The organism is Streptomyces sp. NPDC048514 (assembly GCF_043199955.1).
Classification (GTDB): domain Bacteria; phylum Actinomycetota; class Actinomycetes; order Streptomycetales; family Streptomycetaceae; genus Streptomyces.
In genome coordinates this window covers 1-57,671 of the sequence record NZ_JBICWT010000002.1, presented here as the reverse complement: position 1 = coordinate 57,671, position 57,671 = coordinate 1, and the positions used below count along the sequence as shown (strand labels likewise).

Below are 57,671 nucleotides of genomic sequence, written 5' to 3'. Positions count from 1 at the left end.
CGAACGGCGGGTGAGCTGCCTGTGGCTGACGGCGGGCCTGTTCCGGCTCCTCGCCCAGGAGGACCCCACCTGCCTGCGCGGCGCGCGCGAGGTGTGGACGGGCGGCGAGGCCGTGCCCGGCGCGGTCGTGCGCCGCGTCCTGGACGCCTGCCCCGGCCTCACCGTGGTCGACGGCTACGGCCCGACCGAGACCACCACCTTCGCCACCCGGCGCGTCTTCCGCTCCGGTGACCCGCTGCCCGCCGTGCTGCCCATCGGACGGCCGCTGGACAACACCCGCGTGTACGTCCTGGACGCCGCGCTCCAGCCCCAGCCGCCGGGCATCCCGGGCGAGTTGTTCATAGCCGGGGCCGGGCTGGCCCGCGGTTACGCGGGGCGGCCGGGGGCGAGCGCCGCCCGCTACGTGGCCGACCCGTTCGGGACGCCCGGCGGCCGGATGTACCGCACCGGCGACATCGTGCGCTGGAGCGCCGACGGCGAGCTGCACTTCGTGGGCCGCGCCGACGACCAGATCAAGATCCGTGGCTTCCGCATCGAACCCGCCGAGATAGAGGCCCGGCTGACCGCCCACCCCGCCGTCGCCGAGGCGGTCGTGTCCCTGTACGAGGACACCGGGCGCAAACGCCTCGCGGCCCACCTCGTGGCGGCCGACGGCGCCGCCGTGCCGTCCGGCGCCGAGCTGCGCGCCCATCTGGCGGCCGGCCTGCCCGACTACATGCTGCCCGCCGCGTTCGTCACGGTGCCGGGGCTGCCGCTGACCGCCAACGGCAAGGTGGACCGGCGGCGGCTGCCCGAGCCCGACTGGTCGGCGGGCGGCGGCGACCGCGCCCACCGCGCCCCGCGAACCGACGCCGAACGCGTCCTCGCCGGGATCTGGGCCGACCTGCTCGGCGTGGAACGCGTCGGCGTCGACGACAACTTCTTCATGCTGGGCGGCGACTCCATCCTCAGCATCCAGGTCGTCTCCCGCGCCCGGGCGGCGGGTCTCGCCCTCACGCCCCGCGACGTCTTCCGCCGCCCCACCGTGGCCGAGCTGGCCGCCGAGGGCGGCACCTCCGCCTCCGTCGCCGGCACCGAGCCGGTCGCCGGCGAGGCCGCGCTGACCCCCATCCAGCACTGGTTCCTCGACCCCCGGCCGGCGCAGGCCGCCTTCTTCAACCAGTCGGTCGTCGTCCAGGCGCCCGGCACCGTCGACCCGGACGCCCTGCGCCGGGCCCTCGCCGCCCTGTGGGCCCACCACGACGCCCTGCGCTCGCGCTTCGTCCTCCGCGACGACGACACCTGGCGGCAGGACGTCGCCCCCGCGGACGCCTCCCCGCCCCGGCTGCTGGAGGTCCACCCGCTCGACGCCGCGACCGCCGAGGAGGCCGAGGCCCGCATCACGGCGCAGGCCCACGCCGGATTCCGGCTCGACGAGGGCCCGTTGCTCACCGCCCGGCTGTTCACCACCGACAGCCGTCCGGACCGGCTGCTGCTGGCCGTCCACCACCTGGTCGTCGACGGCGTGTCCTGGCGCATCCTGCTGGAGGACCTGGAGACCGCCTACCGGCAGGTCACGGCCGGGCAGCCGGTCCGGCTGCCCGCCCGCACCACCTCCGTCCGGGAATGGGCCGACCGGCTGCGCGCCCGCACCGACGACGGCGGCTTCGCGGCTCAGCGCGCCTACTGGGAGGCCACCGCCCGGCACTGCGCCGCGCCGCTGCCGGTGGACGGCGACGGCGGCAACACCACCGCCGACGTCCGCGAGGTCACCGTCCGGCTGGACCGGGAACGCACCGACCACCTCCTGCGCACGGTCCCCGGCGTCTACCGCACCCGCATCGACGACGTGCTGCTCACCGCGCTGGGCCGGGTGCTCGCCGACTGGACCGGACGCGACACCGTCGCCGTCGGCCTCGAGGGACACGGCCGCGAGGACCGGCTGTTCGAGGACATCGACCTGTCCCGCACGGTCGGCTGGTTCACCTCGCTCTTCCCCGTCGCCCTCCAGGTCCCGGCGGGGGAGTGGGGGACCGCGCTGAAGTCGGTGAAGGAGCAGCTGCGCGCCGTACCGGACCGCGGAATCGGGCACGGCGCCCTGCGCCACCTCGCCCGCGACGAACGGATCGCGGCCGCCCCGGCGCCCGGCATCAGCTTCAACTACCTGGGCCGGTTCGACTGGACCGCCGACGCCGCCACGCTCGTCGGCCGGGTGCCCGGCGGTCTCGGCGGCGCGGAGGCGCCCGGCACCGAACGAGCCCATCTGCTGGACGTCGTGGCCCGCGTCGAGGACGGCCGGCTGGAGATCACCTGGTACCACAGCCGCGGACGGCACCGCGCGGAGACCGTCACCGCCCTCGCCGAGGGCATGCTGCGGGCGCTGGAGGACATCGTCGCGCACTGCGGCCGCCCCGAGGCGGGCGGCCGCACCCCCTCGGACTTCCCGCTGGCCCGGCTGGACCAGGCGGCCGTGGACCGCGTCGCCGGCGACGGCCGCGACGTCGCCGACATCCACCCGCTGACGCCGATGCAGGCGGGCATGCTCTTCCACAGCCTGCTCGACCCGGACGGCCGCACCTACGTCAACCAGGTGCAGCTGGTGCTGTCCGGCGTCACCGACCCGCACGCCCTCGCCGAGGCGTGGCAGCGCACCGCGGACGCCAACCCGGTCCTGCGCACCCACCTGGTGTGGCGGGAGACCCCCGAACCGGTCGCGGTCGTACGGGACCGGGTCACCCTGCCCGTCACCCACCACGACTGGTCGGACCGGCCGGCGGACCGGAGCGCACCCGCGCTCGACCGGATGCTCGCCGAGGACCGGGAGGCCGGCATCGACCTGGCGGCGGCTCCCCTGACGCGGCTGGCCCTCATCCGGCTCGCACCGGACCGGGTACGCCTCGTGTGGACCTTCCACCACGTGCTGCTCGACGGCTGGAGCGCCGCCCAGGTCTTCGACGAGGTGTGCGAACGGTATGCGGCACTGGTCTCGGGACGCCGCCCGCGGCTCACCGAGCGCCGGCCCTTCGGCGACTACCTGCGCTGGCTGGCCTGCCAGGACACCGCCGGAGCCGAACGGTACTGGCGCGAGACCCTCGCCGGGTTCCCCGCGCCGACCGCGCTGCCGCGTGACCGGCAGGCGGCCGGCGCTCACAGCGGCTCCTCGTCCGGATCGGTCCGGGTGACCCTCGACACCGCGGTGTCGGCGCGACTGCGGGAGACGGCCCAGCGGGCGGGCCTGACCCTCAACACCGTCCTGCAGGGGGCGTGGGCGCTGCTGCTGTCCCGCTACGGCGGCGGTGACGACGTCGTGTTCGGTACGACCGTCTCCGGCCGGCCCGCCGAACTGCCGGGCGTGACCTCGATGGTCGGCCTGTTCATCAACACCCTGCCCACGCGGGCCCGCGTCGACGGGCGGCGCCCGCTGCTGGACTGGCTGCGCGAACTGCAGACCGCCCAGTCCGAGGCCCGCCGCCACGACTTCGTCTCGCTGGCCCAGGTGCAGACCTGGAGCGAGGTGCCGGGCGGCACGCGGCTGTTCGACTCCATCGTGGTCTTCGAGAACTACCCCTTCGACGAGGGGGCGCTCGCCCGGCACGGGCTGGCCATGGAGACCGAACGGGACCTGGAACCCACCAACTACCCGCTCAGCGTGGTCGTCGCCCCCGGCGACGCCCTGGCCGTCAACCTCGACTACGACCCGGCCGCCTTCGACGCGGCGACGGTGGAAGGGCTCGGGGAGAGCCTGCGCACGCTGCTGACGGAAATGGCCGCGGACCCGGACCGCACCCTGGCCGGCCTGCCGCTCCAGGACCACCGTGCGGCGCTGGCCGTGCTCGACCGGTTCGCCGGAGGGAACGTCCGGGCACCGCAGGACACCCTGCCGGACGCGTTCCGGCGGCAGGTCGCCCGCACCCCCGACGCCACGGCCGTGCTGGCCGGTGAGGAACGCCTCACCTACCGCGCGCTCGACGAGCGCTCCGACCGGCTCGCCCGGCTGCTGCGGGCCGCCGGAGCGGGACCGGAGCGCTTCGTCGCGCTCGCCCTGCCCCGCACCGCCGACCTGGTCGTGGCCCTGTGGGCGGTGCTCAAGAGCGGCGCAGCCTATCTTCCGGTCGACCCCCGGTACCCGGCCGAGCGCATCGCGTTCCTCTTCGAGGACGTACGGCCCGACGCCGTGATCACCACCTCGGACACCGCCGCCGGGCTCCCCGAAGGCCGGTTCACCCGGATCCTGCTGGACGACCTCGACCTCGACCTCGTCCCCGACGGCGACCCCGACCACGCCACCGCCCCGCCGGCCGCCGACCCGATCGGCGCCGGCGGCCGGGACGCGTGGAACGGGGGGGACCAGCGCGACGGACGGCGCGGCCCCCAGCTCCCCGGGCACCCCGCCTACGTCATCCACACCTCCGGCTCCACCGGCCGCCCCAAGGGTGTCGTCGTCAGCCACGCGTCGGTGCTGGCCCTCACCGACTGGGCCGCGGCCGAGTTCACCGGGCGGGGCCTGGAGCACGTCGTGGCCTCCACCTCGCTCAACTTCGACGTGTCCGTCTTCGAGATCTTCTCGCCGCTGCTGTCCGGCGGCTGTGTGGAGGTGGTCCGCGACCTGCTGGCCCTCGCCGAACGCCCCGGGCCGTGGCGCGCCGGCCTGCTCAGCGCGGTGCCCTCCGCGCTGGACCGGCTGCTGGCCGAGGACACCGTGCACGTCACCGCGGACACCGTGGTGCTCGCGGGCGAGGGACTGCCGGCCCGGACGGTCAGCCGGGTGCGCGCGGCCGTTCCCGGCTGCCAGGTGCGCAACATCTACGGACCCACCGAGGCCACCGTCTACGCCACCGCCTTCACCTGCGACCCCGCCGACCCCGACCGCGACCCGCCGATCGGCCGGCCGGCCGGCGGTGCCCGCGCCTACGTCCTGGACCACCGGATGCGCCCGGTGCCCGTCGGCGCACCCGGCGAGCTGTACCTGGGCGGCACCGGTGTGGCGCGCGGCTATCTGCGCCGGCCCGGCCTGACCGCGTCCCGATTCCTGCCCGACCCCTTCGCCGCGCCCGGCGCCCGCATGTACCGCACCGGTGACCTGGTGCGCTGGACGGCCGGCGGCGACCTCGTGTACCTCGGCCGCGGCGACGACCAGGTCAAGGTCCGTGGCTTCCGTATCGAACTCGGCGAGGTGGAGGCCGCGCTGGCCCGGCACCCGGCGGTGGTGGCCGCCGCGGCCCGGGTGGTGGAGCACGACGGCCACCGCCGGCTGGTCGGCTACGCGGTGCCCCGGGACGCGGCCCTGCCGGAAGCGGCCGAGCTGCGTGCCTTCCTCGGCCGCAGCCTCCCCGACCATCTGGTCCCCGCCCTGGTCGTGCCGCTGGAGCGGCTGCCGCTGGGTGCCACCGGCAAGCTGGACCGGCGGGCGCTGCCCGAGCCCGTGTGGGCGGTCCCGGCGTCCGGCGGCGGCCGTCCGCCCGGCACCGCGGCCGAGCGCACCCTCGCGGCCATCTGGTCCGAGGTGCTCGGCGTGCCCGAAGTCGGCGCCGACGACAACTACTTCACCCTCGGCGGTGACTCCGTCCTCGGCATCCAGGTCGTCTCGGCGGCCCGCCGGGCCGGTCTCGTCCTGACGCCCCGGCACCTGTTCACCCACCAGAGCCTCGCCGAACTCGCCGCCGCGGCCGAGGAGTCGCCCGGCCCCGCGCGCGCCGCCGAGGCCGAACAGGGGCCGGTGACCGGTGACGTGCCGCTCACCCCCGTACAGCACTGGCTCCTCGACACCCTCACCGGCGACCCCGCCCACTTCAGCCAGGCCGTCTCCTACGAGCTGGCGGCGGACACCGACGAGGCGCTGCTGCGGGGCGCCCTGGCCGCCGTACTGGACCACCACGACGCGCTGCGGCTGCGCTTCGAGCGGACCGGTGACGGGAACTGGCGGCAGCACGGCACGGCACCCGGCGACGTCCCGCAGCCGCATCTCGAGGTGCACCGCACCACCGGTCCCCGCGAGGTGGCCGAAGCCCTCGCCGCGGGCTTCGACCTGGCGTCCGGGCCGCTGCTGCGGGCCGCGTTGTGCCACCCCGGCGACGGCGCCCGCCCCGTTCTGGTGCTCGCCGCCCACCACCTCGTCGTGGACGCGGTGTCCTGGCGGCTGGTGCTGGAGGACCTGGACACCGCCTATCAGGCACTGCGGGCCGGCCACCGGCCGGACCTCGGCCCCAAGACCACCTCGTTCCGCACCTGGGCCCGGCGGCTGGCCGCCCACACCGCGGCCGGCGGCTTCGACGGTGAACGCGCCCACTGGCGGGACTTCGACGCCGACCTCTCCCTGCCGGTGGACCACGCCGGCGGGGCGAACACCACCGCCGTGGAGGAGAGCGTGACGGCCGGCCTCGACGCCGAGGACACCCGCCGGCTGCTCCAGGACGTGCCCGACGCCTACCGCACCCGCGTCAACGACGTGCTGCTGTGCGCCCTCGGCCGGGTCCTGGCCCGCTGGACCGGCCGGGACCGGGTGGCGGTGACCCTGGAGGGCCACGGCCGCGACGGACTCTTCGGCGACGTCGACCTCACCCGCACCGTCGGCTGGTTCACCACCCTGTACCCGGTCGCCCTCGACGTGCCCCGGGACGCGGACACCGGCACCGTCCTGAAGGCCGTCAAGGAGAACCTGCGCGCCGTACCGCACGGCGGGCTCGGTCACGGCGCCCTGCGCTTCCTGCACCCCACGGACCGTCCGGACCTGCCCGGCCTGCCGCAGATCTGCTTCAACTACCTGGGCCGGCAGGACGGGAACACCCCGCCCGGCGGCCTGGTGCTGGCGCCCCACGACGGACTCACCGGCGGCATGGACCGCGCGGCGGACCGCCCGCACCTGCTCGACGTACTCGGCCGGGTGACCGGCGGAGAACTGCGGTTCACCTGGTCCTACTCGCGCGAGGTGCACCGGCCCGAGACCGTCGCCCGGCTCGCCGCCGAGCTCACCGGCGAACTGCGCGCGATCGTCCGGCACTGCGCCGAACCCGGCGCGGGCGGGCGCACCCCGTCCGACTTCCCGCTCGCCCCCCTGGACCAGGCGGCCGTCGACCGGCTGGCCGGTACCGGAGCCGGCGTCCAGGACGTGTACCCGCTCACCCCCACCCAGACCGGCATGGTCGTGCACGGTCTGGACGACGCCGCACACGGCCTCTACGTCGAGCAGATCACCTTCGAGGTCGACGGCGCCGACGACGTCCGCACCCAGGCCGCCGCCTGGCAGCACGTCGTCGACCGCACCCCCGTCCTGCGCACCTCCGTCGCCCTGCACGACGTGCCGGTGCCGCTGCAACTCGTCCACCGGAACGTGTCGCTGCCCGTCACCGAGCACGACTGGAGCGGCCTGCCGGCCGACCGGCGGGCCACCGAACTGGAGCGGCTGCTCGCCGAGGAACGGGCCCGGGGCGTCGACCTCGACCGCGCCCCGCTGATGCGGCTCGCCCTGGTCCGCCTCGGGACCGGCGCGGTGCGCGTGGTGTGGACCTTCCACCACGTCCTGCTCGACGGATGGAGCGTCTTCCACGTCCTGTCCGACGTCCTGGCGGCGCACGCCGCGCTGGCCCGCGGCGAGCGGCCCCGGCTGCCCGAGCGCAGGCCGTTCGCGGACTACGCGGCCTGGCTCGCCGCCCGCGACACCGGCCGGGCGGAACAGCACTGGCGCGGCGTCCTGGCCGGCCTGACCACGCCGACCCCGCTGCCCTACGACCGCAGGCCCGCCCCGGACGGCACCGCCCGCTCCGGCACCTGGCTGTCCCAGCGGCTCGACGCCGACGCGACGCGGGCACTCCAGGACTTCGCCCGCCGGCACCGGCTCACCCTGAGTTCCCTGGTGCAGGGTGCCTGGGCGCTGCTGCTGGCGCGGTGGAGCGGGGAGCGCGAGGTGTGCTTCGGCACCACCGTCTCCGGGCGTCCCGCGGACCTGCCCGGCGCCGACACGATCACCGGGCTGTTCATCACCACCCTGCCCGCCCGCGTCACCGTCGACGGCAGCGCTCCCTGCGGCACCTGGCTGCGCGACCTGCAGGACGCCGGCGCCGAGGACCGCCGCTTCGACCACATGCCCCTGAACGAACTGCACGGGCTCAGCGCGATGCCCCCGGGCACCGCCCTGTTCGACAGCCTCGTGGTGTTCGAGAACTACCCGGTCGGCGACGCCACGGCCGGCGCGCACGGTCTCACGCTCCGGGAACTGGACGCCCGGGAGGCCACCAACTACCCGCTCACCGTGGTCGTCTCGCCCGGAGAGCGGCTCGCCGTCGAACTCGGCTACGACCCGCGGTACTTCGACGCGGTCACGGCCGGCGCCCTGGCCCGGCACCTGCTGCACACCCTGCGGGTGCTGGCCGACTCGGACGGCACGGCCCGACTGGACGACCTCGACGTCCTGCCGCCCGCCGACCGGGCCCGGCTGGTCCACGGCCCGGTCCGGCCCGACCTCGGACCGGTGCCCCCGGCCACCCTGCCCGCCCTCGTCGAGACCGCGGTGGACCGGTGGCCCGGCGCACCGGCGCTCGCGGCGCCCGGCCGGCTGCTGTCCTTCGCGGAGACCGAGGAGCTGGCCAACCGGCTGGCGCACCGGCTGATCGCCCGGGGCGCGGGACCCGGCACCCTCGTCGCGCTCCTGCTGCCGCGCTCGGCGGACATGGTGCTCGCGCAGCTGGCGGTGGCGAAGTCGGGCGCCGCCTTCCTGCCCGTCGACCCCGCCTACCCGGAGGAGCGCATCGCGCTCATGCTGCGGGACGCCGCCCCCGCCCTCACCCTCGACGGCAAGGAGATCGCGGACCTGCTCACCGCGCCCGAGGCCGGCGCCCCCGGGCACCGGCCCACCGACGCCGACCGGACCCGCCCGCTCGACCCGGACGACCCGGCCTACGTCATCTACACCTCCGGTTCCACCGGCACGCCCAAGGGCGTCGTCGTCACCCATCGCGGTCTCGCCGCGTTCTCCGCCGCCGAGGCCGCCCACTACCAAGTGGCCCCGGGCGACCGGGTGCTGGCGTTCGCCACGCCCAGCTTCGACGCTTCCGTACTGGAGCTGTGCGCGTCCCTGCCGCACGGTGCCCGCCTGGTGGTACCGGCGCCGGGTCCCCTGCTCGGCACCGAACTGGCCGGTGTGCTGCGGACCGAGCGCATCACCCACACCCTGCTGCCGCCGGCCGCGCTCGCCACCCTGCCGCCCGGCACCCCGGGCACCCTGCCGGACCTGAAGACGCTCATCGTCGGCGCCGACGCGTGCGGGGCCGATCTGGTCGCCCGCTGGGCCCCGCACCACCGCATGGTCAACTCCTACGGACCCACCGAGGCGACCGTCGTGGCCACCTGGTCCGCACCCCTGGAACCGGACGGCGGCGCGCCGCCCATCGGCCGCCCGCTGCCCGCCACCGGCGCCTATGTCCTCGACGCCCGGCTCCGGCCGGTCCCCGACGGGGTACCCGGCGAACTGTGGCTGAGCGGACCGGCCCTGGCCCGCGGCTACCTGGGCCGTCCCGGCCTGACGGCGGCCCGGTTCACGGCCGACCCGTTCGGGCCGCCCGGCACCCGCATGTACCGCACCGGCGACCTGGTACGCCGTGACGCCCACGGCGAGCTGTACTACCTGGGCCGCACCGACCACCAGCTCAAGCTGCGCGGCCACCGCATCGAGGCCGGGGAGGTCGAGGCGACCCTCGTGCGCCACCCCGCGGTGCTGGACGCGGTGGTGAGCGTGCGTGAGGACGAACCGGGCCTGCCGCGCCTGGTCGCCCACCTGCTCACGGCGCCCGGCGTGCGGCCGCCCGCCCATGCCGAGCTGCGGGCGCTGGCCGCCCGCACCCTGCCCGGCCACATGGTCCCCACCGCGTTCGTGGCGCTCGACCGCTTCCCGCTCACCGAGAACGGCAAGACCGACCGGGCCGCCCTGCCGGCACCGGAACCGGTCGTCGAGCAGGCACGGGCCGAGCACGTGGCCCCGCGCACGCCCACGGAGGAGGTCCTGGCGGACATCTGGGAGGAGACCCTCCACACGGCCGTGGGCGCCGAGGACGACTACCTGGCGCTCGGCGGCGACTCGATGCGCGCCCTGCTCATCGCCTCCCGCGCCAACGACGCGTTCGGCGTCACGCTGACCCCCCGCGACGTCCTGGTCTCCCGCACCGTCGCCGCCCTGGCGGCACTGGTGGAGGAACAGGTACTGCGCGAACTCGAAGACGCCGCGTACGGCGGCCCCGACCACGACGAACGGTGAGGATCCGACGGCCATGACGTCTTCGAACCCCACGAACCCCTCCGGAACGGACCCCGTGAACCCCAGCGAGCCGAATACGCCGACCTCGCCCGGAACGACCCCGGCGAACCTCGGCGAGGCGAACCCCATCAACTCCTCAGGCGCGACGACTCCGGCGGGCTCCGGCGAGACGAGTTCGGTGGCCTCCTCCGGGACGACTCCGGCGGGCTCCGGAGAGACGGGCCCCGTGGCCCCCTCCGCATCCGACGCGTCGGCCCCGTCGGCCCCGTCGGCCCCGGACTCCCTGACGAGAGCGGCGGGTGCGTCCGCCCCGAACTCCGCCACCGGGGCAACGGGTTCCTCCGCGGCGAACCCCGCGACCGACTCGGCGGCCACCCCTGGCGGGCGCCCCGTCCGCCCCTCCGCTCGCGCGGCCGCGTCGGTGGGGGAGCGGGCTCGGGCCTTGCCCGCCGAGCTGCAGGAGGCGATGCGCCGGAGACTGGCCGGGCGGGCCGGTGGTGCGTCCGGTGCCGCGGCGCGCGGGATACCGCGGGCCGGCCGGGACCGGCCGCTGCCCCTGTCCTTCGCCCAGCAGCGCCTGTGGTTCCTGGACCGGCTGCGGCCCGGCGACCCCCGCTACAACAGCGCCGTGGCGGTGCGCTTCACCGGCACCCTGGACCGCGGCGCCCTGGAAGCGGCGCTCGCCACCGTCGTGGGCCGCCACGAGTCGCTGCGCACCACGTTCGAGGAGGCCGACGGACGGCCGGCGCAGACCGTCCGCCCCGCGGGGCCGGTACCGCTGCCGGTCCGGGACACCGCGGGCACGGGCACCGCGGGCACCGACGCGGCCCTGCGCGAGGAGTACTCCCGCCCCTTCGACCTGCTGCGCGGCCCCCTGCTGCGGGCTCTGCTGCTGCGCGAGTCGGCCACCTCGCACGTGCTGCTGCTGACCGCCCATCACATCGTCACCGACGGCTGGTCCATGGGCATCGTCCTGGACGAGCTGTGCACCGCGTACGACGCCCTCACCCGGGGTGCCGCCGCGCAGCTGCCGCCGGTGGCGACGCAGTACCCGGACTTCGCGGTGTGGCAGCGCGAGCAGCTCTCGGGCCCCCGGCTGGAGCGGGAGCTGGCCCACTGGAAGGAGCGGCTGACCGGCGCGGCCGTCCCCGAACTGCCCCTGGACCACCCGCGCCGCGGTGAGGAGGCGGGCGCGGGCGCCGTCCACACCTTCACCCTCCCCGCCGGCCTCACGGCACGACTGCGCGACCTCGCAAGACAGCGGCACACCACCCTCTACACCGCACTGGTCGCCGCCACCCAGGCCCTGCTCGCCCGCTGGTCCGGGCAGGACGACATCACCGTCGGCTCGCTCACCCCCGGCCGCTCCCGCACCGACCTCGAACGCGCCGTCGGCTTCTTCGTGAACACGGTGGCGCTGCGCACCACGGTGCGGTCGGCCGGGTCCTTCGGCGACCTGCTGGCCGAGACGGCCGGCACCGTCAACGACGCCTTCGCCCACGGCGACACGCCGTTCGAGCGGATCGTGGAGGCGGTGGGCGCGCCCCGTGAGGCGGGCCGCAACCCGCTCTTCGACGTGATGGTCCTGCTGCACCCCGATCCGCCCGCCGCGAGCGGTCCCCGCGGCCTCGCCGCCTCTCCCGTCGCCGTACCCCGCCAGGCGGCCACCTTCGACCTGAGCGTGGAGTTCGTACCGGACGGCGACGGACTGACCGGCCTGCTGGAGTACCGCACCGACCTGTTCGACGCGGCCACGGCCGAGCGGGCGGCCGGGCAGTTGCTGCGGCTGCTGGAGGCCGCCACCGGTGAACCGGACCGGCCGCTCGGCACCCTGCCGCTGCTGTCCGAGCGAGAGCTGCGGCAGGTCACCCGCGACTGGAACGCCACCGACCGCGAAGCAATACCCGAAGCCATACCCGTCGACGCGACCAGCGCTGACGCCACCGACCGCGAGGCGGCCGACGGTGACACCACCGACCGCGAGGCGGCCGACGGTGAGGCGACCGACCGCGCGGCAGCCGACGGCGGGGCGGCCGGCCCCGGTGCCACCACCCCCGGCGCCCGCCTCGCCACCGCCCACCCCGCCGGTGACACCACCTATCCGGCGATCTTCGAGCGCCGAGCGGCCCTCACCCCCGGCGCCCTCGCCCTGGTCGCCGGGGGCGAGCGGCTGGACTACGCCACGCTCAACGCCCGCGCCAACCGGCTCGCCCACCATCTGATCGCCCGCGGCGCCGGCCCCGAACGGCTGGTCGCGCTGCGGCTGCCGCGCACCGCGGACATGTTCGTGGCCATCCTCGCCGTCTGGAAGTCCGGCGCCGGCTATCTGCCCCTGGACCCGGCGCTGCCGGAAGAACGCCTGCACCATCTGCTGCGGGACGCCCGCCCGGCCCTGGTCCTCGACGAGGCCGCGCTGCGGGCCGTACCCGCCGGCGTCCCGGACACCGACCCCACCGACGCCGACCGCCGCGCCCCGCTGGACCCGTGGCACACCGCCTACGTCATCTACACCTCCGGCTCCACCGGCCGCCCCAAGGGCGTCGCGGTGGCCCACCGTTCGGCGGTGCACCTGCTCGCGGCGCACCGCGCGGGCTTCGTCGCCGAGGCGGGCGGCGGCCCGCTGCGCGTGGCCCTCACCGCGTCCTTCTCCTTCGACACCTCGCTCGAAGGCGTGCTGCTGATGGCCGACGGCCACCCGCTGCACCTGGTCGACGAGGTGACCCGGATGGACCCCGCGGCCCTGGTCGAGTACGTCGTCGCGCACCGCGTCGACTTCCTCGACGTCACCCCCTCGTACCTGCGCCAGCTGCTGCCCGCGGGACTGCTCACCGATCCCCGCCACCGCCCCCGCGTGCTGATGCTCGGCGGCGAGGCGGTCGGCCCCGCCCTGTGGCGGGAGCTGGCCGCGCGACCAGGGCTGAGCGCCTACAACTTCTACGGCCCCACCGAGTGCACGGTCGACGCGCTGGCCTGCCGGATCGAGGACGCCGACCGTCCGCTGGTGGGGCGTCCGCTGCCGAAGGTGAGCGCGTACGTCCTCGACGACCGGCTCCAGCCGGTGCCCCCCGGCGTCGGCGGCGAGCTGTACCTCGCCGGCGAGCAGCTGGCCCGGGGCTACGCCGGCCGGCCCGGCCTGACCGCCGCCCGCTTCCGGGCCGATCCGTTCGGGCCGCCCGGAAGCCGTATGTACCGCACGGGAGACCTGGCCCGCTGGACCGCCGACGGGCGCATCGACTACCTCGGACGCGCCGACGACCAGGTCAAGGTGCGCGGTCACCGCATCGAACCCGGCGAGATCGAGGCGGCCCTGCTCGACCTGCCCGAGGTCGCCGCGGCCGCCGTCGCCGCCGTGACCGACCCGCGCGGCCACACCCGGCTGGCCGGCTACGTCGTCCCCGCGCCCGGCGCGCGGCCCGCCCCGGCGGACCTGCGCTCCGCCCTGCGGCGCGTGCTGCCCGACCACATGGTGCCGTCCTCCTTCACCGCGCTCGCCACGCTGCCGCTGACCACCAGCGGCAAGCTGGACCGCCGCGCCCTGCCCGCGCCCGACCCCGAAGGAGCCGAGCGGGAGCACCGGTACACGGCCCCGCGCACCCCCGCCGAGGAGACTCTGGCCGGCATCTGGGCCGAGGTGCTCGGTGTGGCCCGGGTGGGCGTCACGGACAACTTCTTCGAGCTGGGCGGCGACTCGATCCTGAGCATCCAGGCCGTCTCCCGGGCCCGCGCGGCGGGCCTGCACCTCGGCTCGCAGGACGTCTTCCGCCACCAGACGGTCGCCGACCTGGCCGCGGCGGCGGCCCACCGTACCGCCGCCGAGCCCGCCCCCCGGCGCCCGCACGACGACGGACCCGCCCCGCTGACCCCGGTCCAGGAGTGGTTCTTCGCCACCCACGGGCCGCTGCGCCGCTTCAGCATGTCCCTGCTGCTGGACCTGCCGCACGACCTGGACGAGACGGCGCTGGAACGGGCCCTGGAGGCGGTCGTGGCCCGGCACCCGGCGCTGCGCACCCGCTTCACCGGCACGGACGAGGGCCTGCGGCAGCACCCGGGCACCGGCCCGGCCACCGGGCTGCTGACCCGGCACACCGCCGGGACCACACCCGCCGAGGCCGCCGACGCGGCCCGGGCGGCCCTCGACCCGGCCACCGGGGCACTGCTGCGCGCGGCCCTGCTGCCGGGCGCGGAGCGGCCCCAGCTCTTCCTGACGGCCCATCATCTGGCCGTGGACAGCGTCTCCTGGCGGGTGCTCCTCGCCGACCTGGCGCTCGCCTACCGGCAGGCCGCCGCGGGCGAGGACCCCCGACCGGAGCCCGAGCACACCCCGTTCACCGCGTGGTCCCGCCACCTCGCCGAGCGGGTGCGGGCCGGCGATCTCGACGACGACCTGCCCTACTGGACGGCCGAGACCGCCGCACCGCGCACCCCCCTGCCCGTGGACCTGCCCGGCACGCCGCTGGCCGGTTCCGTCCGCACCGTGCGCACCCGCATCGACCGCGCCACCACCGAGGCGCTGCTGCGCCGGGTGCCGGCCGTGTACCGCACCCAGGTCAACGACGTGCTGCTGAGCGCGCTCGGCCGGGTGCTGGCCGACTGGGCCGGCGCCGAGCGGATCACCGTCGCCCTCGAGGGCCACGGCCGCGAGGAGGACCTGGCCGAGGGCGTCGACCTGTCCCGGACGGTCGGCTGGTTCACCAGCCAGTACCCCGTCACCCTCACCCCGGCCGGGCCCGCCGGCGCACCGGACTGGGGTGCCACGCTCAAGAGCGTCAAGGAACGGCTGCGTGCCGTGCCCCGGCGCGGCCTGAGCTACCAGGCACTGGCCCATCTCGGCTCGCCCGACCCGGCCGCCCGGCCGCTGCGGGAACTGCCGCTGCCCCAGGTGTGCTTCACGTACCACGGGCAGTGGGAGGCGCCCGGCGGCGGGGACTTCGCCCCGGCCGCCGACGTCCCGGGCCGCGACATGGACCCCGGCGCCCCCCTGGACCACCTCCTCGACGTCTCGGCCGTGGTGGCCGACGGCCGGCTGGAGATCACCTGGCACTACAGCGACCAGGTGCACCGGGCGGACACCGTCCAGGGCCTGGCCGACGCCATGGCCGGCGCGCTCGCCGCCGTCGCCGGACACTGCGCGCGCCCCGGTGCCGGCGGGCGCACCCCGTCCGACTTCCCGCTGGCCCGCCTGGACCAGGCCGCCGTGGACCGCCTGGTGGGCGACGGCCGGGACGTGACGGACCTGGTGCCGCTCACCCCGCTCCAGGAGGGCATGCTCTTCCACCGCCTGGTCGGCGGTCCGGACGACGTGTACGTCGACCAGGCCGCGCTGCTGCTGGAGGGCGTGAGCGACCCGGACGCCCTGGCCCTCGCCTGGCAGCGGGTGACCGACCGCACCCCGGCCCTGCGCACCTCGGTGGTCTGGGAGGGGGTCCCGGTCCCGCTCCAGGTGGTGCACCGGGACGTGCGGGTGCCCGTCACCCAGGAGGACTGGCGCGAACTGGACGCGGGCGAGCGCGCCGGCCGGCTGGCCGCCCTGCGCGCCGACGACCTGGCGCGCGGCCTGGACCTCACCGCCGCGCCGCTGATGCGGCTGACCCTCGTCCGGCTGCCCGACGCCCGCCTGCACCTGCTGTGGACCTCCCACCACCTGATCCTGGACGGCTGGAGCCTGGCCCAGGTGCTCACCGACGTCTTCGAGGAGTACGCGGCCCTCACCACCGGTGCCGAACCACGGCCGACCGCGCGGCGCCCCTTCGGCGACTACGTGCGCTGGCTGGCCGGCCAGGACGCCGAGGCCGCCCGCGCCCACTGGCGCGGCGTCCTGGACGGCTTCGCCACCCCGACCCCGCTGCCCGTCGACCGCGCCCGGCGCGCGGGACACGAGACGCGCTCCACGCAGGCGCACGCGGCCGGGCTGTCCGAGGAGGTGTCCGCACGGCTGGCGCGCACCGCCCGGAGAGCGGGCCTGACGCTCGGCACGGTGGTACAGGGCGCCTGGGCGCTGCTGCTGTCGCGCTACAGCGCCGAACGGGACGTGCTGTTCGGCACCACCGTCTCCGGCCGCCCGGACGACCTGCCCGGCGTCGAGTCGATGGTGGGCATGTTCATCAACACCCTGCCCACCCGCGTCTCCGTGGACGGCGGCCGGACCGCCGCCGACTGGCTGCGGGAACTGCAGGAGGCGCAGGCCGAGGCACGGCGGTTCGCCGCGGTGTCCCTCGCCGAGCTGACCGGCCTGAGCGCCGTGCCGTCCGGCAGCCCGCTGTTCGACAGCATGGTCGCGTTCGAGAACTACCCCTTCGACGAGACCCGTTCGGCCACCTCCGGCATCCGCCTGGCCGAGGTCTCCTCGCGGGACGCCACCAACTACGCCCTGGTGCTGCGGGCCTACCAGGGCGAGCGCTTCGGCTTCGACCTGGCCTACGACCCCGCGCTGTTCGACGCCGCGACCGTGCGGACCCTCGCCGACCGGCTGTGCCTGCTGCTCGGCGAGCTGGCCGACGACCCCGACCGCCCGCTGCGCACCCTGGCCTGGACCACCGCCGAGGAGCGGCGGCGCATGCTGGTCGACTTCCAGGGCACCGAGGAGGGCCGGCCCGCCGAGACCCTCGTCGGCCTCTTCGCCGCCCAGGCCGCCCGGACCCCCGCCGCCGAGGCAGTGGCCTGCGGCGACGAGCGCCTCGACTACGCCACGCTGAACGCGCGCGCCAACCGGCTCGCCCACCGGCTCGCCGAACTCGGCGCCGGGCCCGAGCGGTTCGTGGCCCTCGCGCTGCCCCGCTCCTGCGACCTCGTCGTGGCCGTCCTCGCCGTCCTCAAGACCGGCGCCGCCTATCTGCCCATCGACCCCGCGCTGCCCGCCGAACGCGTCGCCGGGCTGCTGGCGGACGCCGCCCCGGTGACGCTGGTGACGACCGCCGCGACCGCCGCGCGGGCCGGGGACACCGCCGTACCCCTGCTGCTGCTCGACGACGCCGGGGTACGGGACGACCTGGAACGGCGTCCGGGCACGGACCCGCGGGACCCGGCCCGGTGCCCGCTGCCCGAGAGTCCCGCCTACGCCATCTACACCTCCGGCTCCACCGGCCGGCCCAAGGGCGTCGTCGTCCCGCACGCCAACGTGGTGCGCCTGTTCACCCGCACCCGGCAGTGGTTCGGCTTCGGCGAGGACGACGTGTGGACCCTGTTCCACTCCTACGCCTTCGACTTCTCGGTGTGGGAGCTGTGGGGCCCCCTGCTGCACGGCGGCCGGCTCGTCGTCGTCCCCGAGGACACCGCCCGCTCCCCGGAGGACTTCCTGCGGCTGCTCGCCGACGAGGCGGTCACCGTCCTCAACCAGACCCCGTCCGCCTTCTACCCGCTGGCCCGTGCCGACGCCGAAGACCCCAGGACCGGAGACCGGCTGGCGCTGCGCACCGTGATCTTCGGCGGCGAGGCGCTGGACGTGTCCCGGCTCGCCGGCTGGTACGCGCGCCACCCGGACACCGCGCCGCGCCTGGTGAACATGTACGGCATCACCGAGACCACCGTGCACGTCACCTACGCCCCCCTCGACCGCGCGACCGCCCGCACGGGCACCGCGAGCCCCATCGGCACCGGCATCCCCGACCTGCGCGTCCACGTCCTCGACGACACCCTGCAACCGGTACCGCCCGGCGCCGTGGGCGAGATGTACGTCGCCGGAGAGGGCCTCGCCCGCGGCTACCTGGGCCGCCCCGGCCTGACCGCGACCCGCTTCCTCGCCGACCCCTTCGGGCGTCCCGGCACCCGCATGTACCGCACCGGCGACCGGGCCCGCAGAAGGGCCGACGGCACCCTTGAGTACCTGGGCCGCGCCGACCAGCAGGTGAAGATCCGCGGCTACCGCATCGAGCCGGGCGAGATCGAGGCCGCCCTGCACACCCACCCGGGGGTCGGCGCCGCGACCGTCGGCGTGTACGAGGACGCCGCCGGGACGCGCCGGCTGGTGGCCCACGTCGTCGGCACCGGCAGCGGCGAGAGCGCCGCACCACCGCCCCCGGCGGCCGAACTCCGCTCCCACCTGGAGGGGTTGCTGCCCGCACACATGGTGCCCGCCGCCTATGTGCCGATGACGGCCCTGCCGCTCACCGTCAACGGCAAGCTCGACCGCCGCGCCCTGCCCGCGCCCGGCCCGGACGGGTTCGCCGCCGAAGCCGACCGCACCCCGCCGCGCACGCCCGCCGAACGGCTGGTCGCCACGGCCTGGACGGACGTCCTGGACACCGACGGCGTCGGCGCCGACGACGACTTCTTCGCCCTCGGCGGCGACTCCATCCTCGCCGTCCGCGTCGTCTCCCGGCTGCGCGCCGCCTTCGGCACGGACGTCTCGCCCCGCCTGCTGTTCACCCACCCGAGGCTGTCGGACCTCGCCGCCGCCCTCGGCGACCCGCCCGCCGGGGACACCGCCCCCGCCGGCGCCGTCCCGCCCGCCGACCCGGACACCCCGGCGCCGCTGTCGTACGCCCAGCAACGGCTGTGGTTCCTGGACCGGTTCGAGCCGGGCAGCACCGAGTACACCACCCTGTCCGTGCTCCGGCTGCGCGGCCCGCTCGACCGGGCCGCCCTGCACACCGCCCTGGACGGTCTCGTCGCCCGGCACGAGGCACTGCGCACCACCTTCGAGGAGCACGACGGGCAGGCCCGGCAGATCGTCCACCCGCCGAGCCCCGTCGACCTCCCGCTGGAGCACCTCACCGACGCCGCAGGCCTGGACGCCCTCCTCGACCGCGCGGCCGCCACCCCCTTCGACCTTGCCGCCGGACCGCTGCTGCGCGCCCGCCTGGCCTGCCTGGCCGCCGACGACCACGTACTGATCCTGGCCGTCCACCACATCGTCACCGACGGCTGGTCGATGGGCGTGCTCGGCCGGGACCTCGGCGAGCTGTACACGGCGGCCCACGAGAACCGCCCGGCCGCCCTGCCCGCCCTCCCCGTGCGGTACACCGACTTCGCCGCCTGGCAGCGCACCCGCGCCGACCGCATCGAGGCCGGCCTCGGCCACTGGCGCCAGGCCCTGGCCGGGGTCACCCCGCTGGAGCTGCCCACCGACCGGCCCCGCCCGGCCGTCCGCACCCGCGACGGCGCCCTGCTGACCTTCACGCTGCCCGCCGCCCTGACCGAGCGGCTGCGCGAGCGCGGCAGGGAGGCCGACGCCACGCTCTACATGACCCTCGTGACGGCCTGCCAGGTGCTGCTCGCCCGCTGGGCGGGACAGCAGGACCTCACCGTCGGCACCGTCACCGCGGGCCGTGACCGGCCCGAACTGCACGACATGGTCGGCATGTTCGTCAACACGCTGGTGCTGCGGGCCCGGGTCCGGCCGGAACTGCCGTTCCGCGAGCTGCTGTCCGAGGTGCGCGGCACCGTCCTGGACGCCTTCGCCCACCAGGAGGTGCCCTTCGAGCGGGTGGTGGACGCCCTCCAGCCCGAACGCGACACCAGCCGGACCCCGTTGTTCCAGGTCATGGTGGCTTTGCACAACCTCGGCGCCGAGGCGCTGCGGCTGCCGGGTCTGCAGACCGAGCCGGTGACCCCGCCGGTCCGCAACGCCACCTTCGACCTCGCCTTCGACTTCGTCGAGCAGGACGGCGGGCTCACCGGATACCTGGAGTACGACACCGGCCTGTTCGACACCGCCACCGTCGTACAGCTGGCCGACCGGCTGCGCATCCTGCTGGAGGCCGCGGCCGAGGACCCCGGGCGCCCGGTCGGCGCACTGCCGTTGATGACCGACGGCGAACGACGGCGGGTGCTCGGCTTCGGACAGGGCGCCCGGCTGCCCGAACCGGACACCACCTTCACCGCCCTCTTCGAGGCGCAGGCCGCCCGCACCCCGCACCGGACCGCACTCGTGGCCCGTGACACCACCCTCGACCTCGCCGCACTGAACGAGCGGGCCAACCGCCTCGCCCACCACCTCATCGCACTCGGCGCCGGACCCGAACGCGTCGTCGCGGTCCGGCTGCCCCGCACCTCCGAGCAGCTGGTGGCGCTGTTCGCGGTGCTCAAGGCGGGCGCCACCCTGCTCTGCCTCGACCCCGAACTGCCCGCGGAGCGCGCCGATCTCCTGCTGACGGACGCCCGGCCGCACACACTGCTGACCGGCCTGGCCGACGTGCCCTGGGACCGGCTGCCCGCCCACGACCCGACCGACGCCGACCGCATCGGCCCCCTGCTGCCCCGGCACACCGCCTACATCGTCTACACCTCCGGCTCCACCGGCCGGCCCAAGGGCGTCGCCGTGGAACACCGGCAGCTGGTCAACCTCTGCCACGACCACCGCGCCCGCCTGCTCGCCCCGCACACCACCGGCGGGCGGCGGCTGCGCGCCGCGCTGAGCGCCTCCTTCTCCTTCGACACCTCCTGGGAAGGGCCGCTGCTGCTCGCCCTCGGCCACGAGGTCCACCTCATCGACGAGGACGTACGCCTGGACCCCCAGGCACTCTGCGCCCAGGTCACCGAAGACCGGCTGGACCTGGTCAACGTCACCCCGTCCTTCCTGCGCGAACTCACCTCCGCCGGACTGCTGGCCCCCGGCCGCCACCACCCCCGGCTGCTGCTCGTCGGCGGCGAGGCGGTCCCCACCGCCACCTGGCACGAACTCGTCGCCGCCGAACGGGACCTGGGCATCACCGTCCACAACATGTACGGACCCACCGAGTGCACCGTCGACGCCGTCTACGGCCGCTGCGCCGACAGCCCCGGCCGGCCCGTCGTCGGCCGTCCCGGCGGCAACCTGCGCGCCTACGTCCTCGACGCCGGTCTGCGCCCGGTACCGCCCGGCGTCCCCGGTGAGCTGTACCTGGCTGGGGAGCAGGTCGCGCGCGGCTACCTGAACCGCCCCGGTCTGACCGCCGCCCGCTTCGTCGCCGATCCGTCCGGGGCGCCGGGGGAGCGGATGTACCGCACCGGCGACCGCGCCCGCTGGACCGGCGACGGGCAGCTGGAGTTCCTCGGGCGCGTCGACGAGCAGGTGAAGATCCGCGGCTTCCGCATCGAACCCGGCGAGGTCGAGGCCGCCCTCCTCGGTCACCCCGGCGTCGCCGACGCGGCCGTCGCCGCCCGCGAGCAGGCGGGCCGCCTCACCCTGGTGGGCTACGTCGTACCCGCCGCCGGCCGCGCCCCGGACGCCGACGAGCTGCGCCTGTGGCTGCGCCGCACGCTGCCCGACCACATGGTGCCCACCGCGTTCGTCCCACTGGCCCGCATCCCGCGCACCACCAGCGGCAAGACCGACCGCCGCGCGCTGCCGGCGCCGCCCGCGCAACCCGGCACCACCACCCTCTACGTGGCGCCACGGCCCGGCACGGAGGAGCGGCTCGCAGCGATCTGGGCCGAGGTGCTCGGCACCGAACGCGTGGGCGCCCGGGACAACTTCTTCGCCCTCGGCGGCGACTCCATCCTCAGCATCCAGATCGTCTCGCGCGCCCGGCAGGCCGGCCTCGCCCTCACCACCAAGGACGTCTTCCGGCACCAGACCGTCGCCGAACTCGCCCTGCGCGTCGGCGAAACCACCGCCCGTCCGGCCGCCGGCGGCGAAACCCCGCCGGCCGACGCCCCGCTCACCCCGATCCAGCACTGGTACCTCGACGGCCGCGACCCCGCGCACGGCCTGCGCTTCACCATGACCCAGCGGCTGCGCACGGCCCCGGGCACCGACCCCGCCGCCCTGGCCCGCGCCGCCGAGGCCCTCGTCGCCCGGCACGCCGCCCTGCGCACCCGGTTCCGGCACACCGGCGACGGCTGGCGCCAGGAGGTCCTGGCCGAGACGCCGGACGCCGTCCTCACCCGCCACGACGTCGCCCGGCTGCACGCCGCGGAGCTGGAGGCGGAGGTGCAGCGACGCGCCGACGAGGCACAGGCCGCCCTCGATCCCACCACGGGCCGCGTCGTCCGCGTCCTGTTCTTCGACCCCGGCCCGGACCGGGACGGCCAACTCGTCGTCACCGTCCACCACCTGGCGGTCGACGGGGTGTCCTGGCGGATCCTGCTGGCGGACCTGGACAGCGCGTACCGGGCGGCCCGGGCCGGACAGCCCGTGGCACTTCCCGCACCCGGCACCTCGTTCGGCCACTGGGCCACCCGGCTCGAGCGGCACACCCGCGCCGGCGCCCTGGACGCGGACCTGCCCTACTGGACCCGCACCGGCGCGGCCCCGGCCGGACTGCCCGCCGGCCGGCCCGGCCCCAACACCCACGGCACCGCGGCCACCGTCACCGTCACCCTGGACCAGGACACCACGGACGCCCTGCTGCGCCAGGTCCCGGAGGTCTACCGCACCCAGGTCAACGACGTCCTCCTCAGCGCCCTCGGCCGCACCCTGACCCGCTGGTGCGGGCGCGACACCGTCCTGGTCGGCGTGGAGGGGCACGGCCGGGAGGACCTCTTCGAGGACGTGGACCTGTCCCGGACGGTCGGCTGGTTCACCGCCGAGTTCCCCCTCGCGCTGCACGTCGACCCGGACGCCGCCTGGCACGACACCCTGCGCTCGGTCAAGGAACAGCTGCGCGCCGTACCGCTGCACGGCCTCAGCCACGGCGCCCTGCGCCACCTGCTGCCCGGCAGCCCGCTCACCGGCACCGCCGCACCCCGGGTCGGCTTCAACTACCACGGCCAGTGGGACGCGGGCGGTACCGGCGCCGCCGACGGCCTGTACACGGGGGCGCTGCCCCCGGCCGGCCGCGACACCGACCCGGACGAACCCCGCCCCTATCTGCTGGACATCACCGGAGTGGTCCAGCAGGGACGGCTCGAACTGGGCTGGACCTACCCGCCCGCCGTCTACGACGAGACCACCGTGCGCCGGCTGGCCGAGGACACCCTCACCGCCCTGCGCGACATCGCGGCCCACTGCGCCCTTCCCGGGGCGGGCGGCCGCACCCCGTCCGACTTCCCCCTCGCCGGCCTCACCCAGGACCAGCTCGACACACTCGCCGGCGACGGCCGGGACGTCGAGGACGTGCTCCCACTCACCCCCCTGCAGTCCGGCATGCTCTTCCACGGACTCGTCGACACCGAGGGCGCCTACTTCGACCGCACCGCGGTACGGCTCGCCGGAGTGGCCGACCCCCACGCGTTCGCCGAGGCCTGGCAGTGCGTCGCCGACCGCACCCCCGTACTGCGCACCAGCGTGCACTTCCGGGGCCTGCCCCAGCCCGTACAGGTGGTCCACCACCACGTCCGGCTGCCGGTCACCCACCTCGACTGGCGCGGCCTGACACCCGAGGCGCGCGCGGAGGCGACCGAACGCCTGCTCGCCGAGGACCGCGCCTCCGGGACGGACCTCGGCACGGCGCCGCTCACCCGGCTCACCCTGGCCGCGCTGCCCGGCGACGAGGTGCTGCTGGTGTGGTCCACCCACCACATCGTGCTGGACGGCTGGAGCACCGGACAACTGCTCACCGAGGTGTGCGAACGCTACGCCGCGCTGACCGGCGGCCCGGACGCGGCGCCCCCGGCGCGACGGCCGTTCGCGGACTTCCTGCACTGGCTGCGCGCCCAGGACACGGCTGCGGCCGAACGGCACTGGGCCGACGCCCTCGCCGGGTTCACCGCCCGCACGCCGCTGCCGTACGACCGCACACCCGCCGAGGCCCACCGCGCCCGGTCCGCGGCCGCCGTCCACCGCGAGCTGGACGAGGAGGTCTCCCGGCGGCTGCGGGAGACCGCCGCGCACGCCGGACTCACCGTCAACACCGTCGTGGAGGGCGCCTGGGGGCTGCTGCTGGCCCGCACCGCCGGGCGGGACGACGTGGTGTTCGGCACCACCGTCTCCGGCCGGCCGGCCGAACTGCCCGGCGTCGAGACGATGATCGGCATGTTCATCAACACCGTGCCGACCCGGGTCCGGGTACCTCGCGGGACCGACGGGGGAGTGCTGCCCTGGCTGCGCTCCCTGCAGGAGCGGCAGAGCGAGGCCCGCCGCTTCGACTTCCTCGCACTGCCCCGCATCCAGGCCGTGAGCGGGACGGGCACGGGCGAACCGCTCTTCGACAGCATGGTGGTGTTCGAGAACTACCCCGTCGACGAGACGGCCACGGCCCGAACGGGCGTCCGCGTGGCGGAGGTGCGCGCCGACGACGCCACCACCTTCCCCTGGTGCCTGCGCGCCCACCTGGCCGACCGGCTCGGCTTCGACCTCGCCTACGACCCCGCGCTGTTCGACCGCGCCACCGTCGAGCGGGCCGCGGGCCGCCTGGCCGTCCTGCTGACCGCCCTCGCCGGCGGCCTCGACGGCCGGCTCGACGAACTGGACGCGCTCACCGAGGCAGACCGCCGCCTGCTGGCGGACTGGAACGCCACCGCACGCGAGCCGGCACCGGCCAGCCCGGTGGACCTGTTCGCCGCACAGGTCCGGCGTACACCGGACGCGGTCGCGGTGTCCGACGGCGACCGCGACCTGACCTACCGGCAGCTGGCCGAGTGGGCGGGGCGACTCGCCTCCCGGCTGGTCGCCGACGGCCTGCAGACCGAGGACCGGGTCGCGCTCCTGATGGACCGCTCGGCCGAACTCGTCGTCGCCCAGCTCGCGGTCCTCATGGCGGGCGGCGCCTACGTGCCCGTCGACACCCGGGCCCCCGAAGAACGCCGCCGCACCCTGCTCACCCAGGCGAGCGCCACGGTCCGCCTCACCGCCGGGGACGTCACCGCGTCCCGCACCGCCCTGGCGGCCGCCCCACCGACGCTCGCCCGGCCCGGCGCCCCGGGACGGTCCGTGCCGGCCGCCGACCCGGACCGGCTGGCCTACGTGATGTTCACCTCCGGCTCCACCGGCCGGCCCAAGGCGGTGGCGGTGCGGCACCGGGACGTGGCGGCGCTCGCCACCGACAGCCGTTTCGCCGGCGGCGTGTGTGCCCGGGTGCTCCTGCACTCCCCGGCGGCCTTCGACGCGGCCACCTTCGAGGTGTGGGCGCCGTTGCTGGGCGGCGGGTGCGTGGTCGTCGCCCCGGACGGCGGTGTGGACGCGGCTCTCGTGCGGCGCCTGGCCGCCGACGGCGGGCTGACGGCCCTGTGGCTGACCGCCGGGCTCTTCCGGCTCCTCGCGCAGGACGCGCCGGACTGCTTCCGCGGCCTGGCCCAGGTGTGGACCGGCGGTGACGTGGTCCCGGCCGCGGCCGTGCGCCGGGTGCTGGCCGCCTGCCCCGGACTGAGCGTCGTGGACGGCTACGGCCCCACCGAGACGACGACCTTCGCGACCTCCTTCGCCCTCGGCGACGCGGCCTCGGTGCCGGACACCGTGCCCATCGGCCGCCCCCTGGACGACATGCGCGTCCACGTCCTGGACGGCCGGCTGCGCCCCGTCCCACCGGGCTGCGCCGGCGAACTGTACCTGGCCGGCGAGGGCGTGGCGCGCGGCTATCTGGGCCGCCCCGGTGACACCGCGGCCCGCTTCCTCGCCGACCCCTGCGGCCCGCCCGGCGCCCGGATGTACCGCACGGGCGACCTGGCCAGGCGGCGCCCGGACGGCACCGTCGAGTTCCTCGGCCGCGCCGACGACCAGGTGAAGATCCGCGGCTTCCGGGTGGAGCCCGGCGAGGTGGAGGCCGCGCTCGCGGCCCACCCGGACGTCGTGGACGTGGCCGTGCTGGCCCGCGAGGACCGGCCGGGCGCCAAGCGGCTCGTGGCCTACGTGGTCGGGCCGGCCGGCCAGGACCCGGCCCGGCTGGCCGCGTTCGCGGGCCGCGCCCTGCCCGACTACCTGGTGCCGACCGCCTTCGTCCCGCTCGACGCCCTGCCGCTGAGCGGCAACGGCAAGGTCGACCGGGCGGCCCTCCCGGCACCGCAGAGCCTCCCCGAACGCGAGCGGATCGAGCCGCGCGACGACACCGAGCGCCGCACGGCGGAGGTCTTCGCGGAGGTGCTGGGGATCGAACCGCCCGGCGTGGAGGACGACTTCTTCCGGCTCGGCGGTGACTCCATCCTCAGCATCCGGCTGGCCTCCCGCCTCGCCGAGGCCTTCGCCACCGACCTCACCCCCCGCGCCGTGTTCACCCATCCCACCCCCGCCGGCCTGGCGCGCCTGCTCGCCGAGGCACGGCCCGCGTCCCGGCCGGCGATCGTCCCGGTGGCCCGCGACGCGGTGGCCCCCATGTCGTACGCCCAGCAACGCCTGTGGTTCCTGGAGGAGTTCGCGCCCGGCGGCGCCGAGTACGTCACCGCGCTCGCCCTGCGGCTGCGCGGCACCCTGGACGCCGGTGCGCTCGGCGCCGCGCTCGACGCCCTGGCGGCCCGGCACGAGTCGCTGCGCACCACCTTCGACAGCGTGGACGGACACGGCGTGCAGATCGTCCATCCGCCCCAGGACGTGCCCCTGCCCCTGCGCGACCTGACCGGCCTGCCCGCGGGGGAGCGCGAACCGGCCCTGCGCCGACTGCTCGCCGACGACCGCACCCGCCCCTTCGACCTGCGACGGGGGCCGCTGCTGCGCACCGCCCTGGTGAGGCTGGCCGACGACGAGCACGTCCTCGGCCTCACCCTGCACCACATCGTCACCGACGGCTGGTCGACGTCGGTGCTCTTCGGCGACCTGGCCCAGCTGTACCGAGCCGAACTCGGCGCGGCGAGCGCGGAGTTGCCGGCCCTGCCGGTGCAGTACGCCGACTACGCCCACTGGCAGCGCACCGCCGGCGGCACCGGCACCGACGAGCAGCTCGCCTACTGGAAGGAGCACCTGGCCGGCACGGAGCCGCTGGAGCTGCCCACCGACCGGCCCCGGCCCCCGGTGCGCACCAGCGACGGCGCGAGCACCCCCCTGGTGGTGCCCGCCCGGACCGCCCGGCGCCTGACCCGGCTCGCCCGGGACCGGGGGACCACCCTGTTCACCACCCTGGTCGCCGCCGCCCAGGCCTACCTCGCCCGGCTGTCCGGCAGCACGGACATCACGGTCGGCACCGTCACCTCCGGCCGTGACCGGGCCGAGACACAAGGACTCGTCGGGTTCTTCGTCAACACCCTGGTACTGCGCTCGCGCGTCGAGACCCGGTCGCCCTTCACCGACTTCCTCGCCGGGGTCCGGCAGACCGTCCTGGACGCCTTCGACCACCAGGACGTGCCGTTCGAGCGGGTGGTGGACGAGGTCCAGCCGGTCCGCGACACCAGCCGCAGCCCGCTCTTCCAGGTCATGGTCGTCCTGCAGAACACCCCGGCGGCCGACCTCGACCTGCCTGGCCTGGACGTCACCGACGTCGAACCCGAGTCGGAGCAGACGGCGTTCGACCTCACCCTGGAGTTCGCCGAAACCCCCTCCGGCGCGCTGCACGGCCTGCTCACCTACAACACCGGCCTGTTCGACGCGGCCACGGCCGAGCGGATGGCCGGCCAGCTCGGCACCCTGCTGGGCGCCGTCGCCGAAGATCCCGAACGCCCCCTCGGCGCCCTGCCGCTGACCTCGGACGACGAGCTGAAGACCCTGCTCGACCAGGGGCGGGGCTCATTCCGCCCGGTACCGGAGACGACCCTGCCGGAGCTGTTCCAGCGGCAGGCGGCCCGCACCCCGGACGCGGTGGCGCTGGTGGACGGCGACCGGGAACTGACCTACGCGGAGCTGGACCGGGCGGCCAACCGGCTCGCGCACCGGCTCATCCGGGACGGCGTAGGCCCCGAACGGATCGTGGCCCTGGCACTGCGCCGCTCGGCGGAGACGGTGCTGGCCCAGCTCGCCGTCACCAAGGCCGGCGGAGCCTTCCTGCCCGTGGATCCCGACTACCCGGCGCAGCGGCGGCAGTTCATGGTCCGGGACGCGAGCGCCCACCTGGTGCTCGACGACCCGGCCGCGGTGTGGGCCGCCGAGGGGCCGGACACGGCGCCCACGGACGCCGACCGCACCACGCCCCTCACCCCCGGCCATCCCGCCTACGTCATCTACACCTCCGGCTCGACCGGCACCCCCAAGGGCGTGACGGTCACCCACCGGGGTCTGTCCTCCTTCGCAGCGGCCGCGGCCGAGCGGTACGCGGCGGGCCCCGGCGACCGGGTGCTGCAGTTCGCCTCCCCCAGCTTCGACGCCTCGGTGCTGGAACTGTGCACCTCGCTGCTGAGCGGAGCCGCACTGGTGACGGGGGAGGAGGGCCCGCTCGTCGGGGAACGGCTGGCCGAGGTGCTCGCCACGCGCCGCATCAGCCACACCCTGATCCCGCCCGCGGCCCTCGCCACCGTCCCGCCGGAGACGGCGGCCGCCCTGCCCGAGCTGCGCACCCTCATCGTCGGCGCCGAGGCCTGCCCGGCCGACCTGGTGGAGACCTGGGCGCCCGGCCGCCGGATGATCAACTCCTACGGGCCCACCGAGGCCACCGTGGTCGCCACCTGGACCGGACCCCTGTCGCCCGGCGCCGGCGCCCCGCCCATCGGCCGTCCCTCCGGCGCCACCCGGGTCCACGTCCTCGACGCCGCTCTCCGCCCGGTCCCGCCCGGCGTCACCGGGGAGCTGTACGTGGCGGGACCCGGCCTCGCCCGCGGGTACCTCGGCCGGCCCGGACTCACCGCCCGGCACTTCGTCGCCGACCCGTTCGGCGCGCGGGGGGAGCGGATGTACCGCACCGGCGACCTGGTGCGCTGGACCGCCGACGGCGAACTCCGCTTCGCCGGACGCGCGGACGGCCAGGTCAAGCTGCGCGGTTTCCGCATCGAACCGGGCGAGATCGAGAGCGCGCTGCGCCGCAGCCCGCTGGTGCGGGACGCGGTCGTCCTCGTCCGCGCGGACGCGCCGAAGGAGTCGGCCACCGCCGGACCCGCCCGGCTCGTGGCCTACGTCGTGCCGGACGGCCCCGCCGACGCCGGCGTGCCCGTCGGTGAACTGCGGGAGCATCTCGCGCACCTGCTGCCCCCGCACATGGTCCCCGCGCTCTTCGTACCGCTGCAGCGGCTGCCGCTCACCCCCAACGGCAAGCTCGACCGGCGCGCCCTGCCGGCGCCCGGGCCCGCCCGGGCGGCCGGCGGGCCGCGTACCGCGCCCCGCACGGACACCGAGCGCCGCATCGCCCGGATCTGGGCCGACGTGCTCGGCATCGACGACGTCGGCGCCGACGACAACTTCTTCGCGCTCGGCGGCGACTCCATCCTGAGCATGCAGGTCGTCTCGCGCCTGCGCAGGGACGGCCTGCACCTGGCCACCCGGGACCTGTTCACCCACCAGACCGTGGCCGAACTGGCCGCCGTCGTCCGCACCGCGCCGCGCGGCACCGGGGACGGACCGGTCACGGGCGAGGTACCGCTCACCCCCATCCAGGAATGGTTTCTGAGCACCCCGCGCGCCGCCCACCACCACTTCAACCAGTCCACGCTGCTCGAACTCGACGGCACCCCCGACCCGGACGCCCTGCGCCGCAGCCTCGAGGCCCTGCTGGAGCATCACGACGCACTGCGCATGCGGTTCACCCGGGACGAGAAGGGCTGGCGCCAGTTCAACCCGCCACCCGGCGAGAGCCAGGACATCCTCGTGCGCCACGACCTGACGGGTCTGTCCGCCGAGGAGGCCGACGCGGCCATGCAGAAGGCCGCCGACGACCTGCACACGAGCTTCGACCTGGCCCACGGCCCGCAACTGCGGGCGGCCCAGTTCACCGGGGACGCGGACCGGCCCGCCCTCCTCCTGCTCGTCGCCCACCACCTCGTGATCGACGCGGTCTCCTGGCGCATCCTGCGCGACGACCTGGAGACCGCCTACCGCCAGGCCGTCGAGGGCGCTCACGTCAGCCTCGGGGAACGCACCACCAGCTTCCGCTCATGGTCGACGAAACTGTCCGCGCACGTCGCCGAGGGCGGCCTGGACCATGAACTGCCCTACTGGGAGGAGGCCGTACGCGCCGAGCCCGCCCCGGCGGACGCGCCACCCGGAGCCGGGACGGCACGGACCGCGGTGGTCGGCGTGGAACTGGACGAGGAGGACACGGCGGCCCTGCTGCGCTCGGCCCCCACGGCCTACCGCACCCGGGTCAACGACGTCCTGCTCGCCGCCCTCGCCCTGGCCCTGGCCCGCTGGACCGGGCACGACCGGGTCCGCCTCGATCTCGAAGGGCACGGCCGCGAGGACCTGCTCGACGGCGTCGACCTCTCCCGTACGGTCGGCTGGTTCACCACCGTCCACCCGGTCGCCCTCCAGGTGCCCGACCCCGGCGGTCCCGGCGCCGAGCGCGACTGGCGGTCCCTGGTGAAATCGGTGCGCCGCCAGCTGCGCGCCGTCCCCGGCAACGGCCTCGGCTTCGGCGCCCTGCGCACCTTCGGGCCGCCCGGGATCCGCGAGCGCCTCGGCTCCGGCGCGCACGGACAGGTGGTGTTCAACTACCTCGGTCAGTGGGACTCCGGCCCCGAGACCCGCGGCGGCGGTCTGGTGCGCGCCGAGCACGGCTCCTTCGGGCAGGACCACGACCCCCGGGACCCGGGATCGCACCTGGTGGAGGTGGTGGGTGCGGTGCAGCACGGGCGCCTCGCCTTCAGCTGGCACCATCGGCCCGCCGTCCACGACACCGAGACCGTCCGCCGGGTCGCCGGGGAGTTCGCCGACGCCCTGCGGCACATCGCCCGCCACGCCCGGGGAGGCCGGTGAGGACTCCACGGCCCCGGGCCGTGCCGCCCCGGCGGCCGGCCCGGCACGAACCCCGCTCACCGCGCGCCCCGACCCGGCCCCCGCCCCCGGTCCGCACGGTCCCGGCCCGCCCGATACCGGGCCGCCCGGCCCGACCATCCGATACGACCACCGCGCGACCGGCCCGCCCGATCCCGGGCAGGCCGGCCCCGGCCACCCGACCCGACCACCGCGAAGGAACGTGACATGGACGAGAACACCCGCTACCAGGTGCTGCGCAACGACGAGGACCAGTACTCCCTGTGGCCCGTCGACGTAGAGGTGCCCGCCGGCTGGCAGACCGTCGGCAAGGAGGGCACCGAGGCCGAGTGCTCCGCCTACGTCGACGAGGTCTGGACCGACATGCGCCCGCGCAGCCTGCGCGAGCGCATGGAGAACGCCGAAGCCTGACCGGCCGCCGGCCCGGCACACCACGCCGGGCCGGCCGCACCGGGCCGGCCCGGCGGCTCCCCCCACCGCCCGCAGTTCCGCCGCACCGGCGCCCCACCGCCCTCGGCCCCACCATGACGCACCGCATCCGAGGAGCCCGCCATGACCCCCGTACTGCGCACCGAACGCCTGGAGTTTCTGCCCTACCGCCCCGAGCACGAGGACGCCTTCGTCGCACTGCTGCGCAACGAGGAGGTGTGCCGCTGGATGGGCCAGGACCTCGTGCCCGAACCGGAGATCCGCGCCCTGTTCCAGGCCATCCTCACCGACGTCTACCCGCACAACCGCTTCGACGTGTGGGGCCTGTGGCTCCAGGGCACGTACGTCGGTCACGCCGAGGTGAAGAAGACCGGCAACGTCGACGGGCACGAACTCGTCACCGCGCTCGTCCCCGGGCACTGGGGCCGCGGACTGGGCGGCGAAGTGGTGCGCGGCCTGCTCCGCCACGCCGCCGACCATCTCGGGCTCGACGAGGCCTACGGCATGGTGGGCGCCGACAACACCGCGAGCCTCACGATGTGCCGGCGCCTGGGCTTCCGCCATCTGCGCGATGTCGTCGCCGACGACGGATCCGTGACGAAGATGCTGGTCATCCCCACGAGGACGGAGACCGCCGCCACCCCGGCCGCGCATCCCCCGCAGCCGGCGGCGGGCACGCCGAACCCGGTGCCGGGCACGGTCAACGTGGCGAACGCGGTGCCGGGCGCGGTGCACGTGGCGAACCCGGTGCCGGGCGCGGTGGACGTGGCGGCCGCCGCGGCAGATCCGGCGGCGGACACGGCGGCGGGTCCGGCGAACCCGGTGCCCGGCGCGCCCGATCCGGCGGCGGGCACGGTCGCGGGCGCGACGCACGCGGTGGTGGAGGCGGCGGGTACGCCGCGGGCGGCGGACCCGGTGTGACCAGGCCACCGCTCACCGAGAACGGCACCGGCGCGCCGGACACCGGCCGGCCGCCGAGCCTGTGGCGCAACCGCGACTTCAACCTGCTGTGGACCGGCCAGTGCCTGTCCGACCTCGGCGGCGCCATGACGGACCTGGCCCTGCCGCTGCTGGTCCTGCAGCAGACCGGCTCACCGGCACGGGCCGGACTCGTCGGCACCACCGGCCTCGCCGTCACCATGGCCTGCCGGCTTCCGGCGGGTGTCCTCGCCGACCGCTTCGACCGGCGCCGGCTGTTGATCGTCTCCGACCTCTTCCGGCTGGTCCTGTTCACGCTGCTCGCCGGTCTGCTCCTGGCGGGCGCGGTCCACCTCCCCGTGATCGTCGCCGTGGTGGCCTGCAGCGCCGCCGCGACGGCCGTCTTCAGCACCGCCGAGCACGCCGCGATCCGCAGCCTGGTGGGTCCCGGCCAGATCGCCGACGCGGTGGCCCGCAACGAGGCGCGGGCCTACGGCACCTCGCTGGCCGGGCCGCCGCTGGGCGGCCTGCTGTTCGGGATCGGCCGGGCCCTGCCCTTCGCCGGCAACGCACTGAGCTTCCTGCTCTCGCTGGCCGCCGTCCTCCGGGTGCGGCAGCCCCTGCAACAGCCCCGGCAGCAGGGCTCGCCGACCGCGGGCGCGTCCGCCGTGCAGGGCCTGCGGTTCGTGCTGCACCACCCGTTCCTGCGCGCTCTGCTGCTCATCGCCGCGCCGCTCAACATGGCCTTCACCGGCATGGTCTTCGCGCTGACCCTCTCGCTCAGACGCGCCGGACTCCCGCCCTTCATGGTCGGCCTGGCCGGCACGATCTTCGCGGTGGGCGGCCTTCTCGGCGCCTTCGCCGCGCCGGTCCTGCAACGCATGCTGCGGCTGCCCGTCCTGCTCACCGTGCTCTGCTGGGCCACCGCCGCGCTGATGGCCGTCAGCGCGCTGCTGTCCACCACGATCCTCGCCGCCGTACCGCTGGCCGCCGCGGTCTTCCTCGGGCCCACCGCCAACGCCGCCCTCTTCGGCCACCAGGCGGCGGTCACCCCCGACGCCCTGCAGGGACGCGTGGTCAGCGTGATCCTCCTGGCCGCCGGCTCGGCGGCGGCCCTGGCCCCCACCCTCGCGGGAGCGCTGCTGGGCCGCTGGAGCGGCGGCACGGCGATGCTCGCCTTCGCCGCGCTGGTCGGCGTCGCCGCGGTCGCCGCCAGCTGCAGCCGGGGCATCCGCGACAAGCCTTCATGACGTCACCGGGGCTGCGCGGACGAGCCGCACGCGCTGTAATGGCGAGGTGGTGAGTGACGGCGCTGCGATCAGCGGAACGAGGACCACGCCGGAGCGCGCCGAAGCCGCTCTGGACACACTCACCACGTCGCCTGCCACCCCCGACCGGCTCCGCCGCGTCCTGGAACAGGCCCTCGTGCTCGCCGGAACCGCCTTCGCCGGGGTGTACACGGCCGGCGGCGACCCGTCCCACCTGTGCCTCGCCGAGTCCGCCGGACTGCCGCGCACCCTGTTCGGGCTGCGCGACGCGTATCCGGCCGACGGCGCGTCCCCGGTCGCCGAGGCCCATCGCACCGCGCGGCCGCAGTGGCTCGGCCCAGCGGAACTGGCCGGCAGCCCCGAGGCACGGCGCACCCCGGCCGGCGAGTTCTCCGTGGCCGCCCTGCCGCTCGGTCCGGCGGGCGGCTGTCTGCTGGCCGTCACCGAGCACCCCGGCGGTTTCGGCGCCGACGACCGCGCCGTCCTGGCGCTGATCGCCGGCGCGATCGCCGTGCCGGCCCCGGCCGGCTTCGCCGGGGACACGGGCGAGCTGGCCCCGGACGCCTTCAGCCTCGCCATGGACACCGGCCGGGTCGAGGTCGGGGACGCGATCCTGCGGCTGTTCGGGATCGGCCGGCAGGAGTTCGACGGCCGGGTGGAGAGCCTGCTCGGGCGCACCGTGCCCGAGGACCTCCCCGCGCTGATGTCCGTGGTCGAGGCCGACCACATGTCCAGCGGCGACCGCGAACTGGAGTTCCGCGTCCTGCAGCCCTCCGGGCCGCCCAGGTGGCTGCGGCTGCGTGGCCGGCTGCTGCCCGCCGGCCAGGGCCGTGCGGCCCGCCTCGTCGGAACCGTCGCCGACGCCTCCACCCTGCGCTCCGACGTCACCGACGTGGCCCGTGTCCAGCGCCTCGCCGCCGCCCTCGCCATCGCCGGCACCGTCAAGGACGTCGGCCAGGCCGTCGTCGCCGCGCTGCGCAGGCCACTGCAGGCGGACCGGATCGCCCTCGCCGAACTGGAGAACGAACGGCTCGTGGTCACGGTCCTGGACCCGCCCGAGGCCGAGGCCTGGCCCGAGGTGTGGCGCAGCGAATGGCGCACCGAGTGGCCCGACGCGCCGGTACGCGCCATGCCCACGCTGGCCGCCGCACTGCGCGAGGGCCGGGCCCGGATCTGGCCCGCCGGCAGCGCGCTGGAACCGGCCCTCGCCGAGGTCGGTCCGGGCGGCCTCGCGGTGCTGCCGCTGCCCGCCGGCGGCCGCATGGCCGGCGCCTGCCTGATCGGCTGGGACAGCCCGCACGACTTCGGCCCCGACGAACGCGCCCTGCTCACCGCCTGTGCGGGCCTGACCGGGCAGGCCCTGCTGCGTGCCCACGCCTTCGACGCCGAGCACGAACTCGTCGGGATGCTCCAGCGCACGCTGCTGCCCCGCCGCCTGCCCCGGCTGCCCGGCGCGGTCGCCGTCGCCCGCTATCTGCCCACCACCGCGGGCCTGGAGGTCGGCGGCGACTGGTACGACGTGATCCCGCTCGCCGACAACCACGTCGCCCTGGTCATCGGCGACGTCCAGGGCCACAACGCCGGCGCCGCCACCCTGATGGGCCAGATGCGCACCGCGCTGCGCGCCTACGCCGCCGAGGGCCACACCCCGGACGTCGTCGTCGCGCACGCCAACCGGCTGCTGCTCGACATGGAGACCGACCTCTTCGCCACCTGCGCCTACGTCGACGTCGACATGGAACAGGGCACCGCCCTGTGCGTACGCGCGGGCCATGTGCAGCCCGTGCTGCGCCACCCGGACGGCTCCGCCGAGATCGTGCGGGCCGAGGGCGGACCGCCGCTCGGGGTGCTGAGCCAGGCCGAGTTCCCGATGACCCCCCTCGGGCTCCGGCCCGGCACGGTGATCGCCCTCACCACCGACGGCCTGGTGGAGTCCGCCGACACCGACCTCGACGCCGGCATGGAGCGGCTCGCCGCCGAACTGTCCGCCGCCGACCCCGCCCATCTCGGCCTGGTCGCCGACGCCCTGCTCACCGGCGCCCACCGCGGCGACGACGTGGCCCTGCTGCTGATGCGCTACGACGGCATGGCCGTACGGCCGCTGCGCGAGAGCTGGACGGTGTGGCGGGTGCCGGAGGCCGTCCGTCACGCCCGCCGCTTCACCCGGCGCACCCTGCGTGCCTGGGGCGTCGCCCAGGGCACCCTGGACGCCGCTCTGCTGGTGGTCTCCGAACTCGTCACCAACGCCCTCGTGCACACCGGCGGCCCGGTGCGGCTCGACATGAGCCTGGTCAACCACCGGCTGCGGCTCGCCGTCGCCGACTCCTCGCCGCGTAGTCCCGTCAAGCCGGCCGGCATCGGCTGGGAGGCCACCGGCGGCCGGGGCATCCTGCTGGTGGAGGCCGTGTCGGCGGCCTGGGGCACGATCCCGGTCAGCGGCGGCAAGCAGGTGTGGGCGGATCTCGTGCCGGCCGGCCCTCCCACCACCGCGGACCCGGGGTGAGGGCCGTTCGGTCCGCCGCCCGGGGGACGGGGGGACGGCCGTTCGGTCCGCTCCGGCGGGCGCGCCGCGGGTCCCGTGCCTAGGGTCGGTTGGTGTGGCACACACCTTCCAAGAACTGGTGCAGAAGCAGCGCGCGGCCGACGCGGCCAGCGCCACGGTCGAGGACCTGCGCGAGACCTACGGTCCGCCGGCCGAGCGGCGGATGACGGGCGCCCAGTCGGGCACCTACGAGACCGCCCTGCGGGCCTGGCGGGACCTGGCCCGCGACGTGCAGAGCGCGGTCAGCGAATACGCCAAGGAGACGGGCCGGCCGCGTTCCGAGGTGGAAGCCGAGGTGGAGCGGGCCGCCGCGACGGAGGAGACGTGAGCCGAGCCGGCCACCGCGCCGAACGGCTCGCGGACGCGGCCGACGCCCGGCTGCCCGTACTGGAAGGCGGATCGCTGCTGCGCAAGGCCTTCCCGGAGCACTGGTCCTTCTTCCTCGGCGAACTCGCCCTCTACAGCCTGCTCGTGCTGATCCTGACCGGCGTGTGGCTGACGTTCTTCTTCCAGCCGGAGATGCGCGAGGTCGTCTACGCCGGCCCGTACGCACCGCTGCGCGGAGTGCGCATGTCGGCCGCCTTCGACTCCACCCTGCGCATCAGCTTCGATGTGCGCGGCGGCCTGCTGCTCCGGCAGACCCACCACTGGGCCGCGCTCGTCTTCGTCGCCGCGATCGGCCTGCACATGCTGCGGATCTTCTTCACCGGCGCCTTCCGCCGGCCCCGCGAGCTGAACTGGGTCATCGGGCTCACCCTGTTCGTGCTCTCCCTCGCCGAGGGCTTCGCCGGCTACTCGCTCCCCGACGACCTGCTCTCCGGCACCGGGCTGCGCATCGCGCAGGGCATCATGCTGTCGGTCCCCGTGGTGGGCACCTACGTCGCCTTCTTCGCCTTCGGCGGCCAGTTCCCCGGCCACGACATCATCACCCGCCTGTACCCGGCACACATCCTGCTGCTCCCCGGCGCCCTCATCGCACTCGTGACGGTCCATCTGATCCTGGTCTTCCATCTCAAGCACACCCAGTGGCGGGGCCCCGGCCGCACCCACCGAAACGTCCTCGGCAAACCCCTCTTCCCGCAGTTCGCCGCCACCTCCACCGGCCTGGCCCTGACCGTCTCCGGCATCCTCGTGCTGCTGTCCGGCCTCGCCCAGATCAACCCGATCTGGACCTACGGCCCCTACCGTCCGGACCAGGTCTCCACCGGCTCCCAGCCCGACTGGTACGTCGGCTTCATGGAGGGCGCGCTGCGGCTCGTACCGCCGTGGGAGACGAACATCGCCGGGCACACGCTCATGTGGAACGTGCTGCTCCCGGCCGTCGTCCTGCCCGGCCTGCTGTTCGCCGTGCTCTACGCCTACCCGTTCGTGGAGCAGCGCCTGACGGGGGAGTGGCATCGCGAGCGGCATCTGTGCGACCGGCCGCGGGAGCGTCCCGTGCGCACCGGACTCGGCGTGGCGGGCACCGTCTTCTACGGCGTGCTGCTGCTGGCCGGCGGCAACGACGTCATCGCCCTGACCTTCCGCATCTCCGTCGACGCGCTGACCTGGGTGCTGCGTGTCGCCCTCGTGGCGGCGCCCGTCCTCGCGTTCCTGGTGACCCGGTGGCTGTGCAGGGCCCTGACGCACGCCGAGCGGGAACGCCTCGCCGAGGGCGTACCCACCGGTGACATCCGCCAGAGCGTCACCGGCGGCTACGAGGGCGGCCACGAGCCCGTCGAGAACTTCCGCCCCGGCGCTCCCCGCAGACCGCTCACCGGCGCGCGTACTGGAACACCATCCCGAACACCCCCCGGGCCAGAACGCCGAGGCCGATGAGGAAGAGCCACAGCCCGAAGACGACGCCGCCGGCCGTCACCGCGAAGCCGAGCGCGGTGACGATCGGCCACGGGCTCTCGTCCGGGAAGAACGCCACCGGCCCGGCAGCGTCCGCCACCTCCGCGTCGGTGCGGTCCTGCGGGCGGGCGCCCCGGCGCCGGTACTGGACGAGGCAGAAGAAGGCGACCAGCGCCGCCATCACACACGCCACGACCAGGGCGGTCGTGCCCGTCTCGTCCCCCGACCACACCCCGTACAGGGCGGCGGAGCCCCCGAAGAACAGTGCCACCCCGCCGAACAGCACGGCCTCCGCTCTCATCGCACCCTCTCCTCCCCGGGCGGGTTCTCGACCTCCGGATGGTGCAGGTCGAAGGCGGGCGACTCCGACCGCACCCGGGGCAGCGCGACGAAGTTGTGCCGGGGCGGCGGACACGACGTCGCCCACTCCAGGCCGCGCCCCCACCCCCAGGGGTCGTCCAGGGCGACCTTCCGGCCCTTGGCCGCGGTGCGCCAGACGTTGTAGAGGAACGGCAGCGTGGACACGCCCAGCAGGAACGCGCCCGCCGACGACAGCGTGTTGAGCAGGGTGAAGCCGTCCCCCGGCAGATAGTCCGCGTACCGGCGGGGCATCCCCTCCTCGCCGAGCCAGTGCTGCACCAGGAACGTCAGCTGGAAGGCCGGGAACAGCAGCCAGAAGTGCAGCTTGCCGAGCCGCTCGTCCAGCATCTTCCCGGTGAACTTCGGCCACCAGAAGTAGAAGCCGGCGAACATCGCGAACACCACCGTGCCGAACAGCACGTAGTGCAGGTGCGCCACGATGAAGTACGTGTCCGTCAGGTGGAAGTCGAGCGGCGGAGAGGCGATCAGCACCCCGCTCAGCCCGCCCAGCAGGAACGACACCAGGAAGCCGAGCGACCACAGCATCGGCGTCTCGAACGAGACCGACCCGTGGATCATCGTCCCGATCCAGGCGAAGAACTTGATGCCCGTCGGCACCGCGATCAGGAAGGACATGATCGAGAAGAACGGCAGCAGCACCGCGCCCGTGGCGAACATGTGGTGGGCCCACACCACCGCCGACAGCATGGTGATCGAGATCGTCGCCCCGATCATCGGCACATAGCCGAACAGCGGCTTACGGGAGAAGACCGGGATGATCTCCGAGATGATCCCGAAGAACGGCAGCGCCACGATGTAGACCTCGGGATGCCCGAAGAACCAGAACAGGTGCTGCCACAGCAGCGCACCCCCGTTCGCCGCGTCGAAGACGTGCGCACCGAACCCGCGGTCCGCCTCCAGCGCCAGCAGAGCCGCCGTGAGCACCGGGAACGCCGGCAGGATCAGGATCGAGGTGAACAGCACGTTCCAGGTGAACATGGGCATCCGGAACATGGTCATGCCCGGTGCCCGCAGCGACATGATCGTGGCGATGAAGTTCACCGCGGTCAGCGTCGTCGACACGCCCGACACCACCAGCCCCATGACCCACAGGTCACCGCCCGCGCCGGGCGTGAAGTAGGCGCTGTTCAGCGGCGCGTAGGCGAACCAGCCGAACGCGGCGGCACCGCCGGGCACCAGGAAACCGGAGACCACCATCACTCCGCCGAACAGGTACATCCAGTACGACAGCGCGTTCAGCCGCGGGAAGGCGAGGTCGGGGGAGCCGATCTGCAGCGGCATGACGGCGTTGGCGAACCCCGCGAACATCGGTGTGGCGAACAGCAGCATCATGATCGTGCCGTGGATGGTGACGAACTGGTTGTACCCCTGGTTGCTGAGCAGTTGCAGCCCCGGGCGGGCCAGTTCGAGGCGCATGCCGAGCGCGAGCAGCCCGGCCAGCAGGAAGAAGCAGAACGCCGTGACCATGTAGAGGCGGCCGATCACCTTGTGGTCGGTCGTGGAGATCCAGCGCAGCAGGGCCCGGCCCGGGCGCGGAGCGGGCGCGGTGTACCGGGCGGTGATCTCCATGGTTTCTGACATCTGCGGCGATTCGGTCATCGCGGGCGACGCTACTCCCAGGCTCCCGGACGGCCGCCCCCGCCACGCCCTGCACCCCGGCGGTGGCCCGCGTGGCCCGCTGCGCCGATCGGCTGAAGGCCACCGGCCCGGGCATTCCCGGCCGTTCCCCGGGTACCCGGGGGCGCATGGACACTGCCATGTACGAAGCAGCCGCGGGCGTACAGGTCTTCGGGTACGTCGTCATTCTCGTCGCGGGGGTGGCCTGCGTCGCCGGACTGATCTGGGCCTTCCGGCTGGGGGTCAAGGTGCGCCGGCGCGAACCGGCCCCGCCCCGCCCCGACGAGCAGCCCCGGATGCCGCCCTCCGGGCCGGTCCACGAGGTCCAGGAACGGCGCGAGCCGGACGAGGTGCCGCGGGTCGCGGACGGCGGTGAACGGCTCACCCCTCACCAGCTCGGCAACGCCGGCACCAAGCGCGCCGACGACCAGAGCCGCTCGCGCTGGTCACCCGGTTCCAGCGGCTCCTTCGGCGGGGGTGGCGGCGGCCGGACCTGACCCGCTGCCGCCCGGCGTCCGGGTTTGCCGCTCCGCGGGGCGGGGACCCGAACCGGCACGGACAGCGCAGAAGGAAGATGGAAGACGTGACCGCTCAGCTCAGCGAGAAACCCGCCATATCCCCTGTCGAGACCGGTTGGGCCGAGGCCCGGCGCCGAGGGGGCCGGGGACTGCGCACCTGCCTCCCCGCCGTCCTGGAGCGCACCTCCCACCGGCGCGAGAGCGCCCCGGCCGAGGACAACATCGTGCGCGGCGAGGACTGAGCCGGGAGCCGTACCGCGGCGACGGGCGCCGGTGGGGACCGCTGAAAGGCGACAGGAACGCAGCGGCGTCCCCGAGGCGACCCGTCCACCGGTCTGCCCGGGCGCATCGAACCCGCCCCCGCGTCGCCGGATGCCGGCCCGCCCCGAGCGCGCGGATTCGCGTGCCCCGCGGCGCGGGCCGGCGCCGGGCAGGTCAGGCGTGGGTCTTGGCGAGCAGCTCGAGGACCTCGGCGGTCGTACCGCTCTCCCCGAGCCGCGGGAAGATCCGCTCGACGCTGCCGGTGTGCGCCGCGGGGTCGCTGTCGGCCATGGCGTCCGTGGCGAGGGTGACGTGGTAGCCGTGCGCGTAGGCGTCCCGGGCGGTGGACTCGACGCCGATGCTGGTGGCGATGCCGGTCAGCACGATCTGGGTGATGCCCCGGCGGCGCAGCTGGACGTCCAGGTCGGTGCCGTGGAAGGCACTCCAGTTGTGCTTGGTGACGTGGATGTCGCCGGGGTGCCCGGACAGCTCGTCGACGACGACGTCCCAGCCCTCGGGGAAGGCGAGGCCGCGCGCCTGGCGCTCGGTGCGGCCGGGGACGGCGTCGGCCCCGTCGGGCGCGAAGCTGACGCGGACGAGGACCACGGGCAGGCCGTGACCGCGGAAGGCCCCGGCGAGTTCGGCGGTGCGGGACACGACGTCCGTGCCCGGGTACGGCTGGGTGGGCATGGCCACGATGCCGTTCTGCAGGTCGATCGCGACGAGTGCGGTACGGGGGTCGAGGGTGGTGAGCGACATGGGTCGGTCAGGCCTTTCGAAGGGGGGAGCCGGCCGTGCGAACGGCCGGGCGATGCCGTCGCCGGCGGCAGGGGAGAGCCGGCGAGCGTGAACAGGGCCCGCGATCACGGCCGCGACAGCCGCTCCATCAGCTCCAGTGCCGTGCGGACCGTCTGCCGCTCCTCGTCGGTGAAGCGGTCCTGGAAGGCGCGGGCCAGCCACTCCTCGCGCACCTGCTTGTTGCCCTCGATGCGGGCCCGGCCGGCGTCGGTGAGGGTGACCAGCTGGCGGCGGCCGTCGTCGGGGTCGGGGGCGCGGCGGATCAGGCCGTGCTGTTCCAGCCCGGCCAGGGTCGTGGCCATCGACTGGGGCCGGACGCCCTCGGCGGCGGCCAGGGCGCTGGCGGTGGCCGCTCCGTGCTTGCCGACCAGCGTGAGCGCCGACTCCTGCGACGGGGTCAGGTCGGCGTCCTGCGCGATCTCGCGGATGCGGCGCCGCAGCCGGCTGAACACCACCCGCAGGTCGCGCGCGGCCCGGACGGCCGACTCGGAGATGTGGTCCATGCGGCCCAGCCTAGAACCAACAGGGCAGCCTGTACAGGATTAACTGTTCAGTTTCACCTGCCGAACAATCGGGTACCCGCCGGTCCACGGACAAACCGGTACTCGCCGGTCCACGTTCGGCGCGGCCGCCGAGGCGGTGCGTCGCCCTCGCTCGTCGGTGAAGATCAAGGAGCGCAGATGTCCCCTCCGGACCCGTCCGGCCCGGAGGCGGCCCTCCGCGCCGCGGTGGACGGGGAAGTCCGCTTCGACGCCGGCAGCCGCGGCGCCCACGCCACGGACGGATCGAACTACCGGCAGGTCCCCCTCGGCACAGGGTCACCACAAGCGGAGCACCGGAAGAGGAGCGGAACATGCCCCCCACCGTCGTCATCACCGGAGCCAGCGCCGGCATCGGCCGCGCGACCGCCCGCCACTACGCCCGGCGCGGCGCCGACGTCGTACTGGTCGCGCGCGGCGAAGGCGGCCTGCAGGCGGCGGCCGGCGAAGTCGCGGCGCTCGGCGGGCGCCCCTCGGTCCAGCCCGCCGACATGGCCGACGCGGCCCAGGTCGAGGCCGTCGCCGAGGCCGCGGAGAAGGAGTTCGGCCCGATCGACGTATGGATCAACTGCGCCTTCTCCACCGTCTTCGCGCCCTTCGAGGAGATCTCCGCCGAGGAGTTCCGGCGGGTCACCGAGGTGACCTACCTCGGCTTCGTCAACGGCACCCGCGCGGCACTGCGCCGCATGCTGCCCCGCGACCGCGGCACCATCGTCCAGGTCGGCTCCGCGCTCGGGGAACGGTCGATCCCCCTGCAGTCGGCCTACTGCGGCGCCAAGCACGCGATCAACGGCTTCACCTCCTCCCTGCGCACGGAACTGCTGCACCGCGGCAGCAACGTGCACGTCACCGTCGCCCAGATGCCGGCGGTCAACACACCCCAGTTCCAGTGGGTGCGCTCCCGGCTGGCCGAACACCCCATGCCCGTGCCGCCCATCTACCAGCCGGAGGTAGCCGCGCGGGGCGTGGTGTACGCCGCCGACCACCCGCGGCGCAAGCAGTACTACATCGGCGCCACCACCGTGGCCACCACCTGGGCCAACCGGTTCGCCCCGGCCCTGCTCGACCGCTATCTGGCCCGCACCGGCTTCGACGCCCAGCAGACCGGCCGCATCCCGCCCACCGGCCTGGACAACCTGTTCGAACCGGTCGACCGGGAGCCGGCCGGCGACCAGGGCGCGCACGGCGCCTTCGACGACAGCGCCCACTCCCGCTCCTGGCAGGAGACCCTGGTCCGGCACCCCGCCGCCACGGCCCTCGGCGCGGGCGCCGTCGTGCTCGGCGCCGTACGCGGCATCCGCCGTCTGGCCTCGTGAGCCGCATAGGCTGACGGCGTGCGCCTCCTCCTCATGTCCGACACACACCTGCCGAAGCGCGCCAAGCGGCTGCCCGAACCGCTGCTCGCCGAACTCCCGCACGCGGACGCCGTCCTGCACGCCGGGGACTGGGTCGACACCGCCACCCTCGACCTGCTGGAGAGCCGCAGCCGCCGGCTGATCGGGGTCTACGGCAACAACGACGGGCCCGACCTGCGCGCCCGGCTCCCCGAGGTGGCGTACGCCGAACTCGGCGGCCTGCGCTTCGGCGTGGTGCACGAGACCGGCCAGGCCCAGGGCCGCGAGGCCCGCTGCGCCGCCCGCTTCCCGGACCTCGACGTCCTGGTCTTCGGCCACAGCCACATCCCCTGGGACACCACCGCCCCCGGCGGCATGCGGCTGCTCAACCCCGGCTCCCCGACCGACCGCCGCCGCCAGCCGTACTGCACCTACCTCACGGCGACGGCCGCCGGCGGAGCGCTCACCGACGTGACCCTGCACCGCCTGCCGCAACGCTAGCGGCACGTGGCACCATGCCCCGATGACCTCCAGCCCCGGCACACCCACCGCCGTACCCACGGTCGCGTCTGCCGCCGTACCCGCGGTCGCGCCTGCCGCCGTACCCGCAGGCCGGCTCGCCGACGGCGACCAGCCCGTGCTGCCGCTCTCCGGTGGCCTGGAACTGCGGCCGTGGCGCCTGACCGACACCGACGCGGACGCCCTGCACGCGGCCGGGCAGGATCCGGCGATCAGCCGGTGGAACCTCTTCCGCGTCGACAGCCGAGGCCAGGCACGCGCCCGCATCGAGCGCCTGCACGAGCGCCGACGCGCGGAAACCGGTGCGATCTGGGCGATCGCCCCGCTCGGCGGCGCGGCCGTCGGCCTCGCCGGACTCAACGACGTGGACCTCGCCGCCGGAACCGCGGAAGTCGTCTACTGGGTGCTGCCCGAGGCACGCGGAGGCGGCATCGCCGTCCGGGCGGCCCGCCGGCTGAGCGGCTGGGCCCTGGACGACCTCGGCCTGCACCGCCTGAGCCTGTACCACTCCGTCGCCAATCCGGCGTCCTGCCGGGTGGCCGAGAAGGCCGGCTATACCGCCGAAGGCACCCTGCGCAGCGCCCAGCTGCACGCGGACGGCTGGCACGACCTGCACCTGCACGCCATGATCGCCGGCGACGCCTGACCATCGGCGGTGCCCGACCGTCGACGGTTCCCGGGCGGTGGGGACACACGGCCCCGCGGCGCCACGGCTCGGCGGTGTGAAGGGGACTGGGGAGTCGCCGGGGGGGGCTGTCAGTGGGTTCGGTGTCTGAGTCGCGTCGCCGCCCAGGCCAGCAGGGCGAGCGCCGCTGCCAGGGCCGCCGCGCGTTTGGCCAGGGGCATTCCGGCCGTGCGGAGCAGGTCGAGCGGTTCCGGTTCGGGGGGGTCGAGGCGGCCGGCCTTGCCCCGGGCGGGGGGTTCCGGCGCCCTCGCGCCGGGCGGCGGTTCCGGCGTCGTGCGGACGAGCCGGAGCGGCGCCGGTGCGGTCCCGTCCGACCGCTGCGGCTCCTCACCGGCGGTCGGGGGCCGCTCGGCCAGCCGCTCGGCGAGGCACTCCGCGAACCTGCCCACCAGCCGGTCACCCACCTCCGCCAGCACCCCGCGCCCGAACTGCGCCGGACGCCCGGTCACCGTGAGATCCGTCCGCACCGACACCGCCGTACCGCCGTCGCGCCCGCTCAGTGTGCCGGTGACCGTCGCCCGGGCCGTGCCCTGCCCGCGGGTCTCCCGGCCGCTCGCCACGAGCACCATCCGGTGCGCCGACTCGTCCTGCTCCTCGAACACCGCGGTGCCCCGGTAGGTCACGGTGACCGGCCCGACCTTGACCTTCACCGAGCCGGTCACGGTCGTGCCGTCGTACCCCTCCACCGCCGCGCCGGGCAGACACGGCGCGACGCGCTCGATGTCCAGGAGCGCGTGCCAGGCGTCGTCGACCGGGACGGGGACCGTGAACTCGTGCTGCAGTTCCATGACTTCTCCTCGCGGTCAGACGGCGGCCGTCGGATGGATGGCCCCGGCGGTCACGGTGAGCGGAGCCCCACTGCCGCCCCAGCGCAGGGCGACGATCTCGGCGGCGACGGACACGGCGACCTCCTCCGGTGTACGGGCCCCGAGGTCGAGCCCGAGCGGTGAGCGCAGCCGGGACAGCTCGGCCTCGGCGAGACCGGCGTCGGTCAGCCGCTCACGCCGCTCGTCGTGGGTACGGCGGCTGCCCATCGCCCCGATGTAGGCGGCCGGCCGGCGCAGCGCCTCCTCCAGGAGCGGCACGTCGAACTTCGGGTCGTGGGTGAGGACACAGATCACCGTGCGATCGTCGGTGCCGGTGCGCTGCAGATAGCGGTGCGGCCAGTCCACGACCACCTCCACACCCGCCGGGAACCGCTTGGGCGTGGCGAACACCGGGCGGGCGTCGCACACGGTGACCCGGTAGCCGAGGAAGTCGCCGATCCGTGCCACCGCGGCCGCGTAGTCGATCGCGCCGAAGACCAGCATGCGCGGCGGTGGCGCGAAGGACTGCAGGAAGACCGTGACGTCGTCCTCGCGGCGCTCCCCGCGCGGCCCGTAGTGCCTGAGGACGGTGGCGCCGAGGGCGAGTTCGCCGCGCGCGTCGGCGGTGACGGCGGCGTCGAGCCCGTCCGTGCCGAGCGTGCCGGCCACGCCGTCCGGCCAGACCGCGAGACCGGCCCCGCGCGGAGCCGGACCGTCGACCACCGTGGCCACGGTCACCGGCCGGCCCGCGTCCACCGACGCGGCGACCGCCCCGAACGCCGGGTCCGTCGCGGGCGTCACGCGCCGCACCAGCAGGGTGATCTCGCCGCCGCAGGTGAGGCCCACCGCGAACGCGTCCTCGTCGCTGTACCCGAAGCTCTCCAGCCGCGCCTCGCCGCTCGCCGCCACCTCCTGCGCCAGCTCGAACACGGCGCCCTCCACGCAGCCGCCGGACACGCTGCCCACGACCTCGTCGTCCGGGCCCACGGCCATGGCCGCGCCGGGCCCGCGCGGCGCGCTGCGGCTGACCGCGACGACCGTGGCGAGCCCGAACGGGATCCGGGCGGCGTACCAGCGCTCCAGCGCCGGGAGGATGTCACGCACCCTGTGCTCCTCTCACGTCGGCCGCATCGTCCGCGGCTCCCCGCACCACCGCGGCCAGCCGCTCCAGCGCGGCGAGGCTGTGCCCCTCGACGAAGGCGTCGACGCTGGGCAGGGCCGCGGCCATCCCGGCGGCCAGCGGTGCGTAGCCCGGGCGGGCCTTGCGCGGGTTGGCCCAGACCACCTGGTGGGCCAGGGCGTGCAGGCGGCGCATCTGCGCACCGAGCAGTTCCGGGTCTCCGCGTTCCCAGCCGTCCGACAGGAGCACGACGACCGCGCCGCGGGCCATACCGCGCTGTCCCCAGCGGTCGAGGAACTCGCGCAGCAGCCCGCCCAGGCGGGTGCCGCCGCGCCAGTCCGGTACGGCGGCGGCGAGTGCGGCCATCGCCAGGTCCGGGTCGCGGTGGGTCAGTTCGCGGGTCGCCCGGGTCAGCCGGGTGCCGATGGTGAACACCTCGGTGCGGCCGCCGCGCACCGCCGCGTGCGCGAACCGCAGCAGCGCGTCGGCGTACGGCGCCATCGAGCCGCTCACGTCGACGAGCAGCACGACCCGCCGGGGCTGTCGCACCCGCGCGTGCCGCCGCAGCAGGGCGGGCTCCCCGCCGCGCCGCAGCAATTCCCGCACCGTGCGGCGGGGGTCCACCTCCCCGCGCCGGGCGGGCCGCCGCCGCGCCGACCGCCGGGTCTGCCCGTGCAGCGCGAACGCGGCGAGCAGACGGCGCAGTTGGGCGCGTTCGGCGGCGTCCAGGCCGGCGACGTCGCGGTGCCGCAGCACCTCGGCGGAGCTGGCGAGGGTGGCCGTCGGCGGCCCCGGGGGCTCGCCGCGGTCCGGTCCGCACGGCTCGGCGGCCGTGTCGCGGACGGCGAGCCGCAGGCGGGGCGGGGGAGCGGCGCGCACCGGCCGCCGGGGCGGCTCACCGCGGGCCCCGAAGTACGCGGCGAACACCCGCTCGTACCGTTCCAGATCGTCGTGCCCGCCGCACAGCGTGGCCCGGCCCGCGCCGTACACGTCCGCCCGTACGCCGGGCCGCAGCACGTCGACGGCGCGCAGGAAGGCGTGCAGCCGCTCGGTACTGGCATCGAGCCCGGCCGCCCGCAACGCCCGCACGAAGCCGAGCAGTACGGCATCGGCTCCGAGCGAGGTGCCCTCCACCCCGGGCGAGCCGGACCGCGCCGCGGAGGCCGCGGGTGGTGCCCCGGGCTGCGCCGCGGAGGTCGCGGGTGGTGCCACGGACCGCACTCCGGAGGGCGGGGGCGGTGCCACGGACCGCGCTCCGGAGGGCGGGGGTGGCGACCCGGACAGCGCTGTGGAAGGAACAGGCGGTGGCCCAAATCGTGTCCCGGAGGACGGCGAGGGCTCCGCGGGTGGTCGCTCCGGCCCGCCCCGGGGCTCCGGCTCTGCTCCGGGCGTCAGCTCTCCTCCGCGCTCCGGCTCTGCTCCGGGCGTCAGCTCTCCTCCGCGCTCCGGCTCTGCTCCGGGCGTCAGCTCTCCTCCGCGCTCCGGCTCTCCTGCGGTCGTGTCCATCGCCGTCACACCCCCCGGGCCGCGAGGGCCGCCGTGAGATCCAGGCTCCGCGCCCGGTCCGCGTCCTCCCGGTACTTCAGCACCGAACCCAGGGTGGCCAGGGCCAGCTCCGCGTCCACCTCGGCGGCCCCCAGCGCGTCCAGGGCCTCGGCCCAGTCGATCGTCTCCGCCACCCCCGGCGGTTTGATCAGTTCCGCGCCCCGCAGCGCCTGCACCAGCGCGGTGACCTGCTCGGCCAGCCGCGCCGACACCCGCGGCAGCCGGCGCCGCACGATGGCCAGTTCGCGGGCGAAGGAGGGATGGTCGAACCAGTGGTACAGGCACCGCCGCTTCAGGGCGTCGTGCACCTCCCGCGTCCGGTTGGAGGTCAGCACGACCACCGGCGGCTCCTCCGCGCGCAACGTGCCCAGCTCCGGAATCGTGACGGAGTACTCGGACAGCAGCTCCAGCAGGAACGCCTCGAACTCGTCGTCGGCCCGGTCGATCTCGTCGATCAGCAGCACCGACGGCTGCGTCCGCAGGGCGCGCAGCAGCGGCCGGTCGATGAGGAATCGCCGGTCGTACAGCTCGCTCTCGAGGCGGTCGGCGTCCGTCACCCCGGCCGCCTCGGCGGCCCGCAGGTGCAGCAGCTGACGCGGGAAGTCCCAGTCGTACAGCGCCTGGGAGGCGTCGATGCCCTCGTGGCACTGCAGACGGATGAGCGGCGCGCCGAGCGCCTCGGCGAGGGCGCTCGCGAGCGCGGTCTTGCCGACGCCCGCGTCGCCCTCGCAGAACAGCGGCCGGTGCAGCCTCAGGGCCAGGAAGCACGTGATGGCCAGCCCCTCGTCGACGAGGTACCCCGTCTCCTCCAGGCGGGCCCGCACCTGCTCCGGGTCGTCCATCCGGGTGATCGGCGCTCACCCCCGTTCCAGGGCGGTCAGTACCGACCGCCGGGTCAGCACGCGCGCGAGATGCTCCCGGTACTCGGGCGAGCCGGCCAGGTCCCGCGCCGGCCGCGTATCCTCGGCCGCCGCCTCCGCGGCCCGCGCGACGGCCTCGGGGCCGTCGGCGCCCGACAGCGCCCGCTCGGCCGCGGTGGCCCGCAGCGGGGTCGGGCCCATGTTGGTCAGCGCGATCCGCGCCTCGGCGACGTGCCCGCCGTCGCCCCGGACCAGCGCCGCGACCCCGACGATGGCCCAGGACTGGGCGACCGGATGGAACTTCTCGTAGTGGAAGCTCCAGCCGTCCGTCTTCGGGACGCGAACCTCCACGAGGAGTTCGTCGGGTGCCAGTGCCGACTGCAGATAGTCGACGAAGAACTCCCGGGCCGGGATCGTGCGCCGGCCGCCGGGCCCGGCCACCACCAGCTCGGCGTCCAGGGCCAGCGCGACGGCGGGCAGGTCGCCGGCCGGGTCGGCGTGCGCGAGGGAGCCGCCGAGGGTGCCCCGGTGCCGGACGGCCGGATCGGCGACCGTGGCCGTCGCCTCGGCGAGCAGACCGGCGTGGCGGCGCACCAGCGGGTCGTGGACCACTTCGTGATGTGTGGTCATGGCGCCGATGACGAGGGCGTCGCCGTCCTCGCGCACCCCGCGCAGCTCCGGGATCCGGCCGACGTCCACGACGAGTTCGGGAAAGGCCAGCCGGAGCCGCAGCAGCGGCAGCAGGCTCTGGCCGCCGGCCAGCACCTTCCCCTCCTCGCCGGCGTCGGCGAGCGTGCGTACGGCCTCGTCGACGCTGCTCGGACGGGCGTAGTCGAACGCGGGAGGAATCATGCCGGGCCCGCCTCCTTCCCGGACGGCCCGGGCCGGCCGATGTCGTCGTACTGGCCGATGTCGCCGGACCGTGCCGCCTGACCGGACTGGCCGGACTGCGCCGGTCCCGTCCCTCCGGCCCCGTCGGCCCCGCCGGCCGCGCCGGCGGCACCTGATTGGGCCGCCCGGATCGTCTGCCACACCCGGTGCGGGGAGCAGGGCATCCGCACGTCCCGCACACCGAGCGGCCGGAGTGCGTCGACCACGGCGTTCACGACGGCGGGTGTCGACGCGATCGTCCCCGCCTCCCCGACTCCCTTGACCCCCATGGCGTTGTCCGCCGGGGTCTGGGTACGGCCGGTGACGAACTCCGGAAGGTCCGCCGCCGAGGGCACGAGATAGTCGGCCATGGTGCCGGAGACGAGGTTGCCCTGGTCGTCGTAGACGGCCTCCTCGAACAGCGCCTGGGCGATGCCCTGGGCGAGTCCGCCGTGCACCTGGCCCTCGACGATCATCGGGTTGACGACCGTGCCGACGTCGTCCACGCACACGTATTTCCGGATCCGGATCCTGCCGGTCTCGGTGTCGACCTCGACCGCGCACAGGTGGGTGCCGTGCGGGAAGGAGAAGTTCTCCGGGTCGAGCACCGTCTCGGCGTTGATGGACGGCTCGACCCCGTCCGGCAGGTCGTGCGAGGTGAACGCCTCGAACGCGACCTCCTGGATGGTCCTGCGGGCCTCCGGCGAACCCCTGACGGAGAACGCTCCGCCGCTGAACTCCAGGTCCTGCTCGCTCGCCTCCAGCAGGTGCGCGGCGATCCGGCGGGCCTTCTCCACCACCTTCACCGCCGCGCGGTGCACCGCCTCACCGCCCACGGCCAGCGACCGCGATCCGTAGGTGTCCATGCCCTGCGGGGCCACCTTGGTGTCGCCGTGCACCACCTCCACGTCCTCGAAGGGCACGCCCAGGACGTCCGCCGCGATCTGGCTCCAGCAGGTGACGTGGCCCTGCCCGTGCGGGCTGGTGCCGGTGACGACCTCGACCTTGCCGGTCGGCAGCATGCGGATGCTCGCCGCCTCCCAGCCGCCGGCGCCGTAGCGCAGGTCGCGCAGCACCCGGCTGGGCGCGAGACCGCACATCTCCGTGAACGTCGAGACGCCGATGCCCAGGCGTACGGAATCGCCGCGCTCGTTGCGCTCGCGCTGTTCGGCGCGCAGCTCGTCGTAGCCGAACAGGCCGAGCGCCTTCTCGGTCGCGGCCTCGTAGTTGCCGCTGTCGTAGGTCAGCCCGGCGATCGTGGTGTACGGGAACTCCTCGTGCCGGATCCAGTTCCGGCGCCGTACCTCGATCGGGTCCAGGCCGACTTCCACGGCCAGCTCGTCCATGATCCGCTCGATGGCGTACGTGGCCTCGGGGCGGCCCGCGCCGCGGTAGGCGTCGGTGGGGGTGCGGGTGGTGAAGACGCCGGTGCAGGTGAACTGGTAGGCGTCCATCTTGTAGATCGCCGGGTACATGAAGGCGCCGAGGATCGGGATGCCCGGGGTGACGAGCATCAGGTAGGCGCCCATGTCGGCGAGGAGGTCCACCTTCAGGCCGAGCAGCCTGCCCTCGCGGGTGGCGGCGATCTCGACGTCCTGGATCATGCCGCGCCCGTGGTGGGTGGCGAGGTAGCCCTCGGAACGGGACTCGGTCCACTTCACCGGGCGGCCGAGCTTGCGCGCCACGGCCAGGGCCAGCGCCTCCTCGCCGTACACCTGGAGTTTGGAGCCGAAGCCGCCGCCCACGTCCGGGGCGATCACCCGGAGCTTGTGCTCGGGGATGCCGGTGACGGTCGCGAGCATGATCCGCAGGATGTGCGGGATCTGGGTCGCCGAGTAGACCGTGTACTCGCCGGAGGCGGCGAGCGGTGTGACGACCACCGCGCGCGGCTCCATGGCGTTGGGGATCAGCCGCTGCTGGTGGTAGCGGCGCTTCAGGGTCACCTCGGCGCGTTCGCGGACCGCGTCGAAGCTCTCGCCGGTGGAGAGCGGCCAGGTGTAGCAGCGGTTGGTGCCCTTGTCGGCGTGGACCCGCGGGGCGTCCTCGTCGAGCGCGGCCTCCAGGTCGAGGACCGGGGGCAGCGGGTCGTACTCGACGTCGACGGCCTCCAGGGCGTCGGCTGCCGCGTACCGGTCGCGGGCGACGACGACCGCGACCGGGTCGCCGGCGTAGCGGACCTCGTCCACGGCCATCGGCGGATGGTCGGGCAGCACGATGTCCTCGGTCACCGGCCAGGCGCAGGGCAGCGAACCCAGCTCCCCGGCGAGATCGGCGCCACTGAACGCGGTGACGACACCGGGCCGTTCGAGGGCGGGGGAGACGTCGACACGGTTGATCCGGGCATGGGCCATCGGACTGCGCAGGATGGCCAGGTGCAGCAGGCCCGCGACCTGGATGTTGTCGGTCCAGCTGGTCTGCCCGGTGATCAGCCGGGCGTCCTCCTTGCGCAGCCGGGAGCGGCCGACCTCGTGCTCTACGGCCTGATCGGTCATGCCGGCGCCTCCTCGGTGAGCTGCGGCCCGGAGGAGGTTTCCGGGCCGGACGCGGGCTGCCCGGCGGACGCGGACTGCTGCTCGCCGGACTGCTTCTCGGCCGCGGCGAGCACCGCGCGGACGATGTTGTGGTAGCCGGTGCACCGGCAGAGGTTGCCCTCCAGCGCCTGGCGGACCTCGTCCGAGGTGGGGTGCGGGTTCTCCCGCAGCAGATCGCGCGCCGCCATGATCATCCCAGGGGTGCAGTAGCCGCACTGCAGACCGTGGTGCTCGTGGAAGGCGTGCTGCAACGGCGTCCACTCGCCGTCCTGCGCCAGTCCCTGGATCGTCGTCACCCGGCCGCCGTCCGCCTGCACGGCGAGGACCGAGCAGCTCTTGACGGTCGCCCCGTCCAGGTCGACGGTGCACGCACCGCAGTTGGAGGTGTCGCAGCCGATCGGGGTGCCGGTGAGGCCGAGGCGGTCGCGCAGATAGTGAACCAGCAGAAGACGCGGTTCCACGTCGTCCTCGTACGCCGTGCCGTCCACGTTCACCTTGATGTGGGTCATGCGGCCTCCAGGCCGGGTGGGCAGGAGTGACGGAGTCAGCCAGCTGGCGTGATGTAGGTCACTCTATGGCCGACCTCTGGGGGCGGCGAGCGCTGCGGCGGGATTGGTTGAACATTAATCCATTGTTGTCGGGGGAGTGTCCCTGCTGAACTGCCCGTGACACGCCGTCACACCGAGAGGCCCCCAGATGCGCGCTGCGTGCATGTCCACCCAGGAAGGAACCCACCCCATGCCGAAGGACATCACGCTCAGTGCACCTGCTCAATCTCGGAATTCTCGCGCATGTCGACGCCGGTAAGACCAGCCTGACCGAACGGCTGCTGCACGCGGCCGGGGTCATCGACGAGATCGGCAGCGTCGACGCCGGCAGCACCACCACGGACACGCTGGCGCTGGAGCGGCAGCGCGGCATCACCATCAAGTCCGCCGTCGTCTCGTTCCCGCTGGACGGCGTCACCGTCAACCTCATCGACACCCCCGGCCACCCGGACTTCATCGCGGAGGTCGAGCGGGTGCTCGGCGTCCTCGACGGCGCCGTCCTGGTCGTGTCGGCCGTCGAAGGCGTCCAGGCGCAGACGCGGGTGCTGATGCGGACACTGCGCCGGCTGCGCATCCCCACCCTGGTCTTCGTCAACAAGATCGACCGGCGCGGGGCCCGGCACGACGGCGTGCTGCGCGAGATGGCGCGCAGATTCGCCGTACCGCTCGTCCCGATGGGGCGGCCCACCGCACTCGGGACGCCCGCCGCCCGCTTCGTCCCCGGTCTGGGACCCGCGGCGCTCGACGGCCTGGCCGACCACGACGACGATCTGCTCGCCGCCTACCTGGACGGCGGGGTGCCCGAGGGCCTGCTGCGGGCCTCCCTCGCGGCCCAGACCCGGCGCGCAGCGGTCCATCCGGTGTACTTCGGCTCCGCGATCACCGGCGCCGGTGTCCCCGAGCTGATCGACGGTGTCGAGCGGCTGCTGCCCACCGCCGCCGGCGACCCGGACGGCCCGCTGTCGGCCAGGGTCTTCAAGATCGAGCGCGGCCCGGCGGGGGAGAAGGTGGCCTACGCGCGCGTCTTCGCCGGCACCCTGCGACTGCGCGACCGCATCCCCTTCGGCGGGATCGAAGGGGAGCAGCGCCGGGACGAGGGGCACGGGGGCCACGAGGACGACCGGGCGGCCGGGGGCCGGGACTCCGCCGGGCGTGCGCGCGGCCGGGCGGCCGAACGGCGCAGGCGGAGCCGGGCCGTCGGCCGTCGCGCGGAAGGCCGGGTCACCGCGCTCGGCGTTTTCGAGCGGGGCACCGCCCAGCCGCGGGAGAGTGCCGGTGCCGGGCGCATCGTCAGGATCCGCGGCCTCGGCGACATCCGCGTCGGCGATGCGCTCGGCAGGCCGGCGATCACGTACCGGCACCACTTCGCGCCGCCCACCCTGGAGACCGTCGTCGTCCCCGGCCCCGGCGCCGACCGGCGCTCCCTGCACCTCGCCCTCACCCAGCTCGCCGAACAGGACCCGCTCATCGGCGTCCGCCACGACGAACTGCGCGGGGAGACGTCCGTCTCCCTCTACGGCGAGGTGCAGAAGGAGGTCGTCCAGGCGACCCTCGCCGACGAGTACGGCCTTGCCGTCACGTTCCGCGGGACGACGACCCTGTGCATCGAGCGCCCGGCCGGCACCGGACACGCCGTGGAGTTCAACAGGAAGGGCCTCAACCCCTTCCTCGCCACCGTCGGCCTGCGCGTCGACCCCGCTCCGGCCGGCTCGGGCGTGGCCTTCCGGCTGGAGGCGGAGCTGGGTTCCATGCCGTACGCCTTCTTCAAGGCCGTCGAGGACACCGTCCGCGAGACCCTCGGCCAGGGGCTGTACGGCTGGCAGGTCACCGACTGCACGGTCACCATGACCCACTCCGGCTACTCGCCCCGGCAGAGCCACGCCCATCAGGGCTTCGACAAGAGCATGTCGAGCACCGGCCACGACTTCCGGGGCCTGACGCCGCTGGTCCTGATCGACGCACTGCGCCGGGCGGGCAGCCTGGTGCACGAGCCGATGCACCGCTTCCGGCTGGAGGCGCCGGCGGACACGCTCGGCGCCTTGCTCCCGGTCCTCACCCGGCTGGGCGCCGTGCCCGGGACCACCGGTACCGACGGGGCGCACGGTGTGCTGGAGGGCACGGTGCCGGCCGCCCGCGTCCACGGGCTGGAACAGCGCCTGCCGGGGCTGACCCGGGGCGAGGGCGAACTGGAGACGGCCTTCGACCACTACGCGCCGGTCACGCGCGGTACGGTCCCGCGACGGCCGCGCACCGGCCACAACCCGCTCGACCGGAAGGAGTACCTGCTGAACGTGACGCACAGAGTGGGCGACTGAGGAGGCCCGGCCCACCGGCCGCGGACCTCTCCGGCGTGCGGTTCGACGGCCTCCGGCAGCGGATCGGCCGGGCGGAACGTGTGGGGCAGCGAACTCGAAGCGAGGGCGACGTGGATGCCTGCCTTGATCTGCCTCCGGGCGGGAACACCGTCGAACGCCAGGACGGCCGGCCGCCGGCTCGGCATGGCGGAGCCGGCGGCCCCGTGCCGGTACGGCCTGCCGGTACCCTCGCCCAGCACGGAGTCCCAGGTCGTCGATGCCGCCGGGGGTTCAGCGCGCGCGATCCGCCGGGAGCTGGTCTGCTGGTGCGGGGGACCGTCCTACCCCTTCTCCGGAGAGACAGATGACTACCTACCGAGTCGCGCAGGTGATGTCCGCAGGCGGCGCGTTCGAGCTGGTCGAGCGGGAGGTGCCGCAGCCGGGGCCCCGCCATGTGCGGATCGCCGTGGAGGCGTGCGGAGTCTGCCACAGTGACGCCCTCTTCGTGAACGGCGCACTGCCCGGCGTCACGTTCCCGGTGGTCCCCGGCCACGAGATCGCCGGGCGGGTCGAGGAACTCGGCGAGGCCACGCAGGAGTGGGGCTACCAGGTCGGCGACCGGGTCACGGTCGGCTGGTTCGGCGGCAGCTGCGGCCACTGCACCCCCTGCCGCCAGGGCGACTTCATCGTGTGCGTCAACCTCCAGGTCCCCGGGTGGACCTACGACGGCGGGTTCGCCACCAAGGTGATCGCGCCCGTCGACGCCCTGGCCCGGATTCCCGAGGCCCTCTCGGCGACCGACGCGGGACCCATGGCCTGCGCCGGCGTGACCACCTACAACGGGCTGCGGCGCAGCCCCGCCGAGCCGGGCGACCTGGTCGCGGTGCTCGGCCTCGGCGGCCTGGGCCATCTCGGCGTGCAGTACGCGGTCGCGATGGGCTTCGAGACCGTGGCGATCGCCCGCGGCCCGGAGAAGGCCGACTTCGCCAAGCAGCTCGGCGCCCACCACTACGTCGACAGCACCTCCGGCACCCCGGTCGCCGAAGCGCTGCAGTCCCTCGGCGGGGCCGACGTCGTGCTGGCCACCGCCGGGAACTCCGAGGCCATCACGGCCACCGCCGACGGCCTCGCGCCCCGCGGCGAGCTGGTGGTCATCGGCGCGGACACGGCACCGCTCGGCATCAACCCGGCCCAGCTGCTGATGGCCGGCCGGGTCGTCCGGGGCCACCCGTCCGGCACCTCGCAGGACGTGCAGGACACCATGGCGTTCAGCGCCCTGCACAACATCCGCCCGATGACCGAGACCCTCCCGCTGGACGACGCGGCCGAGGCGTATCAGCGGATGATGGCCGGCCGCGCCCGCTTCCGGATGGTGCTCACCACCGGCTGACCCCCCCCAACCGCCCGAGCCACCGCCGCCGACCGCCCGAGCCGCCCCCCGAACCGCTCCTGTCAGCCGCCCAGCCGTTCCACTGCCGCGGTCACGGGGGCGGCGCCGTCCTCGCCGTCGGCCCTCCGGCGTCGGCCCTCCGGCGTCGGCCTTCCGCCGTCGGCCGTCAGGCCCGTCGCCCTTCGCCGACGCGGCGAGTCCCGCTAGGCGGCTAGGCGGCGGCGACCACGAGCAGGCCCGTCGCCGCCAGCAGGGCGCAGCCCACCAGGAACCAGGCGGCCACCCGTCGGCGCAGGGCGTGGTACCTCGCCTCGTACGTCTGCCGCAGTTCCTCGGCGCGTTCGGCGGTGCGCCGCCACGAGGTACGGGTCAGCGACAGGTACTCGGCCTCGAAGTACCGCTCCAGGTCGTCCCGCTGGCCGTCGGTGAGCCAGCCCAGCCGGGAGGCGACGCGGGCCGCGGCCGTCCGGCCCTCCTCCCGTGCGGCGGCCAGCAGCAGATGGCCCTCGATCGCCTGGACGAGGGCCCGCTCCTCATCGGCACTCATCGCCCGGCCAACTCCCGTTCCGAGGGCGTGACCTCGGGGTGGTGCAGGTCGAACGCCGGGGATTCGCTGCGGATGCGGGGGAGGGTGAGGAAGTTGTGCCGGGGCGGCGGGCAGGAGGTCGCCCACTCCAGCGAGCGGCCGTAGCCCCACGGGTCGTCCACGCCGACCGGCTTGCCGTATCTGGCCGTCTTCCACACGTTGTAGAAGAAGGGGAGCAGGGACGAACCGAGCAGGAACGAGCTGATGGTCGAGACCGTGTTGAGCGTCGTGAACCCTTCCGCCGCCAGGTAGTCGGGGATCCGGCGCTGCATGCCCTCCGCACCGAGCCAGTGCTGGACGAGGAAGGTGCCGTGGAAGCCGATGAACAATGTCCAGAAGGTGATCTTGCCCAGGCGCTCGTCGAGCATCTTGCCCGTCATCTTCGGCCACCAGAAGTGGAAGCCGGAGAACATCGCGAAGACGACCGTGCCGAAGACCACGTAGTGGAAGTGCGCCACCACGAAGTACGAGTCGGAGACATGGAAGTCGATCGGCGGCGAGGCGAGCATGACGCCCGTCAGGCCGCCGAAGAGGAACGTGATCAGGAAGCCGGTGGCCCAGAGCATCGGTGTCTCGAAGGACAGCGAGCCCTTCCACATCGTGCCGATCCAGTTGAAGAACTTCACGCCGGTCGGGACCGCGATCAGGAAGGTCATGAAGGAGAAGAACGGCAGCAGCACAC

28 protein-coding genes (1 of these 28 running past the window's edge) are annotated in these 57,671 nt (G+C 75.0%); 15 read left to right on the top strand and 13 right to left on the bottom strand.

Annotated elements, in window-relative coordinates; genetic code table 11:
* The 8 genes from ACGFT2_RS03240 to ACGFT2_RS03205 all read left to right on the top strand — a co-directional run.
* Window positions 1–10,222: the 3' portion of a non-ribosomal peptide synthase/polyketide synthase gene (locus tag ACGFT2_RS03240; protein ID WP_393272970.1), read on the top strand. The gene continues 8,747 nt to the left of window position 1, outside the view; the window shows 10,222 of its 18,969 coding nt (coding positions 8,748–18,969); its start codon lies off the left edge, out of view; its stop codon occupies window positions 10,220–10,222.
* A gap of 466 nt (window positions 10,223–10,688) precedes the next feature.
* Complete coding sequence (locus ACGFT2_RS03235; protein ID WP_393273850.1) at window positions 10,689–30,776, top strand: non-ribosomal peptide synthase/polyketide synthase; 20,088 nt, start codon at window positions 10,689–10,691, stop codon at window positions 30,774–30,776.
* 225 nt (window positions 30,777–31,001) lie between these two features.
* Window positions 31,002–31,205: an MbtH family protein gene (locus tag ACGFT2_RS03230; protein ID WP_393272968.1), complete on the top strand. Its 204-nt coding sequence runs from the start codon at window positions 31,002–31,004 to the stop codon at window positions 31,203–31,205.
* 141 nt (window positions 31,206–31,346) lie between these two features.
* Entirely contained in the window at window positions 31,347–32,144 is a 798-nt protein-coding gene (locus ACGFT2_RS03225) for a GNAT family N-acetyltransferase (RefSeq protein ID WP_393272966.1), read from the top strand.
* Complete coding sequence (locus ACGFT2_RS03220; RefSeq protein ID WP_393272964.1) at window positions 32,141–33,391, top strand: MFS transporter; 1,251 nt, start codon at window positions 32,141–32,143, stop codon at window positions 33,389–33,391. Before ACGFT2_RS03225 ends, ACGFT2_RS03220 begins: the two co-directional genes overlap by 4 nt.
* A gap of 49 nt (window positions 33,392–33,440) precedes the next feature.
* Window positions 33,441–35,912, top strand: coding sequence for a SpoIIE family protein phosphatase (locus ACGFT2_RS03215; RefSeq protein WP_393272962.1), 2,472 nt, complete (start codon window positions 33,441–33,443; stop codon window positions 35,910–35,912).
* Window positions 35,913–36,006: 94 nt separating this feature from the next.
* On the top strand, window positions 36,007–36,279 hold the full coding sequence (locus tag ACGFT2_RS03210) for a hypothetical protein (RefSeq protein WP_393272960.1): 273 nt from the start codon (window positions 36,007–36,009) through the stop codon (window positions 36,277–36,279).
* Window positions 36,276–37,769: a cytochrome bc complex cytochrome b subunit gene (locus ACGFT2_RS03205; RefSeq protein WP_393272958.1), complete on the top strand. Its 1,494-nt coding sequence runs from the start codon at window positions 36,276–36,278 to the stop codon at window positions 37,767–37,769. The genes ACGFT2_RS03210 and ACGFT2_RS03205 overlap by 4 nt, the downstream gene beginning before the upstream one ends.
* Here ACGFT2_RS03205 and ACGFT2_RS03200 read toward each other — a convergent pair.
* Window positions 37,705–38,088 (bottom strand): cytochrome c oxidase subunit 4, encoded by a 384-nt coding sequence (locus tag ACGFT2_RS03200; RefSeq protein WP_393272956.1) that lies wholly within the window; start codon window positions 38,086–38,088, stop codon window positions 37,705–37,707. The two genes, ACGFT2_RS03205 and ACGFT2_RS03200, sit on opposite strands and share 65 nt — an antisense overlap.
* On the bottom strand, window positions 38,085–39,737 hold the full coding sequence (gene ctaD / locus ACGFT2_RS03195) for a cytochrome c oxidase subunit I (protein WP_393273848.1): 1,653 nt from the start codon (window positions 39,735–39,737) through the stop codon (window positions 38,085–38,087). Before ctaD ends, ACGFT2_RS03200 begins: the two co-directional genes overlap by 4 nt.
* Before the next feature lie 176 nt (window positions 39,738–39,913).
* Here ctaD and ACGFT2_RS03190 point away from each other — a divergent pair, with 176 nt between their 5' ends.
* Together ACGFT2_RS03190 and ACGFT2_RS03185 are read left to right on the top strand one after the other, a co-directional pair.
* Window positions 39,914–40,282 carry a DUF6479 family protein gene (locus ACGFT2_RS03190; protein WP_393272954.1) on the top strand — a complete coding sequence of 123 codons (369 nt, stop codon included), beginning with the start codon at window positions 39,914–39,916 and terminating at the stop codon, window positions 40,280–40,282.
* 77 nt (window positions 40,283–40,359) lie between these two features.
* On the top strand, window positions 40,360–40,545 hold the full coding sequence (locus ACGFT2_RS03185) for a hypothetical protein (RefSeq protein ID WP_393272952.1): 186 nt from the start codon (window positions 40,360–40,362) through the stop codon (window positions 40,543–40,545).
* Window positions 40,546–40,738: 193 nt separating this feature from the next.
* Here the strand turns inward: ACGFT2_RS03185 and ACGFT2_RS03180 are convergent, their stop codons facing one another.
* Window positions 40,739–41,323, bottom strand: coding sequence for an isochorismatase family protein (locus ACGFT2_RS03180; protein WP_393272950.1), 585 nt, complete (start codon window positions 41,321–41,323; stop codon window positions 40,739–40,741).
* A gap of 104 nt (window positions 41,324–41,427) precedes the next feature.
* On the bottom strand, window positions 41,428–41,865 hold the full coding sequence (locus ACGFT2_RS03175) for a MarR family winged helix-turn-helix transcriptional regulator (RefSeq protein WP_393272948.1): 438 nt from the start codon (window positions 41,863–41,865) through the stop codon (window positions 41,428–41,430).
* A 350-nt stretch (window positions 41,866–42,215) separates the two neighbouring features.
* Between ACGFT2_RS03175 and ACGFT2_RS03170 the strand changes: the two genes are divergently transcribed.
* From ACGFT2_RS03170 to ACGFT2_RS03160, 3 genes are read left to right on the top strand one after another with little or no spacing between them, the layout of a single operon-like run.
* The gene (locus ACGFT2_RS03170) at window positions 42,216–43,217 is read left to right on the top strand and encodes an SDR family oxidoreductase (RefSeq protein ID WP_393272947.1); all 1,002 of its coding nucleotides are present in this window, start codon (window positions 42,216–42,218) and stop codon (window positions 43,215–43,217) included.
* Between the two features lie 18 nt (window positions 43,218–43,235).
* The gene (locus ACGFT2_RS03165; protein ID WP_393272945.1) at window positions 43,236–43,736 is read left to right on the top strand and encodes a metallophosphoesterase family protein; all 501 of its coding nucleotides are present in this window, start codon (window positions 43,236–43,238) and stop codon (window positions 43,734–43,736) included.
* Window positions 43,737–43,758: 22 nt separating this feature from the next.
* Window positions 43,759–44,400 (top strand): GNAT family N-acetyltransferase, encoded by a 642-nt coding sequence (locus ACGFT2_RS03160; protein ID WP_393272943.1) that lies wholly within the window; start codon window positions 43,759–43,761, stop codon window positions 44,398–44,400.
* 110 nt (window positions 44,401–44,510) lie between these two features.
* Here ACGFT2_RS03160 and ACGFT2_RS03155 read toward each other — a convergent pair whose 3' ends face one another.
* The 7 genes from ACGFT2_RS03155 to ACGFT2_RS03125 all read right to left on the bottom strand — a co-directional run bounded on the left by ACGFT2_RS03155 (window position 44,511) and on the right by ACGFT2_RS03125 (window position 52,680).
* Window positions 44,511–45,227: an SRPBCC family protein gene (locus ACGFT2_RS03155; RefSeq protein ID WP_393272942.1), complete on the bottom strand. Its 717-nt coding sequence runs from the start codon at window positions 45,225–45,227 to the stop codon at window positions 44,511–44,513.
* A 15-nt stretch (window positions 45,228–45,242) separates the two neighbouring features.
* The gene (locus tag ACGFT2_RS03150) at window positions 45,243–46,349 is read right to left on the bottom strand and encodes an XdhC family protein (protein WP_393272940.1); all 1,107 of its coding nucleotides are present in this window, start codon (window positions 46,347–46,349) and stop codon (window positions 45,243–45,245) included.
* Window positions 46,342–47,499, bottom strand: coding sequence for a VWA domain-containing protein (locus ACGFT2_RS03145; protein WP_393273847.1), 1,158 nt, complete (start codon window positions 47,497–47,499; stop codon window positions 46,342–46,344). The genes ACGFT2_RS03150 and ACGFT2_RS03145 overlap by 8 nt, the downstream gene beginning before the upstream one ends.
* A gap of 377 nt (window positions 47,500–47,876) precedes the next feature.
* Window positions 47,877–48,752 (bottom strand): AAA family ATPase, encoded by an 876-nt coding sequence (locus ACGFT2_RS03140; RefSeq protein ID WP_393272938.1) that lies wholly within the window; start codon window positions 48,750–48,752, stop codon window positions 47,877–47,879.
* A gap of 15 nt (window positions 48,753–48,767) precedes the next feature.
* Window positions 48,768–49,622: an FAD binding domain-containing protein gene (locus ACGFT2_RS03135; protein WP_393272936.1), complete on the bottom strand. Its 855-nt coding sequence runs from the start codon at window positions 49,620–49,622 to the stop codon at window positions 48,768–48,770.
* Window positions 49,619–52,132 carry a xanthine dehydrogenase family protein molybdopterin-binding subunit gene (locus tag ACGFT2_RS03130; RefSeq protein ID WP_393272935.1) on the bottom strand — a complete coding sequence of 838 codons (2,514 nt, stop codon included), beginning with the start codon at window positions 52,130–52,132 and terminating at the stop codon, window positions 49,619–49,621. The genes ACGFT2_RS03135 and ACGFT2_RS03130 overlap by 4 nt, the downstream gene beginning before the upstream one ends.
* Complete coding sequence (locus ACGFT2_RS03125; RefSeq protein WP_393272933.1) at window positions 52,129–52,680, bottom strand: (2Fe-2S)-binding protein; 552 nt, start codon at window positions 52,678–52,680, stop codon at window positions 52,129–52,131. Before ACGFT2_RS03125 ends, ACGFT2_RS03130 begins: the two co-directional genes overlap by 4 nt.
* 251 nt (window positions 52,681–52,931) lie before the next feature.
* Here ACGFT2_RS03125 and ACGFT2_RS03120 point away from each other — a divergent pair, with 251 nt between their 5' ends.
* Both ACGFT2_RS03120 and ACGFT2_RS03115 read left to right on the top strand, forming a co-directional pair.
* Window positions 52,932–55,034: a GTP-binding protein gene (locus tag ACGFT2_RS03120; RefSeq protein WP_393272931.1), complete on the top strand. Its 2,103-nt coding sequence runs from the start codon at window positions 52,932–52,934 to the stop codon at window positions 55,032–55,034.
* A gap of 343 nt (window positions 55,035–55,377) precedes the next feature.
* Entirely contained in the window at window positions 55,378–56,403 is a 1,026-nt protein-coding gene (locus ACGFT2_RS03115) for an alcohol dehydrogenase (protein WP_393272929.1), read from the top strand.
* Between the two features lie 211 nt (window positions 56,404–56,614).
* Here the strand turns inward: ACGFT2_RS03115 and ACGFT2_RS03110 are convergent, their stop codons facing one another.
* Together ACGFT2_RS03110 and ACGFT2_RS03105 are read right to left on the bottom strand one after the other, a co-directional pair.
* On the bottom strand, window positions 56,615–56,950 hold the full coding sequence (locus ACGFT2_RS03110) for a hypothetical protein (protein ID WP_393272927.1): 336 nt from the start codon (window positions 56,948–56,950) through the stop codon (window positions 56,615–56,617).
* On the bottom strand, window positions 56,947–57,671 hold a 725-nt coding region (locus ACGFT2_RS03105), incomplete at its 5' end, for a cbb3-type cytochrome c oxidase subunit I (RefSeq protein ID WP_393272925.1). The genes ACGFT2_RS03105 and ACGFT2_RS03110, both read right to left, overlap by 4 nt.

What these genes read in the sequence shown, in the direction of transcription:
- ACGFT2_RS03130 (WP_393272935.1), bottom strand. Translation starts at nt 52,132, where the DNA reads ATGACCGATCAGGCCGTAGAGCACGAGGTCGGCCGCTCCCGGCTGCGC.
- ACGFT2_RS03170 (WP_393272947.1), top strand. Translation starts at nt 42,216, where the DNA reads ATGCCCCCCACCGTCGTCATCACCGGAGCCAGCGCCGGCATCGGCCGC.
- ACGFT2_RS03155 (WP_393272942.1), bottom strand. Translation starts at nt 45,227, where the DNA reads ATGGAACTGCAGCACGAGTTCACGGTCCCCGTCCCGGTCGACGACGCC.
- ACGFT2_RS03225 (WP_393272966.1), top strand. Translation starts at nt 31,347, where the DNA reads ATGACCCCCGTACTGCGCACCGAACGCCTGGAGTTTCTGCCCTACCGC.
- ACGFT2_RS03180 (WP_393272950.1), bottom strand. Translation starts at nt 41,323, where the DNA reads ATGTCGCTCACCACCCTCGACCCCCGTACCGCACTCGTCGCGATCGAC.
- ACGFT2_RS03135 (WP_393272936.1), bottom strand. Translation starts at nt 49,622, where the DNA reads ATGATTCCTCCCGCGTTCGACTACGCCCGTCCGAGCAGCGTCGACGAG.
- ACGFT2_RS03115 (WP_393272929.1), top strand. Translation starts at nt 55,378, where the DNA reads ATGACTACCTACCGAGTCGCGCAGGTGATGTCCGCAGGCGGCGCGTTC.
- ACGFT2_RS03200 (WP_393272956.1), bottom strand. Translation starts at nt 38,088, where the DNA reads ATGAGAGCGGAGGCCGTGCTGTTCGGCGGGGTGGCACTGTTCTTCGGG.
- ACGFT2_RS03185 (WP_393272952.1), top strand. Translation starts at nt 40,360, where the DNA reads ATGGAAGACGTGACCGCTCAGCTCAGCGAGAAACCCGCCATATCCCCT.
- ACGFT2_RS03175 (WP_393272948.1), bottom strand. Translation starts at nt 41,865, where the DNA reads ATGGACCACATCTCCGAGTCGGCCGTCCGGGCCGCGCGCGACCTGCGG.
- ACGFT2_RS03190 (WP_393272954.1), top strand. Translation starts at nt 39,914, where the DNA reads ATGGACACTGCCATGTACGAAGCAGCCGCGGGCGTACAGGTCTTCGGG.
- ACGFT2_RS03235 (WP_393273850.1), top strand. Translation starts at nt 10,689, where the DNA reads ATGCGCCGGAGACTGGCCGGGCGGGCCGGTGGTGCGTCCGGTGCCGCG.
- ACGFT2_RS03125 (WP_393272933.1), bottom strand. Translation starts at nt 52,680, where the DNA reads ATGACCCACATCAAGGTGAACGTGGACGGCACGGCGTACGAGGACGAC.
- ACGFT2_RS03140 (WP_393272938.1), bottom strand. Translation starts at nt 48,752, where the DNA reads ATGGACGACCCGGAGCAGGTGCGGGCCCGCCTGGAGGAGACGGGGTAC.
- ACGFT2_RS03230 (WP_393272968.1), top strand. Translation starts at nt 31,002, where the DNA reads ATGGACGAGAACACCCGCTACCAGGTGCTGCGCAACGACGAGGACCAG.
- ACGFT2_RS03160 (WP_393272943.1), top strand. Translation starts at nt 43,759, where the DNA reads ATGACCTCCAGCCCCGGCACACCCACCGCCGTACCCACGGTCGCGTCT.
- ctaD (WP_393273848.1), bottom strand. Translation starts at nt 39,737, where the DNA reads ATGGAGATCACCGCCCGGTACACCGCGCCCGCTCCGCGCCCGGGCCGG.
- ACGFT2_RS03110 (WP_393272927.1), bottom strand. Translation starts at nt 56,950, where the DNA reads ATGAGTGCCGATGAGGAGCGGGCCCTCGTCCAGGCGATCGAGGGCCAT.